The 57,671-nt window shown below is 60.3% G+C and carries 50 protein-coding genes and 2 pseudogenes (2 of these 52 running past the window's edge); 24 read left to right on the top strand and 28 right to left on the bottom strand.

Features of this window, described 5'->3' with window-relative positions; translation table 11 throughout:
- A protein-coding gene (locus ACWNC0_RS00975) for an NAD(P) transhydrogenase subunit alpha (protein WP_449468956.1) crosses the window boundary here: on the bottom strand, positions 1–157 show its 5' portion. The gene continues 989 nt to the left of window position 1, outside the view; the window shows 157 of its 1,146 coding nt (coding positions 1–157); its start codon is at positions 155–157; its stop codon lies beyond the left edge, outside the window.
- A 212-nt stretch (positions 158–369) separates the two neighbouring features.
- Positions 370–1,188 (bottom strand): SDR family NAD(P)-dependent oxidoreductase, encoded by an 819-nt coding sequence (locus ACWNC0_RS00970; RefSeq protein WP_449468955.1) that lies wholly within the window; start codon positions 1,186–1,188, stop codon positions 370–372.
- Between the two features lie 489 nt (positions 1,189–1,677).
- Here ACWNC0_RS00970 and ACWNC0_RS00965 point away from each other — a divergent pair, with 489 nt between their 5' ends.
- Positions 1,678–2,229, top strand: coding sequence for a VOC family protein (locus ACWNC0_RS00965; RefSeq protein WP_449468953.1), 552 nt, complete (start codon positions 1,678–1,680; stop codon positions 2,227–2,229).
- 199 nt (positions 2,230–2,428) lie between these two features.
- Here the strand turns inward: ACWNC0_RS00965 and ACWNC0_RS00960 are convergent, their stop codons facing one another.
- Together ACWNC0_RS00960 and ACWNC0_RS00955 are read right to left on the bottom strand one after the other, a co-directional pair.
- The gene (locus tag ACWNC0_RS00960; RefSeq protein WP_449468951.1) at positions 2,429–3,223 is read right to left on the bottom strand and encodes an SDR family oxidoreductase; all 795 of its coding nucleotides are present in this window, start codon (positions 3,221–3,223) and stop codon (positions 2,429–2,431) included.
- Positions 3,224–3,323: 100 nt separating this feature from the next.
- Positions 3,324–5,708, bottom strand: a complete 2,385-nt coding sequence (locus tag ACWNC0_RS00955; protein ID WP_449468949.1) for a TonB-dependent receptor — start codon at positions 5,706–5,708, stop codon at positions 3,324–3,326.
- 328 nt (positions 5,709–6,036) lie between these two features.
- On the opposite strand from ACWNC0_RS00955, the gene ACWNC0_RS00950 reads away from it, so the two are divergent.
- On the top strand, positions 6,037–6,351 hold the full coding sequence (locus tag ACWNC0_RS00950; RefSeq protein ID WP_196227133.1) for an NIPSNAP family protein: 315 nt from the start codon (positions 6,037–6,039) through the stop codon (positions 6,349–6,351).
- A 95-nt stretch (positions 6,352–6,446) separates the two neighbouring features.
- Here ACWNC0_RS00950 and ACWNC0_RS00945 read toward each other — a convergent pair whose 3' ends face one another.
- The 8 genes from ACWNC0_RS00945 to ACWNC0_RS00910 all read right to left on the bottom strand — a co-directional run bounded on the left by ACWNC0_RS00945 (position 6,447) and on the right by ACWNC0_RS00910 (position 14,834).
- Positions 6,447–7,382: an aldo/keto reductase gene (locus tag ACWNC0_RS00945; protein WP_449468947.1), complete on the bottom strand. Its 936-nt coding sequence runs from the start codon at positions 7,380–7,382 to the stop codon at positions 6,447–6,449.
- A 16-nt stretch (positions 7,383–7,398) separates the two neighbouring features.
- Positions 7,399–7,959 (bottom strand): VOC family protein, encoded by a 561-nt coding sequence (locus ACWNC0_RS00940; protein WP_449468945.1) that lies wholly within the window; start codon positions 7,957–7,959, stop codon positions 7,399–7,401.
- A 138-nt stretch (positions 7,960–8,097) separates the two neighbouring features.
- Positions 8,098–9,426: an aromatic ring-hydroxylating oxygenase subunit alpha gene (locus ACWNC0_RS00935; protein ID WP_449468943.1), complete on the bottom strand. Its 1,329-nt coding sequence runs from the start codon at positions 9,424–9,426 to the stop codon at positions 8,098–8,100.
- A gap of 209 nt (positions 9,427–9,635) precedes the next feature.
- Entirely contained in the window at positions 9,636–10,244 is a 609-nt protein-coding gene (locus tag ACWNC0_RS00930) for a CoxG family protein (protein ID WP_449468941.1), read from the bottom strand.
- A gap of 13 nt (positions 10,245–10,257) precedes the next feature.
- Positions 10,258–11,880, bottom strand: a complete 1,623-nt coding sequence (locus ACWNC0_RS00925) for an FAD-dependent oxidoreductase (RefSeq protein WP_449468940.1) — start codon at positions 11,878–11,880, stop codon at positions 10,258–10,260.
- Between the two features lie 54 nt (positions 11,881–11,934).
- Positions 11,935–13,539 (bottom strand): GMC family oxidoreductase, encoded by a 1,605-nt coding sequence (locus ACWNC0_RS00920; protein ID WP_449468938.1) that lies wholly within the window; start codon positions 13,537–13,539, stop codon positions 11,935–11,937.
- A gap of 207 nt (positions 13,540–13,746) precedes the next feature.
- Positions 13,747–14,073 (bottom strand): Rieske (2Fe-2S) protein, encoded by a 327-nt coding sequence (locus ACWNC0_RS00915; RefSeq protein WP_196227127.1) that lies wholly within the window; start codon positions 14,071–14,073, stop codon positions 13,747–13,749.
- Positions 14,070–14,834 carry an SDR family NAD(P)-dependent oxidoreductase gene (locus tag ACWNC0_RS00910; protein WP_449468936.1) on the bottom strand — a complete coding sequence of 255 codons (765 nt, stop codon included), beginning with the start codon at positions 14,832–14,834 and terminating at the stop codon, positions 14,070–14,072. The genes ACWNC0_RS00915 and ACWNC0_RS00910 overlap by 4 nt, the downstream gene beginning before the upstream one ends.
- A gap of 288 nt (positions 14,835–15,122) precedes the next feature.
- Here ACWNC0_RS00910 and ACWNC0_RS00905 point away from each other — a divergent pair, with 288 nt between their 5' ends.
- The 6 genes from ACWNC0_RS00905 (at position 15,123) to ACWNC0_RS00880 (ending at position 23,819) form a co-directional block, all read left to right on the top strand.
- Positions 15,123–15,971, top strand: coding sequence for a TetR/AcrR family transcriptional regulator (locus ACWNC0_RS00905; RefSeq protein WP_449468935.1), 849 nt, complete (start codon positions 15,123–15,125; stop codon positions 15,969–15,971).
- A gap of 443 nt (positions 15,972–16,414) precedes the next feature.
- The gene (locus tag ACWNC0_RS00900; protein ID WP_449468934.1) at positions 16,415–18,793 is read left to right on the top strand and encodes a TonB-dependent receptor; all 2,379 of its coding nucleotides are present in this window, start codon (positions 16,415–16,417) and stop codon (positions 18,791–18,793) included.
- A complete protein-coding gene (locus tag ACWNC0_RS00895; RefSeq protein WP_449468932.1) occupies positions 18,762–19,340 on the top strand; it encodes a VOC family protein in 579 nt (192 codons plus the stop codon). Before ACWNC0_RS00900 ends, ACWNC0_RS00895 begins: the two co-directional genes overlap by 32 nt.
- Entirely contained in the window at positions 19,337–20,854 is a 1,518-nt protein-coding gene (locus tag ACWNC0_RS00890; protein WP_449468931.1) for an FAD-dependent oxidoreductase, read from the top strand. The genes ACWNC0_RS00895 and ACWNC0_RS00890 overlap by 4 nt, the downstream gene beginning before the upstream one ends.
- Positions 20,855–20,908: 54 nt before the next feature.
- On the top strand, positions 20,909–22,339 hold the full coding sequence (locus ACWNC0_RS00885) for a hypothetical protein (RefSeq protein WP_449468930.1): 1,431 nt from the start codon (positions 20,909–20,911) through the stop codon (positions 22,337–22,339).
- 25 nt (positions 22,340–22,364) lie between these two features.
- Positions 22,365–23,819, top strand: coding sequence for an acyl-CoA reductase (locus ACWNC0_RS00880; protein ID WP_449468928.1), 1,455 nt, complete (start codon positions 22,365–22,367; stop codon positions 23,817–23,819).
- Positions 23,820–23,956: 137 nt separating this feature from the next.
- Here the strand turns inward: ACWNC0_RS00880 and ACWNC0_RS00875 are convergent, their stop codons facing one another.
- From ACWNC0_RS00875 to ACWNC0_RS00860, 4 genes and pseudogenes are all read right to left on the bottom strand, one after another.
- Complete coding sequence (locus ACWNC0_RS00875) at positions 23,957–24,619, bottom strand: TetR/AcrR family transcriptional regulator (RefSeq protein ID WP_449468926.1); 663 nt, start codon at positions 24,617–24,619, stop codon at positions 23,957–23,959.
- A 122-nt stretch (positions 24,620–24,741) separates the two neighbouring features.
- Positions 24,742–25,125 carry a VOC family protein gene (locus tag ACWNC0_RS00870; protein ID WP_449468925.1) on the bottom strand — a complete coding sequence of 128 codons (384 nt, stop codon included), beginning with the start codon at positions 25,123–25,125 and terminating at the stop codon, positions 24,742–24,744.
- Between the two features lie 132 nt (positions 25,126–25,257).
- On the bottom strand, positions 25,258–26,943 hold the full coding sequence (locus ACWNC0_RS00865) for an FAD-binding protein (protein ID WP_449468923.1): 1,686 nt from the start codon (positions 26,941–26,943) through the stop codon (positions 25,258–25,260).
- A gap of 79 nt (positions 26,944–27,022) precedes the next feature.
- Positions 27,023–27,771, bottom strand: a pseudogene (locus ACWNC0_RS00860) (SDR family NAD(P)-dependent oxidoreductase).
- 235 nt (positions 27,772–28,006) lie between these two features.
- On the opposite strand from ACWNC0_RS00860, the gene ACWNC0_RS00855 reads away from it, so the two are divergent.
- The 6 genes from ACWNC0_RS00855 (at position 28,007) to ACWNC0_RS00830 (ending at position 37,545) form a co-directional block, all read left to right on the top strand.
- Positions 28,007–29,629 (top strand): GMC family oxidoreductase, encoded by a 1,623-nt coding sequence (locus tag ACWNC0_RS00855; protein WP_449468921.1) that lies wholly within the window; start codon positions 28,007–28,009, stop codon positions 29,627–29,629.
- Positions 29,630–29,710: 81 nt separating this feature from the next.
- Positions 29,711–31,336 (top strand): FAD-dependent oxidoreductase, encoded by a 1,626-nt coding sequence (locus tag ACWNC0_RS00850; protein WP_449468919.1) that lies wholly within the window; start codon positions 29,711–29,713, stop codon positions 31,334–31,336.
- A gap of 61 nt (positions 31,337–31,397) precedes the next feature.
- Positions 31,398–32,261, top strand: coding sequence for a sugar phosphate isomerase/epimerase family protein (locus ACWNC0_RS00845; RefSeq protein WP_449468917.1), 864 nt, complete (start codon positions 31,398–31,400; stop codon positions 32,259–32,261).
- A gap of 67 nt (positions 32,262–32,328) precedes the next feature.
- Positions 32,329–33,957 carry an FAD-dependent oxidoreductase gene (locus ACWNC0_RS00840; RefSeq protein WP_449468916.1) on the top strand — a complete coding sequence of 543 codons (1,629 nt, stop codon included), beginning with the start codon at positions 32,329–32,331 and terminating at the stop codon, positions 33,955–33,957.
- A gap of 236 nt (positions 33,958–34,193) precedes the next feature.
- Entirely contained in the window at positions 34,194–36,440 is a 2,247-nt protein-coding gene (locus ACWNC0_RS00835) for a TonB-dependent receptor (RefSeq protein WP_449468914.1), read from the top strand.
- Between the two features lie 145 nt (positions 36,441–36,585).
- The gene (locus ACWNC0_RS00830; protein WP_449468913.1) at positions 36,586–37,545 is read left to right on the top strand and encodes a hypothetical protein; all 960 of its coding nucleotides are present in this window, start codon (positions 36,586–36,588) and stop codon (positions 37,543–37,545) included.
- 47 nt (positions 37,546–37,592) lie between these two features.
- Here the strand turns inward: ACWNC0_RS00830 and ACWNC0_RS00825 are convergent, their stop codons facing one another.
- The 5 genes from ACWNC0_RS00825 to ACWNC0_RS00805 all read right to left on the bottom strand — a co-directional run bounded on the left by ACWNC0_RS00825 (position 37,593) and on the right by ACWNC0_RS00805 (position 42,686).
- Positions 37,593–38,594, bottom strand: a complete 1,002-nt coding sequence (locus ACWNC0_RS00825; RefSeq protein WP_449468912.1) for a hypothetical protein — start codon at positions 38,592–38,594, stop codon at positions 37,593–37,595.
- A 34-nt stretch (positions 38,595–38,628) separates the two neighbouring features.
- Entirely contained in the window at positions 38,629–39,444 is an 816-nt protein-coding gene (locus tag ACWNC0_RS00820; RefSeq protein ID WP_449468910.1) for an enoyl-CoA hydratase/isomerase family protein, read from the bottom strand.
- 23 nt (positions 39,445–39,467) lie between these two features.
- Positions 39,468–40,433 (bottom strand): alpha-ketoacid dehydrogenase subunit beta, encoded by a 966-nt coding sequence (locus ACWNC0_RS00815; RefSeq protein ID WP_449469832.1) that lies wholly within the window; start codon positions 40,431–40,433, stop codon positions 39,468–39,470.
- 79 nt (positions 40,434–40,512) lie between these two features.
- On the bottom strand, positions 40,513–41,496 hold the full coding sequence (locus tag ACWNC0_RS00810; RefSeq protein WP_449468908.1) for a thiamine pyrophosphate-dependent dehydrogenase E1 component subunit alpha: 984 nt from the start codon (positions 41,494–41,496) through the stop codon (positions 40,513–40,515).
- Between the two features lie 23 nt (positions 41,497–41,519).
- Positions 41,520–42,686, bottom strand: coding sequence for an acyl-CoA dehydrogenase family protein (locus ACWNC0_RS00805; RefSeq protein ID WP_449468906.1), 1,167 nt, complete (start codon positions 42,684–42,686; stop codon positions 41,520–41,522).
- Between the two features lie 196 nt (positions 42,687–42,882).
- Between ACWNC0_RS00805 and ACWNC0_RS00800 the strand changes: the two genes are divergently transcribed.
- The 4 genes and pseudogenes from ACWNC0_RS00800 to ACWNC0_RS00785 all read left to right on the top strand — a co-directional run bounded on the left by ACWNC0_RS00800 (position 42,883) and on the right by ACWNC0_RS00785 (position 46,160).
- Entirely contained in the window at positions 42,883–44,280 is a 1,398-nt protein-coding gene (locus tag ACWNC0_RS00800; RefSeq protein WP_449468905.1) for a phosphotransferase family protein, read from the top strand.
- Positions 44,280–44,825 (top strand): annotated as a pseudogene (locus ACWNC0_RS00795) (epoxide hydrolase family protein); the annotation flags it as partial. The gene ACWNC0_RS00800 and the pseudogene ACWNC0_RS00795, both read left to right, overlap by 1 nt.
- A 125-nt stretch (positions 44,826–44,950) precedes the next feature.
- Complete coding sequence (locus ACWNC0_RS00790; protein ID WP_449469864.1) at positions 44,951–45,415, top strand: hypothetical protein; 465 nt, start codon at positions 44,951–44,953, stop codon at positions 45,413–45,415.
- A 49-nt stretch (positions 45,416–45,464) separates the two neighbouring features.
- Positions 45,465–46,160: a 2-oxo acid dehydrogenase subunit E2 gene (locus ACWNC0_RS00785; RefSeq protein WP_449468903.1), complete on the top strand. Its 696-nt coding sequence runs from the start codon at positions 45,465–45,467 to the stop codon at positions 46,158–46,160.
- A gap of 87 nt (positions 46,161–46,247) precedes the next feature.
- Here ACWNC0_RS00785 and ACWNC0_RS00780 read toward each other — a convergent pair whose 3' ends face one another.
- The 3 genes from ACWNC0_RS00780 to ACWNC0_RS00770 all read right to left on the bottom strand — a co-directional run bounded on the left by ACWNC0_RS00780 (position 46,248) and on the right by ACWNC0_RS00770 (position 49,372).
- Positions 46,248–47,687 (bottom strand): aromatic ring-hydroxylating oxygenase subunit alpha, encoded by a 1,440-nt coding sequence (locus tag ACWNC0_RS00780; RefSeq protein ID WP_449468902.1) that lies wholly within the window; start codon positions 47,685–47,687, stop codon positions 46,248–46,250.
- A gap of 26 nt (positions 47,688–47,713) precedes the next feature.
- Positions 47,714–48,463: an SDR family NAD(P)-dependent oxidoreductase gene (locus tag ACWNC0_RS00775; RefSeq protein ID WP_449468901.1), complete on the bottom strand. Its 750-nt coding sequence runs from the start codon at positions 48,461–48,463 to the stop codon at positions 47,714–47,716.
- Between the two features lie 102 nt (positions 48,464–48,565).
- Positions 48,566–49,372 carry an enoyl-CoA hydratase/isomerase family protein gene (locus ACWNC0_RS00770; RefSeq protein ID WP_449468900.1) on the bottom strand — a complete coding sequence of 269 codons (807 nt, stop codon included), beginning with the start codon at positions 49,370–49,372 and terminating at the stop codon, positions 48,566–48,568.
- A 203-nt stretch (positions 49,373–49,575) separates the two neighbouring features.
- Between ACWNC0_RS00770 and ACWNC0_RS00765 the strand changes: the two genes are divergently transcribed.
- From ACWNC0_RS00765 to ACWNC0_RS00750, 4 genes are all read left to right on the top strand, one after another.
- Positions 49,576–50,100, top strand: coding sequence for a MarR family winged helix-turn-helix transcriptional regulator (locus tag ACWNC0_RS00765; protein ID WP_449468899.1), 525 nt, complete (start codon positions 49,576–49,578; stop codon positions 50,098–50,100).
- A gap of 113 nt (positions 50,101–50,213) precedes the next feature.
- On the top strand, positions 50,214–51,011 hold the full coding sequence (locus tag ACWNC0_RS00760) for an enoyl-CoA hydratase/isomerase family protein (protein ID WP_449468898.1): 798 nt from the start codon (positions 50,214–50,216) through the stop codon (positions 51,009–51,011).
- A gap of 101 nt (positions 51,012–51,112) precedes the next feature.
- A complete protein-coding gene (locus tag ACWNC0_RS00755) occupies positions 51,113–52,318 on the top strand; it encodes an acyl-CoA dehydrogenase family protein (protein WP_449468897.1) in 1,206 nt (401 codons plus the stop codon).
- A 4-nt stretch (positions 52,319–52,322) separates the two neighbouring features.
- Positions 52,323–53,438 carry an acyl-CoA dehydrogenase family protein gene (locus ACWNC0_RS00750; RefSeq protein WP_449468896.1) on the top strand — a complete coding sequence of 372 codons (1,116 nt, stop codon included), beginning with the start codon at positions 52,323–52,325 and terminating at the stop codon, positions 53,436–53,438.
- Here ACWNC0_RS00750 and ACWNC0_RS00745 read toward each other — a convergent pair.
- Genes ACWNC0_RS00745 through ACWNC0_RS00730 form a run of 4 tightly spaced genes read right to left on the bottom strand, consistent with a single transcriptional unit; the run spans position 53,435 to position 56,271 of the window.
- Complete coding sequence (locus ACWNC0_RS00745) at positions 53,435–53,860, bottom strand: nuclear transport factor 2 family protein (protein ID WP_449468895.1); 426 nt, start codon at positions 53,858–53,860, stop codon at positions 53,435–53,437. The genes ACWNC0_RS00750 and ACWNC0_RS00745 overlap by 4 nt on opposite strands.
- Positions 53,861–53,886: 26 nt before the next feature.
- Positions 53,887–54,681: a ThuA domain-containing protein gene (locus ACWNC0_RS00740; RefSeq protein WP_449468894.1), complete on the bottom strand. Its 795-nt coding sequence runs from the start codon at positions 54,679–54,681 to the stop codon at positions 53,887–53,889.
- Positions 54,682–54,702: 21 nt separating this feature from the next.
- Positions 54,703–55,464 carry an SDR family NAD(P)-dependent oxidoreductase gene (locus ACWNC0_RS00735; protein ID WP_449468893.1) on the bottom strand — a complete coding sequence of 254 codons (762 nt, stop codon included), beginning with the start codon at positions 55,462–55,464 and terminating at the stop codon, positions 54,703–54,705.
- Positions 55,465–55,488: 24 nt separating this feature from the next.
- Positions 55,489–56,271 carry a glucose 1-dehydrogenase gene (locus ACWNC0_RS00730; protein WP_449468891.1) on the bottom strand — a complete coding sequence of 261 codons (783 nt, stop codon included), beginning with the start codon at positions 56,269–56,271 and terminating at the stop codon, positions 55,489–55,491.
- A 245-nt stretch (positions 56,272–56,516) separates the two neighbouring features.
- On the opposite strand from ACWNC0_RS00730, the gene ACWNC0_RS00725 reads away from it, so the two are divergent.
- Together ACWNC0_RS00725 and ACWNC0_RS00720 are read left to right on the top strand one after the other, a co-directional pair.
- Positions 56,517–57,419 (top strand): SDR family NAD(P)-dependent oxidoreductase, encoded by a 903-nt coding sequence (locus tag ACWNC0_RS00725; protein WP_449468889.1) that lies wholly within the window; start codon positions 56,517–56,519, stop codon positions 57,417–57,419.
- 73 nt (positions 57,420–57,492) lie between these two features.
- Positions 57,493–57,671: the beginning of an alkene reductase gene (locus ACWNC0_RS00720; RefSeq protein ID WP_449468888.1), read on the top strand. 946 nt of this gene lie beyond the right edge of the window; only the first 179 of its 1,125 coding nucleotides appear in the window; the start codon lies at positions 57,493–57,495; its stop codon lies off the right edge, out of view.

Genomic DNA, 57,671 nt, shown 5'->3' with positions numbered 1-57,671 from the left:
CGGCATAGGCGTCATCGGAGAAACCCGCCGCAAGACCTGCGCCGCTTTCGACCAGCGTCGACAGGCCGAGCTTTGCATATCGGGCGACAATCGAAGGCGTCATGGCTACACGATGTTCACCAGCCACCTGTCCGGCCAGGACGGAAATATTTACCATCGATCCTCTCTCTGCCTCAGTCAGCCGGACAACGATCACCGCAGCTGATATGCCTCGCTATGCGGGAGTAGCCCGATTCAGCCTTCGCGGGCCGCGCCAGTGATACATGTTATCTGACATATGTCAATTATCGATGCAGCCCACGCAGGTGTGTGTGCAGTGGGCCGTCATGGAGCAGGCGCCGTCATGAAGACCGGCGCCTGCCCAAAGGTTCAAAGCGAAATGCCGCCGTCGACGCAGGTGATCTGCCCGGTGACATAGGACGCCTGTTCAGACGAAAGGTAGAGCACCATGCTGGCAAGCTCCTCGCCCCGACCCGGCCGATTGCCCAGGCGAATGCGGCTGGTCATCCATTCCAGCGCTTCGGCCCCAGCGTCGCCGCCGGTCATGGCACGACCCGGATCATCGAGCGAAGCCTCCGTCTTGTCGATCGCGCCCATGCCGAAGTTGAACCAGCCCAGGCGGACGACATTCGCGCGCACTCCGTAGACAGCTTCTTCCGCCGCGAGATAAAGCGCCATGCTTTCCAGACCCGCCTTTGGCACCGCCGACTGACCGTCGCGATCGAAGCGACGGGCGTTGCCGAAGCTGGTGCAAACAGTGATGACGCCCTTATTGGCGCGCATCTGTTCCTTTGTCGCGCTGATCACATTGAAGAAACCGAACAGTTCAGTCTTGACGAGAAATTCCATGAAGCTGGGCTTCACGTCGGCCAGTTGCAGAGCGTTGTCCCACATCGGCCCGGACGCATAGATGACCGTGTGGATATGACCGAAACGCTTCACCACGCCGCTGATACATTGTTCGACAGCCTGCAAGTCGGTTATGTCCAGCTTGCTGGCAGATGCCGTTACCCCTTCGCTTTCCAGTTCATTCACCAACGCATTCGCCTTGGTTTCATTGCTGTTGTAGGTGAAGGCGATATTGGCGCCAGTCTTTGCAAAGGCGCGCACGATCGCCGACCCCGCGCCGCCGGTTCCGCCGATGATGAACACGGCACCTTCGCGCCGCACCGTCAAATTATAGGTCATTTTTCCTCTCCATAAGTCCGCGTTGCAAGCACCCAATCCGCCAGCGAACGCCCGTCAGCGCCAAAGGTGTTGGCATATTACCTGACGGTTGTCGTTCATTTAGTCAATGACCAATGCGCTGTCCCGCCACCCAAAGGGCCGCCTCCCCAACCCCATCCAGTCGATGCCGCCATTTATCAATTTGACGAATGGAGGCATATTCGTTAGCAGACATTTGTCGTTTGTCGAGAAATCAGCGACGGAGGAGCAGGGCATGAGCCGCTCCGGGTAGAGGATGAATGATCATCAAAAGGTCACCAAAAGCGCTGCATAGCGGAGGGCCAGATCGCTCAATGGCCGGGAAATACGCTGGTTTTCGGACCTGCGGCATGTCCCTGGCCACCGGCGGCCGACACGGTCCAAAGCCGTCGGCAAAGATCGGATCCCTCGCGCGATTACCCTCACCGTCGAATCAATCATCTGACAATTGTCTTTGAAGGAAGCAACGCCATGAGTGATTTTATCTTCACACCCGCCCTCGCGATCACGCAGATCGCTTTTGTGGTGCCGGACGCCATCGAAGCGGCCCGCGCCCATTCCCGCCGTTATGGATCGGGACCGTTCTGGGCCGTCGAACATTATCCGCTTCATGTGCATCGCTATCGCGGCAAGGACAGCGTCATCGACGTCACCTCCGTCTATGGTCAGTGGGGCAATATCACCGCCGAATTCGTGCAGCAGCATGATGATGAACCGTCCGCCTATCGCGATCTTGTGAAGAAGGGCGAGTCGCGGATTCATCATTTCGCCATGTTCGTCGATGATCTGGACAAGCGGATGGCTCAATATGAAGCTGAAGGCTGCGAGGCTGCTCTTTATGGCGAAACCTTCCCCAATGGTATGGGCCGCTACGCTATCATGGATACGTCGAAACAACTTGGCGTGATGACTGAACTTTATGAAGAAGAAGGCACCCGTCCCTTCTACGACCATATGAAGAAGTCCGCGGAAGGATTTGATGGCACCGATCCGATCCGCCGGATGCAGTTCACCGACCTTTAAGACGAGGTGGAGCCGCCCCGACAGCTAACAGGTCGGGGCGGCTGCTGCATGTAGCAAACAGGTTGTTCAGGCGGTGCCCACTCAGCACTGCCCCCGCCGAAGCAAAGTAGGGAGGGTAGCCAGCGCTACCCTCCCTTTCTGCATTCCCTGCGCGTTTGCGGACGGAAGCAATGCTCCCGCCCGCACCGCTGTGTCGTTGTCAGCTGCTCAGATGCGCCGTGGCACGCGCGGCCACCTCGCCCAGTTCGGACAGGATCGGGTTGCGGCGGAGCGTGAGCCCGCCATTTACCTGAAGATTCTGGCCGGTCATGAAACATTCGTCGGATGCCAGCCACACAACGGCAGCCGCAATATCTTCGCGTGTGCCAAGGCGGCCGAGCGGATATTCCTTTGCAAAGGCGTCGATCAGTTCCTTTACCCTGAAGCTGTCGCCAGCCATCGGCGTTTCGGTCAGGCCCGGCGAAATGGAGTTCGCCCGAATGCCGCGCGCGCCATATTCATTGGCCACGGTACGGATCACATGGTCGATTCCGGCCTTGGTGCCCATATAGGCGGCGTGATTTTCGAGCATGATGGTCGCCGTTGCGGAGGAAATCTGAATGATCGATCCGCCCTGCCCCATTACCCGCAACATCGCCTGGATGAAGAAGAAGGGGCCTTTGAACTGGATGTCCATGATCTTGTCGAGATCAGCCTCCGTCGTTTCATGGGTCGGCTTCATCAGCCCCCAGCCAGTCGCGTTCACCGCGACGTCCAGTTTGCCATAGGTTTTGACGGCAAAGTCAGCGGCGGCATCGACATCGGCCTTGCTGGTGATGTCCATCAATATGAAGCTGCCGCCGATCTCTGCCGCGAGCTTGCGCAACGGCTCTTCGTGACGACCGGTCACGACGACCTTCGCGCCTTCCTGGGCGAGGCGCTCGGCGATCTTCTGGGCCATGTTCTGTTCGCCCGCGGCGCCGGTGACCAGTGCTACTTTTCCTTCAAGCCTCATATTCAACTCCTGGGATTTTCGGTGCCCCGCCGCAGCCTGATGAAAAGCGAAAAAGGCCGGGCCGCCTCGCCAGGCTGACGAGGCGGCCCGCCATGTCGTGTCAGAAGCGCGCGGTCAGCGACGCCCCCCAGGTCCGGCCCGGCGACGGGTTGGCCCAGTCGATGAAGGTGAATACCGCCTCGCCCGACGTGTAACCGTCGTACGTGGTGTTGTCGGTCACGTTCTTGACGAAGCCCGAGACTTCGAGCGTGGTGTTGCCACTCACCGGGAATTCGTAGCGTACACCGAGGTCGATCTTTGTCACCGGCGGGATCGACGCACGCGGGTCGTTGATCACGTCCGTTTGGTACCGCGACGTATGGAACAGGGCCGCGTTCAGGCCGATGGTCCCCGGACCGGCGTCGAAGCTGTAGTCCGAAATCAGACCACCGGTCCATTTCGGGGTGCGCCGCAGCTTCAATCCGGAAAGGTCTGTCGTTCCCTGCCCCAGATTACCGATGAAGTTCAGATACTTCGCTTCGAGATAGCCGAGCGATCCGGAGATCGTCCACCCCCGCATCGGCGCAACGGCCAATTCGGCTTCGAGGCCCTGATAGCGAGCCTTGGCGGCGTTCAGGGTGTTGGTGACGTTCGTGGTTCCGACGACCTGCAGGATATTTTCCTGCTTGTCGCTCAGCGTGTTGTGGAACGCGGAAAGGTTCAGGCGAACCCGGTTATTGAGGAATTCAGTCTTGAGGCCGACCTCGAACGCATCCATCGTTTCGGGCAAATAGGCCTGTGTTGCGGTGACCAGGTTGCCAGGACGACCGTTGAAGCCGCCGGTGTTGTAACCACGGCTGTATTGGGCATAGGCCATGACGTCGGGCGTAAACTTGTATTGCAGGTTCACCTTCGGCGTAAACTTTTTGAACTTGGCGCGCCCTGCAACGCTTCCGACCAGCGGCCCGATAACATCATTGTCCCGCACGGTAGAAAATACGGGGTCCCACAAACTATAGGCAGTCGTCTTCCTGTCCCAGGTCTGACGGGCACCAACCGACAACTGCAGTTTTTCGGTGATGTCATAGTCCGCCTGGAAGAACAAGGCGAAGGTCTTGTTTGTCTGATGCGTATCGTAGCGGTTGAGTGAATTGAGGAAGCCTACGCCCGGCGGAGTCGAGAAAGTCGGCAAGCCGTTCGTGAGGATCGGACTCCCCGTGGTGAGAAACCCGTCGGGCAGCATCGACACGTCAAGCGACGGATCTTGCACCTCCGTATAGGAGTAGTTCATGTAAAATGCGCCGGCAACGACGTTGAACGGCCCCTCGAACGACGTTGCGAAGCGGGCCTCCTGCGAGAACTGCTTGGCATCGACCCGGGCCTTGTCGCGGAACAGCGCAAAGCGGGTTGCGTCGAAATCGCTGGTCTGCCGTTCGTGGAACTCGCGATAGCCGGTCAGCGAAACGAATTTGACCTGATCGGTCAAATCGTACGACACTTCACCGGTCACCGCAGTCATGCGCAGAGATGCGGGAAGCTGGGTCGTTTCGACGACATTCTTGCCCTTGTCGAGATTGGCAAGCGGGCCGCAGACGATGCTCGTCGCCGGATTGTAACAGGTCGCGTTTGCGCCACCGACATAGCCCGGCAACGGATAAGGGATGAAATCTGGGACGTTAAGGGGCGTATAGGGCGGAATCTGGCTGTCGTTTTCCAGCCGGTCGAATGCCAAATAGATGTTCAGGCGATCGGTGGGGGTTGCAACAGCGGCGAGCGAGTATTGCCGGACATCACGATCGCCCTCCCGTCCGCCGGTCACGATGTTGCGGAACTGGCCATTATCCTTGCGCACCGAAACGGTCGCCTTGACCGCAAGCACGTCCTTGATCACCGGGGCCATGATGTAGCCTTCGTAGTCGTTCTGGCCGAAGCTGCCCACCGTTAAGCGCACCTTGCCCGTCGTGTCCGCCGACGGGTCGGGCCGGAGGCGGATCACGTTGATCACCCCGCCGGTCGTGTTCTTGCCGTTCAGAACGCCCTGCGGGCCGCGCAGAACCTCCACGCGCTGGACATCGAACGCATCGATGAGCGCGCCGCGCTGGAACGCGATCGGAATGCCATCGAGCGTGATGCCGATACCGGCCTCGACGCTGGGCAGCACGTCCTGAATGGAAATGCCGCGCAAGCTGATCTGGGGCACGTCGACGGCTGCGCCGGAACGCGTGACAGTCATGCCCGGCACGAGGCCGCGGAGGCCGGTCAGACCGTCGATGCGGGCCTTTTGAAGCGTGTCATTGCTGAACGCGGAAACGGAGACGGGCACACTTTGAAGTGGCTCGGCGCGCTTTTGCGCGGTTACGATGATGTCCGAAAGTCCTTCGGATTGCTGCGGCTGATTGGCTGCGGTCGCGTCCGGCGCTTGCTGCGGCTCCGCGGCCAATGCCGCCTGAAAGCCGCCCAACGCAGTTGCGATCGCTATCGCCGACGAAAATGCCAGGCCTCGCATATGCCCTCCCCATTCAACGTTGATTATGATCCGATGTAGCCGCGACTCTTTTTGAATCGACTTGTCGCTACACAAGTGTGCTAGCTAACTGCTTTTCGCCGGAGGGTCAACAGTGAAGCATGCGCAGCAAGCGCTTGTGAGCATTTTTATCTGACATATGACGGTTATTTTTTTCATTTCGTGGCGGGTTAAGCGGCTATCCCTGTCACGCGAGCGACCAGTCTTTGATGCATCATGTCGTCGCTTGAATATCAGACGTTCGTCATTTATCGTACGAATGTGCGGTGAGAGCCTAGCTCCGACCGCGATCGCAAGGAGTGGATATCAGATGAGCGTTTATCTTCAGGCAACGTTGGAACTCGATTATGAGACGCTTCCCGTCTTTTTGAACATAGTTCCTGAGATGAAGCGCATCGCCGAAGGCGCGGGTTGGGAGATGATCGCCGGGCTCGTCACCAAGATCGGGCGGGCCAATACCGTCATCCATCTTTGGAAATTGCCCGACATGAATGCTTTCGATGCCGGCATCCAGGCCATGGCGAGCGCGCCTGAAGGTGGCAAAATCTATCAGGAAATCTGCCGGAGCGGTGCGAAGGAAACGCTAATCTTCGCTGATGCAGCGCCCTATTCACCGGCGCATTGACGCAGAGCTGAAAATGAAACGGCGGGAGGCTTAGAGCTTCCCGCCGTTTCTTGTAGTGATGCTTCCCGGTCGCAGTGACCGGGGACGGTCGCTAATTACAGCTGATCGAGCTCCGCCATTATGTCTTGCGGCAAGACTGTCATGCAGGCCTGCGCATTGGCATAAACCTGTTCGGGCTTGGTTGCCCCGGCGATCACGGATGAGACGAAGGGCTTTGCGGCGAGCCAGCCGAGGGCCAGCTTCACCATCGGAATGCTCGATTTGCGGGAAATCTCCCCGAGACGGCTGACCTTCTCAAACCTTTCAGGTGTCAGGAACTTGTCGAAGAAAGGTATCTGCCTGAGGGTTTCCAGACGGCCCGAACTGTCGTCGCCACCCAGATATTTGCCCGTCAGCAACCCGTTGGCGAGGGGGAAGTAAGGCAGAAATCCGACGCCATTGGCGACCATCAAGGGCGCAAGTTCGCTTTCGACATCGCGTGCCAGCAGGCTGTATTCGGATTGGCATGATATGAAAGCCGCACGATTGCTGGCTCCGGCTGCGTCCAGTGCTTCGGCCAGCTGGGCGGCACTGTGGTTCGCACAGCCGACATAGCGCACCTTGCCCTCCTGAATCAGCTGGTCGAATGCGGCCAGCGTTTCGCTAATGGGCACCTTCGGATCGGGATAATGCAGTTGGTAGAGATCGACATAATCAGTGCCCAAATTGGCAAGGCTCTCTTCCAACGCCTGCCGTACATAGGCAGGGGCCGCACCCTGATTGTCGTCGCTGTCGCCAACCTTGTCGCCGACTTTCGTGGCGATGATCACGGAATCCCGGCGACCGCGAAAAGCTTCGCCGAGGATGCGTTCCGATTCCCCCGGAGGGAAGCCATAGTTATTCGCGGTGTCGAAGAAGTTGATGCCGGCATCCAGTGCAGCCGAGATCACCTCAAGGGATTTTTCCTTGTCGAGGAACCAGCCGAAATTATTGCAGCCAAGACCGGCAATAGAGACTTTAAGGTCGGATTTCCCGAGATTACGCTTTTCCATGTCGAGAATATCCCCTTCAGGGTTGGCCATATATGTATCGGATGGGATCGGACCCGTCCCAGCCTTCGGCGGCATCGCGCACCATCTTGTAAAAGTCGCTGACAACGGCCTCTTCATAGAATTCGGTCAGCATGCCGAACTCCTTGCGCGTGTCCATCATCGCATAGGGGCTGGGTTTGGAGTCGCCGAGCGGTGACACGACGGAATAGAGGATGTTATCAAAGCCCTTGCTTTCATAATCCTTGATCGCCGCGTGAATGTCGTCAACGAACACCGTCATGTGGTGCAGGCCGGGACCACCTGTCGGATAAAGTTCACTATAGGCCGATGGCGTGTCACAATGCTGTTCCACCAGTTCGACCATCACGTCGCCCCATTGGCCGACGACACCTGTCGTATCGAGGTCGATTTCCTTGCCGCGATAGGTTTGCAGGTCATGGGGAAGGTGCGCGAGCACAAAGAAGGGGCCAGAGCCGAAGCGGGCCATGTGTCGGCGCGCCCATTCGATCGCGTCCGGTACAACGAATGCGATCTGCCGCACCTTCTTGAGTTGGCCTGAAACAGGGTCCAGGAACATCGAGCCTCTCCTTTTAATCGGCAATCGTCAGTTCGCCGCCCGAGGGTGCGGGCGCAGGTTTTTTGCATTTCGGCAACCGCTGACCGAAGCTGCCACGCCTATCGGCGCTGCGGACGCGTACGCCCGCAGCGCCGTTCGTCATTCAGCGGCGATGGACATCCCATTTTCGGCGATCAGTTGATCGATGCGGTCGTGATAGTGGGAAATCCGCTTTTCCTGACCAGCCAGTTCCGCGCCATTCCACCCGCGCGAATGCATGCCGCGCTGCTGCGCCTCCATGATACCGGCATCGCCATCGAGCGTGATGCCAAGGCTTCCTTCGCCGAAGTTGCGCCATTCGCGTTCTACAGGCGCACGCACGGTGTCGGCAACGCCGCCCGCCGAGGTCAGCATCTTGGTAAAGAAATCCTCTGAACCCGTCGCATAGAACCAGGTGTCGAAGGTGCATTTTTCCGGGTCGGTCGGATGCGGCCAAGCGCGCAGGAACAGCATGCCGTCCGAAAAACAGGTCAGCGTCAGGTTGGGGAAGATCGAATAGAGGAAGGTATCCGTCAGCTGCGCGTCTTCCATCCGATCATAATGGCTATGGCCGCGCTCGACGCCCAGCTTCCGCTTTTGCGCGATGATCGCTTCCCGGATAGCCAGCGGCTTGTCCTTGAAATCTTCCGGCTGCAATTCCCAGGTCTTGAGATCCTGAATCAGATACTCGTCGATCGCCAGCTTGCCGTCAGGCAGATAGCGCGAAGGCTGGCTGCCCGGCGTCACAAGGCGCGCATGGCCGTTCTTCAGCGTTTCGATGACCGCCGTCACATAATAGGGCTCGTTCACATACAGCCCCTCCGGATGCGCGGTGGGGATGTGATATGTTTCGCGGAAATTGTCCGAAATAATCTTCCAGTTGCAGGGCATCCGCACCGATATAGCCTGGGTGCAGTGCATCTGCTCGAAGGGATAGCGCGCCAACGGCTCGTACAGTTCGCCCAGATATTCCTTGAGAGGCATGGGGTTGGCGTCCATGTTCACCCAGACGAAGCTGGCGAAGGTCTCGCTGTTGATCTCGGCGAGCCGCTTGCGTCCGCATGGGGAGCCCGCAGAGAAGTCCTCCGGGTCCTGCGCGCCGATGCATTCGCCTTCCAGCGACCATTTCCAGCTATGATAGGCGCAGGTGAAGGATGGCATGGACCCTTCCGCCACGGACACCAGCTTGTTCCCGCGATGCTGACACACATTATAGAAGGCCTTGATGCTGCCATCTTCCTGACGCACCACAAGGATGGATTCCGTGCCAACCTCTTCCACCAGGAAGTCGCCCGGCTCAGGGATCTGGTCTTCGCGGCACACCACGAGCCAGCTCTTGGTCCAGACCGCATCCCACTCCCGCCCCGCGAAGTCGCGGTCGAAATAGCGCCAACCCTGAAGTTTCGAAGACCGTCCGGCTCCCGCCTCGGCGACCAGATTTTCCGTCATTTCCATCTCCTGTCGATTCAATCCAGGCGCATCCCGGCGCGCTGATCCTGTTTCCAATCGTCCAGCTACATCCAACGGCCCGCTTTACGCGCACCAGGCAAAAGGCGGCCAGGTTCCGGACGATCATGCATAACGGACATTTGTCCGTCAATAGCGGAGTATCCTTCCCTCGCGGAGTCCACGCCTTTACGGCAGACCCCGCGCAAGATTTATCCTTGTGACGGCTTGTCCACCGCCTGGGCGATCTTCATCGCCAGATCTTCAGCAACCGGCTTCAGCATTGGTCCCAGCAGCAGGTTGAGGACCGGCCCGGTCGCTCCGCCCGCCTGAACGTTCAGCCGGAAAGTAATCTGCGTGTTTGGATCGCCCGCATCTGCCACGGGCGTTGCCGCTTGCACATCGACACTGTTGGTGACGCGCCGCAGCAACCAGCGGGACAGGCGTTCCCACAATCTGCTCAGCCAGCCGCCGGAAGGAGAATGCGCGGGGACGGCGGCGGGTGGCGCGGCATTCGGCATGCCGCCGCCCAGATCGATCGCCAGAAACTCGCCCGAGCCGGTGACAGGCTCCTGCAGACCCTGCATCACGAAGGTGACGCGGGTAGGCTCGTTCCATTCCGTGACCTGGACCTTGAACTCCGCGCTGCGGGTCAGGCCGCCCAGCTCGCCCTTCACAACCCAGATGGATTCATCGCGGTTGATCTTCTCGTGGCGCTGATACCCTGTGAGGAACGGCGCCCAATTGTCCATGTCCTCGACGAAATTCCAGACCTGAGGCAGGGAGGCGGTGACCGTTGTGGTATGTTCGACTTCGGGCAATGTCGCCTCCTTTTCAGAACCTGTTGACGCTGGACGCCGCCTCGCGTCCGGCGATGTGGCCGAAGACCAGGCCCGGCCCGATCGTGGCCCCGGCGCCCGGATAGGCCATGCCGGTGAACCCGCCGGAGACGTTCCCCGCGGCGTAAAGGCCGGGGATGCGGCCGCCCCTGACGTTCACCACTTCCGACTTGGCGTTGATCTTCGGCCCGCCCTTTGTGCCAAGCACACCGGAATAGACACGGCAGGCGTAGAAGGGGCCTTGCTGGATCGGCCCCAGCGATTGGAGTGCTCCTTCGCGTGACGGGTCGCCATAATGGCGGTCATATTTGCTCCGACCACGGTGGAAGTCGGGGTCCTCGCCCCGTTCGACATTCGCGTTGAAACGCGTGACCGTGTCTTCAAGGCCATCGGGATTTACGCCGATTTTCTCGGCCAGTTCGCGCAGCGTCGGCGCGGATTCGAGCCATGCCGGAATCGGATCGCCAGGATAGCGCGTGCCGAACGGATATTTGTCGAGGAAAGTCGAATCGAGGATGATCCAGGCGGGCAGGTTCGGATAGTCGAACGCCACTGGGTCGAAGTTGCGGAAGGAGCGGCCAACGTCATTATAATTATGGGCTTCGTTGACGAAGCGCTTGCCCGCGCGGTTGACCATGATCGAACCGGGCGAGGCTCTTTCGCCGACCACCATGCGGTTGAGCTGCTGCCCTTCATATTCGTCACCCGGAATGCGGATCATCGGCATCCACCAGGCTTCATGGGCATTGGCCATGCTCGCCTGCGCCTCGGCCGCCATGATCAGGCCGTCGCCCTCATTGAAAGGCGGGCTGAGCGGACCTTCGATGGGAGCGCCCATCAGGTCGGTCGCCATGTCCTTGTTCCATTCAAAGCCACCGCTTGCCAGAATGACGGCGCGGCGGGCGCCGATCCGGACCATGCGGCCATCCTGTTCGACCTCAATACCGACAATGGCGCCATCGTCGATCACCAGACGGCGGCCACGGGCGTTGCGGCGAAACTCCACGCCCTTGTCCACCGCGCCCTTGATGAGGCCAGCCATCAGCGCCATGCCGGTGCCCACCATGCCCTTGGCAAGGCGGTCGCCGATGATTTCGGGGTCCAGCATATTGGTCCCGTCATCGATGTCGGTCATCGCGACAGGCAGCGGGAAGCAGGGGGCCGAACGCAGGTGCGCGCGCAGTTCACCCAACTCGCCCGCCGGGAACAGGCCGGGGCTTACGGAGCGGCCGAAGGTGCCGCCGGGATGTTCTGGGTGATAGTCAGGCGTCTTGAGCGCCCGGAACGCCAGCTGGGTCTCTTGCTCAAGGTAACGCAACACGCCCGGCGCTTCATCGACATAGGTTTCGGCCAGTTCGATGTCCATTTTGCCGAGCGAAAGGCTGCGAAGATAGGTGAGCGCCTGTTCGCGCGAGTCGGTCGTTCCCACCTCGTGCATGTGGTGATTGTTGGGGATCCACGGCACGCCGCCCGACACGGCGCTCGTCCCGCCCAGCTTGTCGCTGCGCTCCAGCACCAGCGTCTTGCAACCGCGATGCTGTGCCGCGATCGCCGCCGACACGCCCGCCGCGCCGGAGCCCATGACCACCACGTCGAAAACCTCATCCCATACCGGCATTATAGCTCTCCAGTCGCTCGCGGTTCGCGCCGCTTCCTATGTCGTTTGCACTTGTCACGCATGGCTGCGTCCCTTGATCAGGTCCGCCGCCTTTTCGCCAATCATGATGGCGGGCATGTTCGTATTTCCGCCGACGAGCGTCGGCATCACCGACGTGTCGGCTACTCGTAGCCCGCCAATGCCCCTGACCCGCAGGCGGGCATCGACGACGCTGTCATCGTCCGATCCCATCTTGCACGTACCGGCCGTGTGATAGTCCGCACTTGCGTTGGCACGGATGAAGGCGTCGATCTGGCTGTCAGTCTGTACGGACGCGCCCGGCGACAATTCATCGCCGCGATAGGGATCGAAGGCGGCCTGGCCGAAAATCTGGCGGCACACTCGGATGCCATTGCGGAAATCGACCATGTCCCGGGCATCGCTGAGGTAGCGGTGATCCACGACCGGCGCGGCCTGCGGGTCGGGCGAGGCCAGCGTCACATGGCCACGGCTGTGGGGCCGGACGACGCAGACATGCGCCATGAAGCCGTGGCGCGGCATCAGGCCTGTCAGCGTGTCATTCATCAGCGCCAGCACCAGCGAGAGCTTTATGTCCGGCTCAGCGAGGTCCGGTTGCGATCGCACATAGGCGACCGCTTCCATGCCGGTGCTGGCGAGCGGCCCCGTGCGGAAAGCCAGATATTGCGCAAAGGCCAGCGCCCCCTTCAGCGGGCTGACATATTGATAGTGGGATACCGGCTGCGTCACCGCCTGCTTTACATAGGTGGACAGATGGTCCTGAAGATTCTGACCGACGCCGGGCAGATTATGGACCGGGTCGACGCCGACCTGCGACAGGGCCGAAGCGTCACCGATGCCGGACAGCATCAGAAGCTGGGGCGAATTGATGCCGCCGCCGCAGAGGATCACCTCGCCTCCTGCACGAAGGTCCAGTTCCTGCCCTTTTTCACGGATGCGAACGCCGACGGCGCGGCCATTTTCGACCAGTATCTTGAGCACTTGCGCGCCCAGACGCACCTCCAGGTTCGAGCGCGAGCGGAACGGCTTTATGTAGGCGGTCGCCGCGCTCCACCGGCGGCCCCGGCTGACGAACATGTCGACGGGACCGGCGCCATCGCGAACCGCGCCGTTGGTGTCGTCATTATAAGGGTAGCCAGCTTCTTCGCAGGCTTGCAGGAACGCCTTGGCGAGTGGATTGTGGACGCCGGGGCGGCTGATCCTGACCGGCCCGGAGTGACCGTGCCACCGCGCATCGCCGCCCGGCTCGTAACTTTCGGCCCGCTTGAAATAGGGTAGCACGTCCTCATAGGACCAGCCGGAATTGCCCAGCGCCGCCCACCGATCGTAATCGCTCGGCGTGCCTCGATCATAGATCATGCCGTTGATCGAGCTGCCGCCGCCCAGAACCTTGCCACGGGGCAGGAAAAGGACGCGGTCGTTCAGCTCTTCCTGCGGCGCGCTCCTGTAGTTCCAGCTATGCTTGCCCGACGTCAAAAGCGGCATCAGCCCGCCGGGCGCATGGATGAGGGGATCACGGTCAGCGCCCCCCGCCTCAAGCAGGATTACCTTGTGGCGGCTGTCTTCCGACAAACGGTTGGCGACGGCACAGCCCGCCGCTCCCGCGCCGACAACGATATAGTCCGCGTTCAATGGCCGCACTCCGGCAACGAGATCCGTCCATCGTTAAGGGGAGCCGCGCCGCAACAGCCGACCATCGCACAGTGGCGGAAATGCAAATGACCTTGCAACGATCCTACTCCTCCAGGACGCATTTCGCCCCAATTTTTCCCCGGACGCCGTGATGCGCCCCGATCCACTTTATGCGACCCTTGTCACATTACGCAATGGCGGCCGACCGCAGCTGTCTCAACTTACCTCCGCAGGCACCGCGACCTCTACCTGGCCATCCACGACACGTGTTTCAAACGTGCGGAGCGGCTTGTCCGTCAGCTGACCCTTGGGATTTCCGGTTCGCAGGTCGAAGGGCATGCCATGTTCGGGGCACAGCACCATGCAGCGCCTGATGCGTCCGGCTGCCAGGGAAAAAGCGCGATGCGTGCATTCATTTTGCACACAGAAAAACTCTCCGTCCGCATGACACAGCAGAAGGTCCAAGCCGTTCACTGTTATCGGCTTGCTGCTGTTGTTCGGCAGATCGGCGGCCGCAGCGACGGGAAGGAAGTCGGCGCTCATGCTATGGTCAAGCCTCCATCAACGACAAATTCGGCACCCGTCACATAGGACGCCTCTTGCGATGCCAGGAACAGGGACATGTTCGCGACATCTTCCGGTCGGCCCAAGCGACCGAGCGGGATCGGCGCAGTGGCGGCGTCGATAGCGGCCGGATCGCCCTGAAGCAATTGGTCGACCATCGGCGTTTCGATCGTGCCGGGATGCACAGAATTGCACCGGATGCCATAGGGCGCTTCATCGAGCGCGACACTTTTGGTCAGCGCACGAACGGCCCCCTTGGTAGCGGCATAAGCAGCGCTTCTGTGAACGCCCGTCAATGCGGCAATGGACGAGATATTGACGATGGAACCGCCGCCATTGGCGCGCATGTGCGGGATCACCGCCTGGCAACCCAGGAACGTGCCCCGCAAATTGATTTCGAAAAGGCGGTCAAGCATGGCAACGGGTGTGTCAGAAACATATGCCGCATGATAGATGCCCGCATTGTTCACGAGAATGTCGATGTGCCCGAACCGTTTGAGGGCTTCGGCTGCGAGTTCCTGCCATCCCTCCTCCTGACGGACATCCTGCGATCGGGACAACGCAATGCCGCCTTCCTGCGTGATGGATGCCGCGACCGCCGCAGCACCCGCTTCGTCAAGGTCCGTCAGGATCACCGACGCACCTTCCCGAGCGAACAGGCGGGCGGTTGCCGCGCCCATGCCGTGCATCGAGCCAGCGCCTGTGATAATTGCCGTCTTGCCAGACAGTCGACTGCCCAACGCACCTCTCCCTACAGCCCGCTCCATAACCGGCGTGATCGATCACCACAGCCTTTCAGAGACAGACAAATGTCACATAAGAACCATCTATCGCGCCAGCGGAAAGCTGTAAAGCGATATCGTGCGCTAGGATACTATTTTTGCAACATCGGAGTTGACAGCCGTTGTCGAACCGACTTCACTTGAAACCTCACCCCGCTATGATATGGTTCAATGATGAAAAAACAGGGACTGGCGCCGCTCAAAGGTAAAGCGGAGAAAATATCGGCGAAGATCAAACCTCACAGTTTGAAAACCGATTCCGAGCCCAATACCCTTCAGTTTCTTCAAAGCGAGTTGCTTTCCGAACGGGAGAAGCTGGGGCAGCGCGCGCCGGGCAGAGCCCGCGTCGACCGGATCATCGAAGCGACGATTGAACTGCTCAAGGCGCATAAGCCAGCTGACATCTCCATCGCCATGATCGCCGACCATGGCGGCATCACCCGGACATCCATCTATTCCCACTTCGCCAGCGTCGAGGAGATATTGGGCCAGATCGCCATCCGCTTCGTCCAGCAGACTGGCGTCGAAGTTGAACGCTATGTTCGGCGGCGCAAGCCGGAAAGCCTGGAGCAATTGGTCACGTTGATGATCAAGGGAATCCAGGATTATTTCAACCAACCCAGTCCAGCAAAGCCGGGCGCCCTCGCCCGTCACATTCCGTTCGAATCCCGCCATTTGGTGCGGGATTTCGACAAGGTTGCCGCCCTGCCCTACCATACTTTGTGGCATACGGGCTGGGCGATCGAACCACTGTCGGAAGAAGACCCGTTTCGTACCCTTGTCATCATCCAGTCAGCCATTTTCGAAGCCAGCATCCAGCAGCAGGGCAAGATCACGGATCTGGCGGTAAAGCAGGCGACAGAAGTCGCGCTGGATTTTCTCGCTCGGGCCGAAGCGCGTTACGGTGCGGCGCCGGAAGAAACCACGACCGCAGAGCTCACGCCGGAAGACAGAATAATGGCGGCCGCCCGAACCCTGGCCGCGCACGACGACCCGGCACTCATTGAGATGGCCACGGCGCAGATCGAATTGCTCGCGTCCACGGTCACCAAATTGGCGGCCAAGCCCGCGGCGAGGCGTCGCAAGAAAGCGTGAATTGAGCAATGCCGACGCTGTGTCGGCACTTTCGCTGAGGGTCCCCGGCGCTGAAGTTCCCCGGCCCAGCGTACACGACTGCTGGGCGGGTGGCGGTGAAGGACGAGTTGTTCGCCTTCGCATCACCGCCGCATCTCCGTAACCCGGCATCCGTCCGATTACGGCATTGTTCCGCGCCCATGATGCCGACGCGGTGAGCGGCGGCGCCGCTCCCTTGCCCCCTTTTGCCCTTGCTTTTCAACGCCCGACAAGCGTCAGATATTGGTCGGCGATCACCGGCTTGGTCCTACGGCCTATTATCCAACTTTCCATTATGTCCGGAATGGGTTTTCATATGATCCGTGGCTGTCCCAGGACGAGCCATCGGTAATCAGATTTATAGTCGCGCGAAAAATGACGCGACAAACGGAAAACCGACAACAGACATAAATGGAGGGGATAACATGCGGACCTTTACAGGAACTTCGCTACTGGCGCTCAGTTTGGGCGTGATGGCACCCGGCAATGCCTTGGCGCAAGCTTCAGGCGGATCGACACAGTCATCGTCGGCGGAACTGGCGGACATCATCGTCACCGCCCAGAAACGGGCCGTGCCGTTGCAGGATGTCCCCGTCGCCGTGACGGCTTTCACCGGCGAGGCTATGCGCGCGTCCAACCTGGATGCGTTGACCGGGCTGCGCGGCATGGTGCCGGGCATGACGATCTCGCGCTCCGGCGCTGCGCTCAACACGCCGCAGATCAGCTTGCGCGGCATCTCGCTTCAAGATCCCAACCGCGCCGTTGAATCCGGCATCGGTTTCACCATCGACGGCATTCCGCTGGCATTTCAACGCGGTACGCTGCTCGACGCGTTCGACATCGAACGACTGGAGATTTTGCGTGGTCCGCAGGGCCTGCTGTTTGGTCGCAACACGACGGGCGGAACGGTGAACGTCATCCGCTCCCGTCCCGATCCCGACGCTCCCACAAGCGGCAGGCTGCGCGCGACGGTGGGCAGTTTCGGACGAACGGACTTTGAAGGTGTCGTGATGGCGCCGATCATCCCCGGCCTTTTGGCGGTCAAGGGCGCGATCGCGATCAAGAAGCATAATGGCGAGTTCCGCAACAGCATCACCGGCGATCGCGAAGGCAAACGCGATATGCGGGATTATATGCTGTCGCTGGTCGCTACCCCTTCAGATCGGACCAGCATCTACCTTTCGCTGGAGCGGATGGAGGATGATAGCGAAGTGCCGCCCTATGTGCCGGTCCTGACCCCCGACCTTATTCCGCTGACCGGCCCCAAGCTGCTGACGGCCAATGGTCTGGGCACGCTGGGATATCCGACTTATGTCACCGGGCAGAATATACAATGCCTCAATCCTGCAACCTCGATCGTTTGCAGGCCGCTCAGCAAAAAGCGTAATGATGTCGAGACGACGCAGTTTCCGGCCTATTACAATCTTAATGCAGTGACGCTGGAGGTCGCGCACGAACTTGATGGCGTCAAGTTGGTCAGCCTGTCGGGTTATCGCGAGGACGAAGAAGATCAGCTTGGTGACTTTGACGCGACCCGTTTTGCGATACAGCGTAACGACAAGCGGGAAAGCTCCTGGCAGTTTTCGCAGGAGCTGCGTGCGGAAACGCAGTTCGACGGCCCGATCAACTTCGTGGCTGGCGCCTTCTTCATCGAATATGCGTTCACCGCGCGGCAGTTCCCGTCGGTCGATTTTGCCGGACTGTCGGCGACTACCGCGCCGGGCACGGCCTACTTCAACTCGCTCAACGCCTATCGCATCCGGCAAAAGAGCCGTTCCTTCGCCTTATTCTTCCAGGGTGACTGGGACATCACGGACAAGCTGCGCCTGACGGCGGGTGCGCGGCAGACATGGGATCGCAAGCAGACGAACTTCACGCTGTGGGGAAGGCTACAGCAGCCGATCCGCGATCAGTTCGTGCTTGGCCCGCAGCAAGGGCCGGTGAGCGCCTCGGTCAAGTTCGACGAGCTGACGCCGCGCATCGGGTTGCAATATAAGATCCAGCCCGACCTGCTGGTCTACGCCAACTGGAGCCGGGGCTATAATGCGGGCGGGTTCAACGGCCGCGCGGGAAGCATCGTCAACGCCGTCATTCCCTATCGTCCTGAAATCATGGATGCCTATGAAGTCGGCTTCAAGAGCGAATGGTTCAACCATCGGGTTCGCCTGAACGTCGCGGCATTCCACAACACGCTGAAGGACAAGCAGGAAGATGTCCTGACGGTCGCACCGGGCGGCGGCATTGTTACGGCGACGGTGAATGCAGCCAAGGCCCGATACAAGGGCGTGGAGGGCGAGCTGGCAGTGGTCCCTGTCGCCGGATGGACGATCACCGGATCGGCGGGCTATCTGGACGCGAAATATCTGAGTTTCGTCGGGAACCTTGCGGGTCAGGGCCTTGCGGACCTCTCGGACCTGAAGCTGCGCCGTACGCCTAAATGGACCGCGGGCCTGATCTCCGACTATGCTTTCGATCTGGGGGCAGGCCGAGCGGGACTTAATGCCGCGCTCTATTACACGTCGCGTTACGAAACGAGCGTTCTCAATGATCCACGCGGGTCTATTCCCCCGGTGACCAAGGTCGACCTGGCCATGCGCTACCAGTTCCCGGTGCATGACAAGCTGAACATGACGCTGACTGGCTTCGTCAAGAATGTGACGAACAACACCACTTATGACGGATTCACGTCCAGCAACACGATCGGGTCGTTCATCGACTTCGCGATCCCGTCGGTCGGCAGGACCTGGGCGTGTCCTTGGCGGCAGACTTCTGATGGGGTTGGAAGAACTCATCCCGCGCAATGAGAGGATGGCGCTGTTGCAGAATTGCTGGGTCGTGGCGGACCTGGACGATGCGATGGAGCGGTGGCTGTCCATGGGGGTCGGGCCGTTTTTCCGGCGCGACTCCGACTATCCTGACGCATTGTATCGCGGGCGGCCCGAGCCGCTCGCTTTCAAGGCGGCGCTGGCGCAGGCGGGGCCGGTTCAGATCGAACTGATCCAGCAGACGAGCAAGGGGCCGTCCGCCTATCGCGACATGGTTCCCGAAGGCCAGATCGGCTTTCATCACATGTGCCGGATAGTTCACAATGTCGGCGAAGAAATCGGGCGCCTGAGAGCGCGAGGCATAGAGATGGCGAGCGAGTTCCGGTCGGTCGGCGGGGCGCAGGTCGCCTATGCCGACACCCGCAATGAACTGGGCTGCATGCTGGAACTGGTGCCCGCAGAGCCGGTGTTGATCAACCTGTTCCGCGACGTGGCGCAAGCCGCGCAAGATTGGGACGGGACTGATCCCGTCCGCATGCTGGAACTTAAAGACGGCCCGGCCGCACAAGTGGGAGGATCACAGTGAAGACAGAGGCAGCCAAGACGCTGGACGAAGTTACGTTCGCGACGACGGCGGATGTTGTAATCGCGGGGCTGGGAGGGGCTGGCGCTTCCGCCGCGATTGCCGCGGCCGAAGCGGGCGCAGAGGTTTTGGTCATTGAAAGGACGTCTGGCGGGGGAGGCTCCACCGCCATGTCCGGTGGGTTCATCTATCTGGGCGGCGGCACGCCTCCGCAAAAGGCCAATGGCTTTGCCGACACGCCGGAGAATATGGCCCGGTTTTTAAAGGCCACGCAGCCGAAGGCGGCCGTGGACAAGATCGAGGCCTATTGCGAGGGTAGCGTCGGCCATTATGACTGGCTGATGTCGCTGGGCGTCACGTTCAACGAACGCTATTTCGACGGCAAGCATTTCCACCCCCATAGCGATGAAACGCTGGTGTGGACCGGAAGCGAAGCCTGCTGGCCATTGTCTGAAGCGGCGGAGCCTTTCCCGCGTGGTCACAAGCCGGGCGGCGGATTTGTCGGGCATCTGCTGTTCGACCGGTTGCTCCAGCGCCTGCATGAACTCAAGGTGCGCGTCGTCTACGATGCAGCGGTCAACGCGCTGGTCCGGGACGACGCAGGCGCGGTCGTTGGCGTCCAGTATCGGCAGGAAGGCCGCAACATGGCGGTGGCGGCGCGCAAGGGCGTGGTGCTGGCGACCGGCGGTTGCGAGTGGGACCGGGAACTCGGCCTTGCCCATGGATCGAAAGCTGGGCGGGAGGGCATCGCTCCGCTGGGCGTGCCGACTGCCGACGGATCAGGCATAGCGCTGGGCCAGAGCATGGACGCGGCGACCGTCGGGCTGGATCAGAGCATGATTACATCGCCCTTCTATCCGCCCGCCAGCCTGGTCAAAGGCATATTGGTGAACAGCGCGGGCCGCCGCTTCGTGGCGGAGGACGTCTATCACGCCTGGTCGACCGACGCGATTTTGAACCAGCCCGAGGGCAAGGCTTACCTGATCTGCGACAATGTCAATTTCGGACGGCCGGAGCTTGGAGACATCCGATCCGAGCGCAAGCATGAGGTCGTCGATGCCTGGGACAATATTCCGGAAATGGAAGCCGACCTTGGCATGCCTGAAGGGTCGCTGGTGGAGACGATCGGCAATTATAATCGCTATGCCGCGACAGGATATGATGAGGAATTCCGCAAGAATCCCAAATGGCTCGCCCCGATTTCGGAGATACCCTATGCCGCGATCGATTGTTCGGTAGGTTCGGCCTATTTCTGCTGCATCAGCCTGGGCGGTGTTGACACTGACGTCGATGGGCGGGCGCTGAAAGCCGATGGCACGCCTGTTCCCGGCCTTTACGCGGTTGGTCAGGTGGCCCCCAATCTGTCGGTCGAAGGCTGGGGCTATGCGAGCGGTCTGCTGATCGGCGGCGCGACCTTCTTCGGACGCAGGGCGGGCAAGGCCGCCGCCGCCGAACCCCTCCGCCACGCTCTCGATCCCGGGTCGAAGCGCCCCGAATTACCGGCAGATGTCGCCTGATCACGCGCGAACGATCGGCCGCCCCTCATATACCTATCATTTTAGGAGCATTTCATGACATCCACCCCGACGGCCAATCTCTACGAAAGACTGGAAGAAGATCCCTGGCGCTTTCTGGAACTGAGCCAGGAGGAACTGTTCGACCTGGATTATGCCGAGGTCGAAAAGATCCAGCTCGCCCTGTTCCAGCGGCGGTTCCGCGATTTGAAGCCCAAATTGCGCGCGCTCCAGCGTCTGGCCGAGGAAGTCGGGCTAGAGGAAATCAGCGGGTTCGATGACCTCACACGTCTGGCGATGCCGCACACCATGTTCAAATCCTATTCCGCGCTGGACGTGCAGAAAGCGCGCTTCGACAAGCTGACCCGCTGGCTTCAGGCGCTTACGACGCACGACCTATCCGGCGTTCATGCCGAACATTGCGAGTTGATCGAGCAATGGTTGCTGGAAGTAGAGCGTTCGACGCCGCTGCGGCCGGTCACCTCATCGGGAACGAGCGGCAAGATTTCGCTCTTCCCCCTCAGTACCGTCGAAGAAACCCTGTTCGTTGACAAGAACACCTATATCGTCGAGCCATATCGCGACGAACCGGGTATTTACGCAAAGAGCGGCGAATATGTTTTCGTCTGTCCCTGGCCTTCGCGTTACGGCCGTCACAACATCCCGCTCATCATGCGTGTCCTGAAGGAAAATTGCTACGACGGCCGGGAGGACATGTTCATCACGCTGGACGACGGCACGCTGACCGCTGACGAGATGTGGTTGAACGGACGGCTGCAACGGGCGCAGGCGCTGGGCGAGGAATTGGAGCTGAGTCCGGCCGAGCAGGCAATCGCCAGTGCGCTCGCAACTCGTGCGTCCAATGCGGACGAACGGTGGACCCGCTTCATCGAGAATGCCGTGGTTGGCCTTAAAGGTCAGAAGGTCATGTTCTACGGGGCTCTCATGAACCTCTACCTCATGGCCGAGGCGTGCCGGAAGATGGACATCTTCGTCGAATGGCATCCCGATTCCATGATCATGACCGGCGGCGGGAGCAAAGGGTTCAACTTCCCCGAAGGGTGGCGCGATGTCGTCGCCGAACGCTTCCCGCATCATGTGCCGGGCCGCGTCAAGGAAGTCTACGGCATGACCGAATCCAGCTCGACAGCGGTTTGCTGCCCCCATGACAAGCTGCATCCCCTGCCCTGGGGCATCACGCACCTGATGGACCCGGCGACCGGCCAGTCGCTGCCGCGCACCGGCACGCAGACAGGACGCATGGTCGTGTTCGATCCCATGCCCACCACCTTCTGGGCCGGGGTCATCACGGGCGATCAGGTGACGGTCCATTTCGACGGCGGATGCGCATGCGGGCGCAAGGGTCCGTTCATGGACAATGACATCAACCGCATTTCGGAACTGAATGGCGGGGACGACAAGATCGTGTGCGCCCGGACGCCGCAGGCCTTCCAGAGCCTGGAAGATTTCCTGGCCAAGGCGTCCTGATCCAATCTGTCTCGGAGTATCGAAGATGAAAGAATATACTATCCCGCTCATCATCCGGGGCCGCATCATAGAAGATGACCTGGTCCGCTTTGAAGGGCGCCGGGGAGAAATCGCGTTCCTGACCCCCGATGTGAACAAATATCTGGACCAGATCGTTCTGCGCAACGGCGCTGACCTTCAGGATTATTATTCCGTCGGCCTGGACAATATTCTCGACTTCCTGGAGGAATTGGGCCGCAGGCTGCACCCGGACACAAATCCCGACATTCGGTTGGCGCTGGAAATGAACATGCAGTCGTCGGGCCAGTCGCCCGACATATTGCGCACCGCCTATGTCTCCTTTGCTGCTAATCTGCGCCGGACCATCGTCGAGGAAGCCGTCGATCAGAATATCGGCCGCGACTATCTGGAAGGCTGGAAGGCGAGGCCACTGCACGATCGCGACGCGATGGTGCGCGCCTTTGGATCGCGCATCGTTCACCTGAACGCAGGCAATGCACCCAATGTGGCCTTGCACGCGGTGATCAACGGGGCCGTGCTGCGGTGTGACAATATCGTCAAAAGCCCGTCGAACGACCCCTTCACCGCCGTCGCCATCGCCAAGACGATGATCGCGATGGACCCCGACCATCCGATCACCCGCCACATGACCGTCGCCTATTGGAAGGGCGGCGACCTGGGCTTTGAGAAGAAGCTGTATGACACGCGCAACATCGACAAGATCGTTGCCTGGGGCGGCCCTGCGTCGATGAACCACATCCGCCAGCATCTGACCTCCGGCCTCGACCTGATCGCGCTCGATCCCAAGGTCAGCGCTTCGATCATTGGTGCGGAAGCGCTGGAATCAGAGGAGCAGATGGGCTGGGTCGCCCAGCAGCTGGCTAAGGATTTCGGCTATTTCAATCAGGAAGGCTGCGGCAACAGCCGCCTGGCCTATGTCGTGTGCGGCAGTGATGATGCGTCGCTCGACCGGCTGAACCGCTTCGGTCGGCTGGTGCATGAGGCGTTGCAGGCCCTGCCCGCCGCCTATAGCTCCCCCCACCCCGCGTTCGACCCGGTGCTGCGCGACGAGATAGAGGGCATCCGCTATTCCGACGATTATCGCGTGTTCGGCGTCAAGGCGAATGAGGGCGGCGTCATCGTGTCGCAGCAGGCGGAGGCGGTTGAGTTCAGCGACCGGATCGGCGGGCGCGTCATCAATATCATTCCCGTGCCGGACCTGGATGCAGCTGTTGCAGCCGTTACCATCCACACCCAGACGATCGGCATCTATCCCAATGCGGCGCAGGCGGAAATTGCCGATCGATGCATGTTGCGAGGGGCGCAACGCCTCTCACCACTGGGCTGCATCGCTTATGAAGGGCTGGGTTATCCGCATGACGCCATGGAAATCATGCGCAGGCTGGCCCGCTGGGGTGTTCGCGAGCAATTTGACGAAGCCGTTGCGGAGGCAGGCGCCGGGATGATGTGCGCCGCCTGACGAGGCGGGGCACATTGCATGAAGGGGAGCGGGATCATGGATTCTCCGATTGGCCGCTCAATATTACGATCTTCCCCGATCGGGCGGCTCCGGTCAAAGCTCCCCTTCCTTTTTAACGCACGATTAAAGCACCGCCGTCAAATTTGGCGGTATCGCTCGTCGATAAGCTGGACGGCCTCTTCTTCCCAATTGTCCAATATGTGACTGATCTGGTGGCCGATCTCCGACATGATCTGCCCCACCAGCATCGGTGAAAGGACAATGGAGATGATGGAAAAGGCCGCAACTTGCGGGTCGGTGTCCGCCCGATAATATCCCTGGCTCACCAATGTCCGGATCAATTCCTGCATCCGGATGAAGCTGCCTTGTGATTTCTTCTGCCGGTAGGAATGCCACACGGTCGAATAGGGGCGGAAACTTTCGATCAGGACCACGCTGGCCGTGCCCCGGTGAGTTTCCAGCACCTTCATCCAGGCACTGACGATCTTGCGCGTGGCGTCCTGGCAATCGGTCAGGAACAAGCTGTTGAGATCATTGAGTATCTGCGCGATGTCGCTGCTCAGATTATCCAGTGCCGCGTCGATCAGCCCGTTCTTGCCGTGATAATAATAGTGGATCATGCCGGCGTTGGTGCCGGCGGCTGATGCGATTTCCCGCGTCGTCAGATCCAGATGACTCTTGTTCCGCAAGCCATGCTCCATTGCATGGAGCAGTTCGTTCGACACTTCGCGGTTGTCGGAGACCGTAGGCCGACCACGCGCGGAACATGCGCCAGGGCGGGCGTCGCCTGCGTTCGTCATGGGTACCTCTCCATCACTTTATCGATGCAGTCACTCCCGCCGACATTGTCCCATGAAAGGAAGAGAGGCGCAACCGCTACCGAAGGTGGCAGCGCTGCGCCTCGCTCATGGGTCGGTTGATCTTACTGCGGAAGCTGGTGCAGCGCGCAGAGCTTGTTACCGTCCGGATCGCGCAGATAGGCAAGATATAGAGCCCCCATCGGCCCCTCGCGCACGCCCGGGGCGTCCTCAATGGGAACGCCGCCATTGGCTACCCCAGCCGCATGCCATGCGTCCGCCTGCTCAGGCCCCTGAACGGCGAAACCGATCGTGCCGCCATTGGCATGCGTTGCGGGCTGGCCGTCAATGGGCTTGGTGATCAACAGCGACAGGCCGTTGTGCATGTAGATCAGCCGTCCGTTATCATCGACGAAGGCCTGTGCGCCGCCAAGCGCTCCCAGCGTCGCGTCATAGAAGCGCTTTGATTTTTCTATGTCATTGCTGCCAAGCACGATGTGCGAAAACATGAAACTCTCTCCATAAAATGCCGTCCTTGCGGGCGGGAATGTGCAGATGGGAGCTGGGTTTATTTCGAAATAACCGACATTTGTCAATAACAGCATGGGCTGTAGATTGACAGATGTTAGTCAATCAACCATTCAGGCGGGAGCGAGCGCGTCCTGCTTCGCCTCTCGCAGGCAGGACTGAGCAGCCCTGCGGCCTGTGAACACGCAATCCGCGAGGGAAAGGCCGCTAATGTAGGTGCGCGATGGTATGCTTCCGGTGGCCCGCCCCGCAGCATAAAGGCCCGCTATGATGCTGCCATCGGCGCGCCGCACAGCGCCTGTCGCCTCTTCGAGCGCCAACCCTCCCAAAGTATGGAAGGTGATGAAGCTGTAACGGTTGGCGAGGGACACATTCATTGCGACATAGGGACCGTTGCCGAGCGACTTCAGATGATCCTTCAGCTTTGAAAAGTCGTCGTCATGCCGGTTGCGGACCATGTCTTCATAGCGGCGTACGGTTTGGCGCAGGCGATTGGGATTGATGCCGCATTTCTCCGCCAGAACGTCCAGATCCCTTGCGCGCTTGGTGCCGCCGAGCATGAGGTTCAGCATGGCGGGCGCGCCAAAGCGCATGAATGCGTCCAGACCGTCCGTTGCCACCTGGCGCATCGCCTTGCGAATGTCCTTGGTGGACATGATCAGCCACGCCTTGCCCTCCGGCTGGTCGGCAATGGCGCGGCCCAGCGTGCCGACATAGACGGCTTCGTTGGCGAACCGCTCCCCTGCCTGATTGACGAGAATGCCATCCAGCAACGCCGCCGGAGGAGATTGGACCCGGCCGACGAACATCGCGTCCATGCCCACGGTATCCGCGCCCAGCGCCGTGCCCAGCTGCACGGCCGTGCCATCGTCACCCAGAGTGCCGAGGCGCATCATGGTCTTGTAATGCTTGCTCAGCATGGGCGCATGTTGGCCGAGCATGTCGAGGTTGAAGACGAAACCGCCCGTCGAAAGGATAACGCCAGTCTTCGCTCTGATATAGCGCAACTGGCCATGTTCGCGCTCCATGACGCGTGCCGCCTTGCTCGCAGCCTCGGCCTTACTCTCCTTGAACGGAGCGGTAGGTGGGAACTTGTCGTAATATTTCTGATGCTCGGCATGTTTGGCGGCCGGAAGCTCCAGCGCAGCGACGCCGACGACGCGCCCGTCACTATCGACAACGAGGCTCTGAACGATCGTATGCAGCTTCTTGCGAATGGCTGACCGATCCGCGGTCTCGCGCAAGGCGCGATACAGCTTGTTACCCGTAAAGCCGCGCCCCAGCGTTCGGTGCCCTCGCGGTGCTGGCCGGGCGTCGCGGCAATAGGCCTCCACCTTCTCATTGCCGGAATATTGCAGGAAATAGCCCTCCGGCGGATAGGTCGTCTTTCCGGTGTAAAGTTTCGTCCCGAACACGACGCCATGCGACTGCAACCATTGCAGATTGCCAGCACTTTGATCGCAAAAGCGTTTCAGCGTCTCGGGCTGAACGACATCGCCGACCTCCAGCCGAAGATATTTCAGCATGTTGTCGGGATCGTCCTCAACGCCGTTTTGCCGTTGAATGTCGGTCCCTGCGGCATAAACGACGCCGCCGCTGAAGGCCGTTGCGCCACCGCCATTGAAGCGGTCTATGGCAATCACGCTGGCGCCGTTTTCCACCAGTTCGAGCGCTGCACAAATTCCCGCGCCGCCGTAACCCACGACGACAACGTCAGCCGTGTCGTCCCATTGGAACATGTCGGCATTGTCGATGGAAATCACCGGCTGACCATCTTGGGAAATCATTTCATCTCTCACGCCATCATTTCCTTCGAAGATATTTCCGCGCCGTAGTTCATCATCGATCCGCACAATCCGCTTTTCCGCAAGCGTCCGATTACAACCTCATGCCGCCGCTTGCCTGAATGATCTGTCCGGTGAGCCAGCCCGAGGCCGGAGATGCGAGGAACAGAACGATCTGCGCTATGTCGTCGGCGGTGCCGATACGGCCCAGCGCGGCCATGCTTTTGAACATGCGCATTGCCTCCTCACTGTCCCGATAGCCGTTGATGAGGTCGGTATCGACCGGTCCAGGGCGACAGCATTGACGCGAATATTGCGCGGCGCAAGCTCTACCGCCATCGAAACCGTGAACGAATTCACCGCCGCCTTGCTCATGGCATAGGCAAAGCCGGGCGGCTGCGCCATCAGCCCGCTCATCGACGAAATATTGACGATCGCGCCGCCATCATTGAAACGCTTCAACGCCTGTTGGGTGACCAGTATCGGCGACTTGAAGTTGACCCGATACATGCTGTCGATTTCTTCTTCATCGATCGTCGTGATCGGAGAGGTTCGTCCCGCGCCCGCATTATTGACCAGAATATCAAGTCGCCCTCCGGCCTGTTCGTCAAACTGCTGGAACAGCTGCCTCACTCCTTCGGAATGGCTAAGGTCCGCCTGTACAATCACCGCGTCGCCGCCTGCTTCGCGCACTTCGGCTGCCGTCCGCTCGGCGCCTTCACGGCGAGAAGAATAGTGCGCGACGATCCGCGCACCGCTTTGCGCCAGGGCAACGGCGATCTGCCGCCCGATGCCTCCCGAGGCGCCGGTCACCAGCGCAACCTTTCCGTCCAATACAGCCATTTTCGCACCTCTCCCAGTCAATTGCCCGAAACTTGAGGCCGGGCCAGCCGTCTTCGCAAGACGGCGTCTTACGGTATCATTACCTGACTAATGTCTGACAAACTGTCAATACTGCCCGCATATGTCCTTGATATGCGGTCGGGCTGACAGAGAAGGGAAAGGCCATTGTGTCCGCCAATCCGCCGTGTCATAGAAGCGTATATAAGACGAATGTCATTTAATTTCTGGAGAGGTCATGACTGAGGAGTTCGACTTCATCATTGTTGGCGCGGGCAGCGCCGGTTGCGTGCTTGCCAACAAGCTTTCCGAAAATCCATCGAATCGGGTGCTGCTTCTGGAGGCCGGTGGCGAGAACAAGCACATGTTCGTTCGCATGCCAAAGGGCGTGGCGAAGCTGGTCGGCGACCCGACATTCGCACAATATTTCCCTGTCCAGCAGCCGCGTGAAGAAGGACTGGACGCGAGCGAGATTTGGCTGCGGGGCAGAGGCCTGGGCGGTTCCTCCGCCATCAACGGCATGATCTATATCCGGGGCCAGCCTGAAGATTACGAGCAATGGGAGGAACGCGGCGCCAAGGGATGGGGCTGGAACACCATGCTGCGGTCCTTCAACGCGATCGAGGATCATGAGCTTGGCGCATCCAACGAGCATGGCGTCGGCGGCCCGGTGCATGTCTCGACCTCCAAGTTCCATTATCCGCTTGCAGACCGGATGATCGAGGCGGGCAAGCAAATGGGCTTGCCGCGCAACGACGATTTCAACGCCGGGAGCCGGGAAGGCGTCGGCTATTATCATTATAATATCAAGAACGGGCGCAGGCAGAGCGCGGCGGTCGCTTTTCTGGACCCGATACGCCATCGGCCCAATCTGGTGATCAGGACGGGCGTACAGGTGGACCGCATCATCATCGAACAGCGCCGGGCCAAGGGCGTCATGTGCAGGATCGGCGGGCGCAAGGCGGAGTTCCGCTGCCGGGGCGAAGTCATCGTGTCGGCAGGCGCGATCGCATCCCCCAAGCTGCTCCAGCTTTCGGGGATCGGACCAGCCGAGGATTTGAAAGCCGCAGGCGTCGATGTCATCGTGGACAGCCCGGACGTAGGCCGACGGATGCAGGAGCATCCCATCTACGGCATCAACTACGACTTGCAGGGCGAGAAGGGCCTGAATCATCGCTATCGCGGCCTGGGTCTGGCCCGTAGCCTGGCCGAATATTTCCTGTTCAAGGGCGGTCCGATGGCGACGGTCCCGCAGGAAGTCGGCATCTTTGCCCGCAGCCGTCCAAGCGTAACCCGTCCGGACATTCAGTGCTTCGTTGGTGGCGTCACCCTGGCGCAGGGCGAGGCGGATGTCGCGGTTCCGACCAACGGGGTCAACAAGACGCCTGGCATGATGATCGCCACGGCGATGCTGCGGGCCACCAGCGAGGGTTGTCTTACCATTACGTCGCCCAATGCCGACGATCCTTTGCGCATCCACCCCAACTGGCTGACGACGCAAGAGGATTGCGAGACAGCGGTCGCGATGGTGCGTTTCGTGCGCAAGTTGATGACGCAACCTGCCATCGCGCCCTTCGTGACTCGCGAGATCGCGCCGGGGCTGAACGGCAATGACAGCGATGACCAGATATTGACCGCCGTACGCCGTCATCTGAGCTGCGGCACCCATGCCGTGGCAACGTGCCGGATGGGCAGCGATGACGAATCCGTGGTCGATCCACGCACGCGCGTTCGCGGAGTGGATGGCCTGCGAGTGATCGACTGTTCGATCATGCCCAACCTGACCTCTGGCAATACCAACGCACCGGTAATGGCAATGGCCTGGCATGCGTCATCGCTGATCCTCGAAGACGCGCGCTGAAGGCGACGTAGGGCAGCCGCGCGCAAGACCCGCAAAGGGCGTGCGCGGCCAGCCATGGGATAGAATGCAGGAGAGATAATCGTGACGACCCAATGGGATGAGGAAACAGACGTTCTGGTGGTAGGCTCTGGCGCCGCCGGTTGCTCTGCGGCGCTGGCCGCCCGGACGGCTGGCGCAGAGGTGCTGCTGCTCGAACGCACGGATAAGCTGGGCGGCACGAGCGCGGTTTCAGGCGGCGTGCCGTGGATCCCCAACAACCATCATATGCAGGAGATCGGGCGCAGCGATTCCCGCGAACAGGCCCTCACCTATCTTCGCCGCATTTCGCTCGGCAAGATGGACGACGTCATGATCGAAACCTTTGTGGACACGGCGCCGCAGGTGCTGCTGTTCCTCGAAAAGGAGACCGATCTTCGCTTCCGCGCGCTCCAGATGCCGGACTATCATCCTGAATTTCCCGGCGGCAATATCGGCCGTTCGGTGACTGCGGGGATTTTCCCCGCTGGGCAGCTTGGCGAATTGCGTCCCGCGCTCCGGGCGAGCGCGCATTTCCCTATCCCCATTTCCATCGCCGATGTGGAGGACGGCATCAACGTGCTGGATTCCGAGATTATCGGCGGGCGCCTTAATGAAGATATGGTCGGCATGGGCGGCGCGTTGATGGCGGGCCTGCTCAAGGGCGCCATGGACCATGGCGTCCGGATCAGGCGCAATGTCCGCGTCCTGCGGCTTGTGCAGGAAGGCGATGTCGTGGTCGGCATAGAGGCGGACAATGACGGCAAGCCCCTGCGTATCGGCGCGAGGAAAGGGGTGATCCTAGCCTGCGGCGGGTATGAGTGGAACGAGGACATGACCCGGCAGTTCCTGCGCGGCCCGATGCATGGCCCCCACAGCCCGCCCTGGAACGAAGGCGATGGGCTGAAGATGGCGATCCAGGCAGGCGCGTCGCTCGGCAACATGTCGGAGGCATGGTGGCAGCCATCAGTGACGATACCGGGCGAAGAATATGACGGGCGGCCGCTCGTCCGGCTGACCGGCATCGAACGCTGCGGCCCCGGCTCTATCATCGTCAACCGGACAGGTCGCCGCTTCGTCAACGAAGCCTGCAACTACAATGACATCGGGCGAGTATTCCAAGCCTTCGACCCTGTGAACTTCGACTATCCCAACCTGCCCGCCTGGCACATCGTCAGCCAGGATTATATGGATCGCTTCCCCTTCCTGACGCGCTATCCGGGCGATCCGGTGCCATCCTGGATGGTGAGCGCCGACACGCTGGCCGAACTGGCGGGCAAGATCGGGGTCGATCCCGTCGGGCTGGAGGCGGAAGTCGCGCGCTTCAACGATAATGCCCGCAAAGGCGTCGATCCCGACTTCCATCGCGGCGAAAGCGTCTATGAACTATATTGGGGCGATGCACAGGCAGAGGGCGCCGCGAAGACGCTGGGGCCGCTCGAACGCGGTCCCTATTATGCGGTGGAAACCAAGATCGGAACGATCGGGACGAAAGGCGGCCCACGCACCAACGAGCGGGCCGAGGTGATGAGCCTTTCGGGCGGCATCGTCCCCGGCCTTTACGCAGCGGGCAACGCCATGGCGAGCATCATGGGCATGGCATATCCGGGCGGCGGTGCGACGCTCGGCCCCGCGCTGACCTTTGGCCACATTGCTGGCCGGGAAGCCGCGCGCGGATCAAACCGCTTCTGAACACCCTATTGAGCGGAAGCGGCCCTCCCCCTTCCCGCGATGTTGACGAAGGAATTTCATCATGAATGATCCGAAAATTGTCGCGACCTATTACACGATCGCGGGCGATGCTTATCCCGGCGCGCCGGTCGCCAGCCCTTTCCCGCTGGAACGGCGCGCCGCTGCGGCCGTTGCTGCGGGCTATTACGGCATGGGCCTGTCAGGCGATGATCTGGCCGCGAACGTTGCCTTGCATGGCACGGCGGGAATTCGCCGCATCCTGAACGACGCCGGTGTCCAGTTTCTGGAAATCGAGTGCCTGACCGACTGGTTCGCAAAGGGCGAAGCGCGGGCCGCTTCTGACAAGATGCGTCGCCTATGGCTGGACACAGCCGTCGAGATCGGGACCAAGCATATCAAGATCGTTGGGGACATCAGCGATAGCGGCGTATCGATGGAGACCATGGCCACCGACTTCCGGCTGCTCTGCGATCAGGCTGCGGAGGTGGGCGCCCATGTATCCATCGAAGTCTTTCCCCTGGCGAATATCCGCGACCTCAAGTCGGGGCGGCAACTCATCGAAATGGCCGGGACGGATAATGGCGGGTTGTTGATCGACATCTGGCACATGACGCGTCCGGGCATCCCCTATGAAGAGGTAGCCGCCCTTCCCCCCAGCTATATCAAGCATGTTGAACTGGACGACGCGGCTGCTGAAGTCGTTGGCGGTCTTTTCGACGATTCGACGGACAATCGCCTGCTGCCGGGCGAAGGCAGCTTCGATGTACCGGCATTTCTGCGAGCCATCGCGGCGACCGGCTATGACGGCTGCTACGGGATCGAGATATTGTCGCACGAATTCCGCGCCCTTGAGCCGGAGGAAGCAGCGAAGCGATCCTTCGACGCCGTCGCGCGGCAGTTCGCGCTGGCACGGGAAAATGCCTGATCGGCCGTGGCGGCGCCTTCAATCGGGCGCCGCTGCAAGGACCATATGACAGTTTCAGGAGGACAGGGTGTCCGAGCAGGATGGGATTGAAGAGACCGACGTCATCGTGATCGGCTCGGGCGCTGCGGGGCTAGCAGCTGCCCTAAGCGCGCGTCACGCGGGAGCAGATGTCGTCATTCTGGAACGTTCGGAAAAACTGGGCGGGACCACGGCGATGTCGGGGGGCGTCCCCTGGATTCCATGCAACCACCATATGCATGAAGTCGGGACCAGCGACAGCCGCGAGGCGGCGCTCACCTACATGCGCCGTCAGTCCTTGGGCCGCATGGATGACGAGATGATCGAAACCTATGTCGATCAGGGCGCAGACGTCATCAAATTCATCGAAGCACTGACGGACATTCGATTTAGGGCGCTCAAATGGCCCGATTATCATCCCGAGCTGCCCGGTGGGACATTCGGGCGGTCCCTGTCGGCGGGATTGTTTCCCGGGAACAAGCTGGGGGAATTACGGCCCAGATTGCGGAGCAGCCTGACCTTTCCCATTCCGGTGTCGAGCAACGACCTTGAGGACGGCGTCGATATCTTCGACCCTGCCATAATCGGGGACCGGCTGGAAAAGGGGCTGGTGGGCGTCGGCAACGCGCTTGTGGCGGGGCTAACCGCCAGCGTGGTTGAGAAGGGCGTGCGCATCCTGTTCGGCATGCGGGCGCAAAGCCTTGTTATGCATGAAGGCGCAGTCACGGGCGTGGCGGGCAGCAAGGGCGGCGAACCCTTCGAGATGCGCGCCCGGCGGGGCGTCATCATTGCCAGCGGTGGCTTTGAATGGAATGCCGGTCTGGTGAAGGACCTGCTGCGCGGCCCGCACGAAGGGGCGGCGAGTCCGCCGGACAATGAGGGCGATGGCCTGTTGATGGCGGCGGAGGCCGGGGCTGCCCTGGCGAACACCGATGAGGCGTGGTGGATGCCTATCATGAAGATTCCGGGCGAAGAATATGATGGCAATCCCGCTATCCGTTTTGCCGTGACAGAGCTGACGAAGCCAGGGTCGATCATGGTGAACCGCAAGGGACAGCGGTTCGTGAATGAAGCATGCAATTATAATGATCTTGGCCGCTCCTTTTTCCAGTTCGACGCTCAGACGTTCGACTATCCCAATCGGGAGGCGTGGATCATTTTCCATCAGGCCTATCTGGACAAATATCCTGTACTCACGCGTTACCCGGGCGATCCCTTGCCGAACTGGATGATACAGGCGGCGTCGCTGCGCGCCCTTGCCGAACAGATCGGCGTGGACGCCGATGGGCTGGAGCATACGGTCGAGCAGTTCAACAGATCAGCTCGGGAGGGCAATGACCCCGCCTTTCACCGGGGCGAGAGCCAATATGATCGCTACCATGGGGATTGGTCGCTGGAAGGCGCATTGCAAACCGTCGGGCCGCTGGATCAGGCGCCCTTTTACGCCTGCCGGGTCTATCCCGGGGTTCTAGGAACGAAGGGCGGCCCGAAAATCAGCGCAAGAGCGGAAGTGCAGAATTTGCGTGGAGGTAATATCCCCGGCCTTTATGCGGCTGGCAATGCCGCCGCGAGCATTACCGGCATGGCTTATCCCGGAGCGGGCGGAACGATCGGCCCGGCACTGGTCTTCGGCCATATCGCTGGCCGAGAGGCTGCGGTCAGGACGAACCGCAGATAGGCATCCCAAAAATAGATACATATATTTATCGTTCGCATGTTTACTTACTTGACAGCCGTCGTTGATGGTGCTGGAATGCGCTACCTGATAGAGGTGCAGCAATTAGCACCCAATGCGAAGCGGCCGAAAATGGTACTACTTCATAACAAGGTCAGACAAAGAAAACACAATATTCGCCTTGTCACACTTTCGGTCGAATAACTTATAATTATAATATTTAGTCGAGGGGAAGATCAATGAAGAAGAAGGCATTTTCGATCGTTGGTTTATTATTGGCGAGCGTGGCCCCTGCGCCCCTGCTTGCCCAGACGGATGCAGCCCCGCAAAGTGACGCCGCGTCGACTTCCTCGCCAGTCGGTCTCCAGGAGATCATCGTTACGGCTCAGCGCCGTAGCCAGAATTTGCAGGATGTCCCCGTCGCGGTAACGGCGTTTACGGGAGAAGCTCTGGAGACAAAAGGCATTTTCCGCGTGTCGGACCTTCAACAGGCCGACTCTTCACTGTTCGTCTCACAGATGTCCGGCGTTGTTGTGCCATTCCTGCGCGGCGTCGGAAATCCCGGTGCATCGACACCGGGTAATGAGGCAAGTGTTCCCGTCTACATTGACGATGTCTATTATTCACGTCTTGCGAGCGCCTATCTTGAACTGGCAAACATCGAACGCGTTGAAGTGCTAAAAGGCCCGCAAGGCACATTGTTCGGCCGCAATTCAACTGGCGGCCTGATGCAGGTATTCACGCGCGATCCCGGCGACACCACCGATCTTTCGGCAACGCTGGGCTATGCCAATTACGATACGATCAGCGGCAAGCTGTATGCGGCGACGCCGCTGGGTGAAGGCGTCGCCGCCGGAATCTCCTTCAGCGGTTTGAACCAGGGCGATGGATGGGGCAAAAACCTGTTCACCGGCAAGGATACGTACCGCCGCAAATTCTATAATATCCGATCGAAGGTCGTGTTTGAACCGAGCGACACGACAAAGATCCGCCTGAGCGGCTTTTATACCTATCAGCGGCAGAATCAGGGCAATTCGGTCCGTATCTATCCGGGAACGACCCGTGGCTATCCGCTGGGCTCACCACTTGAGGGCACCCAATATTTCGATCCGCCGGGCTTTTACGATATCAACGAGAATACCGAGATTTTCCATCGTCTGCGCGGTTGGGGTGGTGCGCTCAAAATCGACCAGGAACTGGGCTTTGCGGATTTCACCAGCATCACTTCCTACCGGAAAGCCAAGGAATTACTGAATTATGAGGGCGATCATACCGAATTGAACTGGCTGGCATTTCCGATCAAGATCGGAGACCGGCAGATTACCCAGGAACTTCAGTTGAAGTCTTTGCCTTCATCGAAGATCAGCTGGATATTGGGCCTTTTCTACATGAATTCGCGCACCGACGTGAATATCGCTCTCAATGGTGACGCCCTCACTCTGAACGGTCTTGCCAGCCAGAATATTGGTAGCCAGCAAAGGATCGAGTCTCTGGCTCCCTTCGCACAAGCGACCTTCCCCGTCGTGGATGACAAGACGAATGTCACGCTTGGCCTGCGCTACACGAAAGATCGCGTGGAAGGGAACGGCCGTGTTTCGCTGACACCGCTAGTTGGGGCCGACATTCCAGCTGGAAGCTATCATCAGGTCGCCAACTTCGACAAATGGACCTACAAAGTTTCAGTCGATCACAAATTTACCGACGATATCATGGCTTATGCGACATGGAGTCGCGGCTACAAGTCGGGTACGTTCAATACTATTCCGCTGGCCGCCCCGCCGACCAATCCGGAAACGGTGACGTCCTACGAGGCGGGTTTGAAGATGACCCTGTTCGATCGCAGGGTGCGCGCTAACTTTGCCGCGTTCCGCAACGACATCAAGGACCCGCAGGTCCAGCTCGTCCAGCTCGTGGACACGCCAGCTGGGCCGACACCCTTCGTCGCCTTTGCCAATGCGGACAAGGCGCGGACAAAAGGTTTCGAATTCGACACGACATTCCTGGTGACCGAGCGGTTGAGGCTCGACCTGGCGGGGCAGTATCTCTGGGCGAAATTCCTCAGCTTTGACAGTGCGCCGATCAACGTTCCCATCTTCGCCCCGCCTTGGGGCGTCGCCCTGGCGGTGGGCGATGTGGGTGGGAACAGGCTTTCCCAGACCCCGAAATGGAAAATCAACGCTGGCTTCAACTATGATCTGCCAACCTCTGTCGGTCAGTTCAGCTTTGCCGGTCAGATGTCCTATCGTTCCAACCTGAAGTGGGACCCCGACAACATTTTAACCGAACCGAAGCTGACCCTGTTCAACGGCAGCATCTCGTTCAAGCCGGAATTCAATGACAAGCTGACCTTCCGCTTGTGGGGCGCGAACCTCACCAACGAGAAATATTTCAACAACGAAATTCCGCAGACCGATACGCCCGCCGGTGATCTGGGCGGCGTTGGTGATCCGCGGACGTACGGGGTCGAAGTCCGCTTCGATCTCTGATCACGGGCGCCTGCATGGTTGCTGAAAAATAAAAGGATGACCCGCGCCAGGTTAAACTGGCGCGGGTCATGAACATAGCCGGTATCGCCATATCTATGGTCGACAGGGTGCCTTTGCGCCCTTTTCCCGCTTTTTGGAGGCGATTATGCTCCTGCACGAAGATTACCCCCACACAGTTCCAGCCCGAGCCTGGTTGCGTTGGAAAGAAAATTACTTCTGGGTCTTCATGGACCCCGATCGCGACCTATGCTGCCTTGCGCATAGTACGGCAGAGCCGACCTTTGACCGGGCTTTTGCATCTTTTACGGTGCTGCATAAGGGTGTGAAGGTCAGCCACAGCGGCGAGGTTCCCCTGCCCCAGCCGTTCGAACATCAGAAGCTGCTGCGCTATGGCAATCAGACGGTGCATTTCCTGAAGCCGCAGGAAGAGTTTCTTGTTGAATATGAGGACGAAAATGTTGCGGCATCGCTGCGGTTTACCCGGCGCATGCATCTGTTCGACTTCCTCGCCTGCGCGGACGTCAATCCTGACCAGTTCTCTATTTCAGAGAATACCGCGCTCGATAGATCCGGCTTTCGCCATCAGGGTCAGTGCATGAATGCCACCGGCAAGGTGACGTTCAAGACAGGTGAGCTTGCGGGCGTGTCTGTTGACGTGGATGGGTCGGGCTATCGCGACCACAGCTGGGGCATGCGCAATGACCAGATCGTGATGGATCACAATTGGTCCTTCTTCAATTTCCCGTCCATGGGCTTTCACCTTTTCACGGTGCGCAACATCGTTCGTCCTGAGAATATGACAGCCGAAGGCTATATTGCGCGGCCGGAGGGGAATGAGGTGATCAAGACGCTCAGAATCGAGAATGTCGGCGAAGGGCCGGAAGGGATGCCCGACAAGGTCATATTCCATACCATCACCCTCGGCGGCGAGAAATTCACCCTGACCGCTGATGTCGGCAACGCCTTCGCCCGCCTGCCGCTGCATTCGCAGAAGCCCGGTGATAAGGTCTATTATAATGTCGAAAATATGTGCCGGGTGCGATGTGAAGAGACCGGCGAGGAAGGCCTGGCAAATATCGAGATCGGCACATTGAAGGAGGTATGAAGCGCTGACGCGCCATCCGGCTGGAATATGCCGGATGGCGCGTGCCTCTAAGCCTCCCGTATGTGAGCGCCGGGGATCGTCCGTTCGTAGCAGCCGTAACCTTTCACCTTCCCGTTGAGGAGGAGGCTGACGGACTGCTCGTCAACCACGCGCGTCGGACCCGGATCGGTAGGATAGACACCGACATATGTGTCGTTGGGCGAGGCGAGCGACAGGTAGGAGCTGCCGTGGAATGCGGCCGTGTCGATGACCAGCGTGCCGTTCTCATAACTCAGCACCGTCCGGATCAGCTTTTGGTCGTCATCCACATGGTTGCATCGTTCGATCCGTTCGATCTTCGCTTCGAAGCTCTTGCCATCCTCGTAGATGACTGCCTCTGAAAACACGACCTGCTCGCCCTGATCGATCTCTGCATCGAAGAGCAGGAAGGACAAGCCGTTTTCAAAATAGCCCTGAAACCACTGATGGCTGTGCAGATTGCGGTTGTCGCGCCCGCCAAGGCTGTGATCCCGGTTGGCCATCGCGTTGAAAGAGAATTGCTCACTGCCGACGCGGATTGATCCGGAAAGAAGACCGGGCTGTTCGATGTGGCCAGCGGGGAGAAATTCCTGCAACGCGCCCACCTTATGGAGATCCCAGATGTCGGCCGTCGATGTGAAGGTCAGGTCGAACGAAGCAGGCGTGCGTCGTCCGTCTCCCACCAGCCCGTCGAGCATCTGGGCGGCGGGAACGCGCATCACGCCACCGTTGAAGCGGTAAGTCAGCTTGCGCCCAGGCTCCACGATCCGCACCGCCAGATGAGGGCCGCCCGGCCCGTCCTCAGCGGCATGGGCATTGCCGATCGCTCGATGGGCGATCACCGTGTTGTCGGGCAAGCGGATGATAACGACCTCACGAAAGAGGGTTAGGTCATGATGCCAACGGCCGATGTGGAACCAGAGGCCCACGCCCGATTGCGGATCGAACCCGGCGAGGCAGAAATTCTCGCTCCAATTGTCGATATCGGGAAAGGCGCCCTCCCAGGGCGTTTCCTTCAGCGGGATGTGCATGATCTTCTCCAACGCAGGGGGAGCGCCCACGCCTTTAGCGGACGGAGGGAAACACCGGCGCGCGCTTTTCGAGAAAGGCTGTCACGCCCTCTTCGAAATCAGCGTCGCCGACGCAGGCGACGATGCCGTCTGTTTCTGCATCAAGGACCTGCGCAAGGCTGCGCGCGGCCGCTTCATTGACCAGCTTTTTCGCGGCCACGACGGCGCGCTGCGGCGCCTGCGCGAGGCGGCGGGCGATCTTCATCGCTTCCCCTTCCAGCGCTTCTGCTTCAACGATCTTGTGGAGCATGCCCAACCGGTGCGCTTCAGCGGCATCGACCTTTGCCCCCGTCAGCAGCAGCATGCGGGCCATGCGCGTTCCCACCACCTGCGGAAGCACCGCTGTCACGCCGCCATCGGGACTGAGTCCGACACGCTGGTGGGCGAAGACGAAAGTCGCGCTTTCGTCGCCAATCGCATAGTCGGCGATCAGGGGGTAGAACAGTCCCGCGCCCGCGACCGCTCCCCGTACCGATGCAAGGATTGGCCGATCGAACGCGACGACGGCCTCCACCAAGTGTCGGGCCAATGGCAGCCGGCGAGCGAAATCCGCTTGCCGCACCGCCACCTCCTGCTTGATCGAGTCCGCAAAGCTCGCGACGTCGCCGCCTGCCGAAAAAACCTTGCCCTCGCCCCGGACCAGGATGCACCGCACGGTTCGATCCGCCTGTGCCGCGCGGAAGAGTTCGGTCATCAGCGGCACCATCGCCTTGGGGATGGCGTTGCCTTGTTGCGGCCGGTTGAATGACAGACGCAGGACGCCATCTTCCAAATCGACCAGATAGCTTTCGTCCGGCGCCGACTGAAGCATGCCCGATATTCCTTCCCTGCTGATCAGGCCAGCGCTTTGCGAACGGCTGCCTGGATCGTATCGGCGCTGGGCGCGAACGCCTGCTCCAGCGGTTTGGAAAATGGCACGGCGCAATAGGCTGCGCCTACGCGCTGGACCGGGCCTTTAAGCGTGCCCCACAGTTCCTCGGAGATGACCGATGCGATTTCGGCGCCGATGCCGAACTGCTTCACCGCCTCATGCACGACAACCGCCCGGCCGGTCTTGCGCACGGAGGCAAGCACGGTTTCACGATCCCAGGGCGAGATGGTGCGAAGATCGATGACCTCGACCGAAATCCCTTCCGTTGCCAGCATGTCGGCTACCGCGAGGCTTAGCGTTACCATCAGCGAATGCGCGATGATCGTCACATTGGCGCCTTCGCGAGCGATGCGCGCCTTGCCGATCGGCACCAGCTGCTTGGTCACCGGCGCGGGGGTCCAGTAGCTTGGCATATTCTCGATGAACAGCACCGGGTCGGGGTCGTCGATCGCCGCCCGTATCAGGCCATAGGCATCATCGGGGGTTGAAGGCGCGACCACCTTTATGCCTGCCGTATGGGCGAACCATGCCTCAAGATAGTCACTATGCTGGCCGCCGGTCGAGAAGCCCGACCCCGTCATGGTGCGGATGACCATCGGCACGCCGGTCTGGCCGCCCGACATGAAGCGAAGCTTTGCCGCATGGTTGAAGATCATGTCCATCGGGACCGCGATGAAGTTCATCAGCATGATCTCGGCCACCGGCTTGTACCCGCCCACGGCCGCGCCGATCGCCGCGCCGATGATCGCCTGTTCGGATATGGGGGTGGATTTGACGCGCTCTTCGCCGAAGCGGGTGGACAGACCCTTGGTCACGCCCATGACGCCGCCATCCTGCGGATCGGCAACATCTTCGCCAAGGACGATCACCTTGGAATCGGCCTCCATGGCATCGTGAAGCGCCAGGTTGATGGCTTCCACCATCGTCATCTTCTTGGGTTCGGTGTCCTGCGACGCGGGTGAAGCCTGCGCGGCGGATGCAGTGATTGTGTCGGTCATTGCCATTACCTCAAGCGATTTCTTCAGCGAACACGTCACGCTTCAGTTCGGCGACGTCTGGGAAGTCTGCGGCCATGGCGGCTTCGATCGCCGCCACGATCCGGCTGTCGGCATCCCGTTCGATCTCAGCCAGATCCGCTTCCGTCGCGATGCCTTCGGATAGCAGCCGGGCGCGCAGGACTGGCATCGGGTCCTTGGTCTGCGCCTCGGCATAGATGTTTTTATCCATGTAATGGCCCGCCTCACCGAGGATATGGCCATTGAAACGGAAGGTCATGGCCTCGATCAGCGTCGGCCCCTCCCCCGCCCGGGCACGTTCGATCGCGACCTTGGCAGCTCCGTACATCTCATCCGGGTCGTTCCCGTCCACGGTCACGCCGGGCATGCCGTAAGCCGCAGCCCGATCCGAGATGCGATCGATCGCGCGCGAATATTCGGGGGCCGTATGTTCGGCATAATGGTTGTTCTGGCACAGGAAAATGACAGGCAGCTTCCACACGGCGGCCATATTCATCGATTCATGGAAAGCGCCGATGTTGGTCGCCCCATCGCCAAAGTTCGCAACGGATACCCGGTTCCGGCCGTCGAGCTTCGCTGCCCAGCCAAGGCCGGTGGCGATCGGCATGGACGATCCCACGATGCCGGTCGTCACCATCATGCCCTTTCCAGGGCAGGTCAGGTGCATAGGCCCACCCTTGCCCTTGCACGTGCCGGTTACCTTGCCTGCAAGTTCCGCCCATAGCTCATCCAGAGGAAAACCCTTGGCGAGCATGTCGTGGATGCCGCGATAGATGGTGCAGATATAATCGTCATCATCCAGGCTGACGGAAATCGCCGAGGGGATGATTTCCTGCCCGCGTGGGCTGTAATAGGGCATCACCAGCTTGCCCGCCATCATCTGCTTGATGACATGTTCGTCATTCTGCTTGATGAGCGTTGCCTTGCGATAGATTTCCAGGAGCGTTGCCGCGTCTGGTTTTGGCCAATTGGACATGTCATCCACTCCAGCTGATTTTCTTAATAGGACTTCGGCAGATCCAGGACTTTTTCGGCGATGAAGCTCAGGATCAGTTGCTCGGTGATCGGCGCGATCCGCATCAGGATTGACTCGCGGAACAGCCTTTCCACCTGATATTCGGTCGAATAGCCCATGCCGCCATGCGTCATGACGGCGCGAGTGCAAGCGTCAAAGGCAGCGCGGCCGCCCAGGAACTTGCCCGCATTGGCCTCCGCGCCGCAGGATTTACCCGTGTCATACAGGTGCGCCGCCCGCATGATCATCCAGTAGGCGGATTCCAGATAGGTCCAGTTTTCCGCCAGTGGATGTTGGATGCCCTGATTCTGGCCGATATAGCGGCCGAACACCTTGCGCTCGCCGGCATATTTGGCCGCTCGCGCCAATGCTCCCCGGCCCAGCCCGACCGCCTCAATGCCAACGAGTATGCGTTCGGGATTGAGGCTGTGCAGGATATAGTGGAACCCCTTGCCCTCTTCGCCGATCCTGTCCTCGTCCGGCACAAAATAATCATCGATGAAGGTCGCGTTGGAATCCACCGCGTTCCGGCCCATCTTGGGGATACGGCGCACCTCAATCTGACTTTTGTCGAGGTCGGTGTAGAACAGCGTCATGCCGTCCGTGGGCTTCTTGCATTGTTCCTTGGGCGTCGTGCGGGTCAGCAGCAGGATTTTGTTCGCGACCTGCCCGGACGATGTCCAGATTTTGCGGCCAGTGACGCGATATCCGCCCGGCACCTTCGTCGCGAAGGTCTTGATGCTTGTGGTGTCGAGCCCGGCGTCCGGCTCCGTCACGCCGAAGCAGGCGCGATCCGTGCCCGCAATCAGCGGTTCGAGCATCCGCTTCTTCTGCTCGGCCGTGCCGTGAACCACCACGGCATGGGGGCCGAAGATGTTGAGGTGGATCGTGCTCGCCGCCGAATAGCCGCCTGCGCTTGCCGACACTTCGTGCATCATGATGGCGGCTTCGGTTACGCCCAGATTGGCGCCGCCAAATTCCTCCGGCATGGTGATGCCCAACCATCCGGCATCAGCCATCGCCTTGTGGAATTCGGATGGGAAGGTCTTTTCATCTTCGCAGCGGGACCAATAATCGTCGCCGAACTGGTCGCACACCTTCCGCACACTGTCACGGATGGCTTCCTGTTCTTCTGATAAGCTTATATCCACTGCACTGCTCTCTTTGCGCGGGGCTTGCCGATTCAAGCGCGCCCAAACATTGGTACGCGATATTACTATATGCTCCACTCCCTATGTCAAGCGCGCTGAGGGGTGGCGCGGAAAAGGATGGATTTTGACCTCCTGCAATGCGTCTGTTGATTAATATGTCATCGTACCATATGCATGCGCTCTAAAGAGGAGGCCAATGACAAACGCACGTCATATTTGGGCCGTGGCCGAAGCCTTGCAGCGAGAGGTCCGCCCCTTCGTCACCGACAGCGATGCACGCGCCACGCTGGACAATGGCATACGAGTCCTGACCGCTACGGCCAATGGATTGGAAATGGGGCCTTCTGCCTTCATGGACTCGCCCAGTCCGGTGCAGCTCGTTGACACAGACCGATTAGGAGGCCCCGCTGAAAACGCCGCCGCCTATCGAACGACGGGCGCGGTCATCACAGACGTGGCCGGATGTCTGGACCGGGGCGATCAACTTACCGCTTTCAGGGACGCGATAGCCGGTGAGCGCGGACTTCTGGAGTCAGCCGTCGCGCGCATGGACGATGTCGAGCGTGCGCCACCCCGGCAGATGGGAGCGGATAAGGACTCCATCGATCCCAAAAGATTGGAAGCCTATCTCCGACAGCGAACAGGACGCGAAGGATTGCGCGTCGATTCGTTCAAGCTGGTCGTCGGCGGCAGATCGCGCCAGACGGCGCTCCTTGGCCTAACAGATATGGGTGATCTGCCTGCCCGGCTGGTCATCCAGCGCGGCATCCCCAATCTTGCGACCGATGACAGCTTCCTGGACGAGCTGACACAGTTCAATTTGCTTGACCTGCTGCATAAGGCGGGCATGCGCGTGCCAGCCCCGGTTATGGTCGAAACGGACCCCGCGTGGCTCGATGCCCCCTTCATGCTGGTCGAGCATGCCCCGGGCACGACAGCGCAACCGGAATATTGGCTGCCAGTCGCTGACCGCAATGTAGTGCTGGATCTGGCCAGGCAGATGGCGATCCTGCACAAGCAGCCGGTCGAAGAGGTGGGACAGGGCCTGCGCCCTTCGCGCAGTTCATTCGACACTGAAAGCTGGCAGGCGGAACTGGCAGAGATGGCGAGCGAATGGCACGCCCTTGCCCGCTGGCCTTCCATTACCATGTCGGCCGCCATTTCCTGGCTGCGCGCCAATGTCGACTGTCTGGATGACCGGCGATCGATCGTCCACAATGACATGATTTTTCATAATGTTCTGGCTGAGAACGGCAACATCACCGCGGTTCTTGACTGGGAGCAGGCGGCGATCGGTCATCCGGGTGAGGACCTTGGCTATTGTTACCCGGTCGTAATCGCGGCGACTGACTGGGAAAGTTTCATGGATGCCTATCGCGCTGCGGGCGGCCTGGACATTCCGCAGAGGCAGATTGATTATTTCGCTCTACGTGCCGGATTACGGCTCATGAATCTGGTGCTCAAGGGCGGACGCGATACCTTTGAGAAGGGTCTGAGCGACGACATATTGGTTGCAAGCGCAGGGGCGCATTTCACCCAGCGGCTGATGCACCGCATCGCCCTGGTGTTGCATTCCGTGTTGGAGCGTTCGTGATGTCCCTCGTAGAACCGTTCGCGCTTCACGTTCCGCAGGAGCAGCTTGACGATCTGGGCCAGCGGCTGGAGCGGACGCGCTGGCCGGATGAGGAGCCTGTATCAGGCTGGGAACAGGGCGTCCCGTCAGCCCGGCTGCGGGTTCTGGTCGATCATTGGCGGACAAATTATGATTGGCGGAAATGCGAGGCGCTGCTTAACGGCCTTGGCCAGTTCCGCACGCGCATCGACGGGCTGGACATCCATTTCCTCCACATCCGTTCGGCCGAGCCGGACGCGATGCCGCTCCTGCTGACACATGGCTGGCCTGGTTCAGTGCTGGAGTTCCGCAACGTCATCGGCCCGCTGACCGATCCGCTTTCCCATGGCGGGAAGGCTTCAGACGCATTCCACCTCATCATACCCTCTCTCCCCGGTTATGGGTTTTCCGAAAAGCCTCCCGTCAGTGGTTGGGGAGTGGAACGGATCGCCAAAGCGTGGGCCGAGTTGATGCGGCGGTTAGGGTATGAGCGTTATGTGGCGCAGGGCGGCGACTGGGGTTCGTTGGTGACGATGTGCCTCGCGGTCGATGAACCTGCGGAGCTGGCGGCTGTCCACTTCAACATGCTCTCAATCGTTCCACCCGATCTGGGGACTCTCTCGATCCTGAAGCGCAGACGGCGCTGGAGTCGATGCGGCAGTTTAATGACGTGGAATCCGCCTATGCCCGGCTTCAGGCGACCAAGCCGCAAACGATCGGCTTTGCGCTGGCGGACTCCCCGATCGGCCAGGCAGCGTGGATTTATGAAAAGCTGCAACGCTGGTCCGATTGCGACGGCGTACCCGAAAGCGTCTTTTCTCTGGACGAGATGCTGGACAACATCACCCTTTATTGGCTGACCAACAGCGGCGCGTCGTCCGCGCGGCTTTATTGGGAAAGCATGAGCGGCTTCCGGCCCAGAAATGTCCGGGTGCCGCTGGGTTACAGCCACTTTCCGCGGGAGATCATCTGGCCTGCCCGCGCATGGGCGGACCGTTACTTTGAAAACATCATTCACTGGAACAATGTCGATAAGGGCGGCCACTTCGCCGCCTGGGAACAACCCGACATCTTCGTGCGCGAACTCCGCGACTGCTTCCGGGCGCTCCGCGGCTGACTGCATGTCCGGCGAAGCGCGATCCAATCACTGATATTGAGGGCATATAATGGCGTCTGAGAACATACTCCCCCTGACGGGCATCAGGGGAATCATCGCGCAGAAGATGAGTGAAAGTCTGCAAAAGACAGCCCAGCTCAGCTTCTTCTGCGACATTGACGCATCCGCGCTGGTCGCTGCGCGCAACAGTTGGAAAGCCGCCGACACGAAATTGGGCTATGAAGATCTGATCATCGCCGCACTGACATCCATCCTGCGCGATTTTCCCCTGTTCAATGCGGTGGAGACGGATCGCGGCGTGGAACCGCAGGAGCAGATTCACGTCGGTTGCGCGATCGCGCTGCCCGGCGCGCTGGTCGCACCGGCCATTTTCGATGCAGGCAACCTTTCCCTGCCCGACATTGCGGAGCGACGCGCGGACTTGGTGGCGCGGGCCAGGGTGAACAAGCTCACCATCGCCGAACTCACAGGCGCCACGGTGACGGTCACCAATCTGGGCCTGACGCGCGTCGAGCATTTCACGCCGATCCTCAGCTATCCTCAGCAAGCGATCATCGGCCTGGGGCGCATGACAGCGAAGCCTTGGGTAGCGGAAGATGGCGAGACCATAGTGGTGAGGCCGGTTATGGGCTTGTCGCTGACCGTCGATCACCGGATCATTGATGGCGCTCCTGCGGGCGATTTCCTCACCCGTTTGGCGCAGGAACTGGAAAGCGGCGCTGCCTTCTCTCCTCCTACGATCTGACCCGCAGCTGACAAGAAAGGGGCCGCGTATCATCCGATGCACGGCCCCTTTGGCCTTACCATGCCATTTCTGGCGAAATAGCGTGGCTCAGCCCCCCTTTTTGCCTTCAAGATAGAGATCCAGCTCAGCATAGAAATGCTGAATGCGGCGCTCCTGCTCGGAAAAGACGATGGTGCCGTTCAGTCCCTTTGATCGCATGCCGCGCTGCATCGTCACCATGTTGGCGATGTCCTGCTCGACCACTTCACCTGCCATGGGGTTTTCGTGGGTGGAACGACGGATCGGGGGGCGAACCTTGCCCGAAACATCGACGTCGTCCTCCACGCCCATATAGGCTGGCGGCCGCCGACCTTCCGCCAGCTTGGCAGACAAGACGAAGACGTCCTGATATCCGCGTTCCGGGTCGGTCGGATGAGGCCGGAACCGCTGGAGCAATATGCCTTCGGGATGCATGTTCATCGTCACGTTCGGGAACAGCGACGGGTTCCAGTCATCGGTCAGCTGATTGTCGGTATAGCCGGAATAATCCACGCCAAAGGGATTGTTCTCGCTCCGCTTGGCCTGCTGCAACGTCCGACGGACATGCCGCGCATCGCCTTTAAGCGCAGACATCTTCACGCCCGCTTCCTGAAGAAAATAGGCGAGACCGACATTGACGAAGCGATTGTCCGGCCAGCGAGGGCTGACAGAGCCTACCGAGAACAGATTGCGATTATGCCCGTTACGGTAGAAGTCGTACTGGACATAATGGTCATCGACATAGGGTTTGATCTGGGGATGCGTCGCGTGCGCGTGGTACGTCTCATTGAACGCCGAGTACATCGTCTTCCAGTTTGCGGGGATATCGACCGTCAAATGCTTGACGACGAACATCTCCTCAATCTTGTAGGAAGCCAGCATCGGCAGAAGATCGGCGTAATATTCCTCAAACGGCATCGGATTGGGATTCATGCTGACGAACACCAATCCGCCCCATTCCCTGACATGGACCGGGGTCAGGTCCAGGTTCTGGCACAGCGCCTCCTCGCGGAATGTCTCCCGGTCGGTCACGCGTACATTCTTACCGTTCAGGTTGAACCGCCAACTGTGCACGATGCAGGTAAAGGACGTGGCGCCGTGGCCGAAATCATCCTGTACCAGCTCATTCCCACGATGTTTGCATACATTGTAGAAGGCCGCCACGCCTTCCTTGTTGCGGACAATGATCATGGACTGCTTGCCGACGTCAAACCGGAACCAGTCGCCGACATTAGGGATATCGCTGGAAACCCCCGCCAGCAGCCAGACCTTGCTCCACAACCGCTCCTCCTCGGCCGCCATGACCGCCGGGTCGATGGACCTGCTGGTTTTGACGGTGCGATAATCAGCGATATTAGGATGGAGGTCTTCCAGACGCCAAGGCGACTTTTTTTCAAAGTCGGCGGTGACTTCCCCCGGCTCCAGGATAAAGCTTTCCGGATCAGACAGTTGTTCTTTAATCGGACGGTCGTTGAACCGGATTTCCGCGTAGCGAGCATTGGCCGCCATTTATCTTACTCCTGAGTACCCCCGGATCAGAACTGGACACGCTTCGTAAAGCCGCCGTCGATGACCAGATTGGCCCCCGTAACGTAGCCGGCTGCCGGGCTCGCGAGGAACGCGATCGACTTCGCAATCTCCTCCGGTGATCCCAGACGTCCCATCGGAATCTGGGCAACGATGCCGTTATAGAGGTCCGGCATGAGCGCCTTGGCCCCTTCCCAGTTGCCGCCTGGATAGCTGATCGGGCCGGGCGTCACCATGTTGACGCGCACGCCCTTCGCCGCCCAAACCTGCGACAGCTGCTTCCCGTAGGTGATCAGCGCCGCCTTGATAGCATTGAACGCCTGAGGCATCAGGAATGTCTCGATTGCAGCGGTGCTCGACATGAAGATGACAGAGCCAGCTTGCGACTTTTCAAGATATGGCTCGAGTGCTTCGCATGCATCGACCGCGCCCAGCATGTCGATACGATAGCTTTCGTCCCAGTCCATGGCGCCTTGCGCGCCCGATGAGCTGATCGAATGGATGAATATGTCGCACCCGCCAAGTTCTTCGGCAAGGCCCGTCAGCATCGCCTTATACCCTTCGCGATCCTCCAGCGTGAATTCTCGTGTGACGGCCTTGCCGCCCAACTCGCTGTTGAATTCCTCCAGCGCGTCTCCGTTGCGCGAGAAGAGGCCCAACTGCGCGCCTTCCGCAGCGAACAGTTCGGCGGCGGCGCGGCTGATCCCGCGGGTCGCGCCGCCCATGATGACCTTCAATCCTGACAAGCCCAGATCCATGAACCCTCTCCCATTTTTGGATAATGACGGGCAAAGCCGGACGACCGGCCTCTGCACCCAATCATCATTACTATGCTAGCATACTATTTTCAATAGCCGACATTAGTCATTTTTCCAGTAAAGTTGATCCATGCCTTCGCCAGCGTCGAAGCGCGCCTGAATCGCCTTCATGCTGGCCACGCTGTCGGGGTGCGCGAACAGCCCCTGGCTGATCAGCTGGTCGTTCTCGATGCCCTGGCTCTGGTTGAGGTCTTCCGCCTCACCCAGCATCTTCTTCATCCCGGCGACCGACTGCGGCGGGAGCGACGAGATATGCCGGGCGAGCGCAAGCGCCTCCTCGACTGCTTTGCCTTTCGGAACCACGCGATTGAGGCCGCCAAGCTCATATAGCCGTTGCGCGGTCAGGGGGCGCCCTGTCAGGACGACTTCGGCAGTGGCCGTCCGTCCTATCAGACGCATCAGGCGGGACGTTCCGCCGATCCCGGTGCCTGCGCCAATGGCTACTTCCGGCTGGCTGAAGCGCGCTTGCTCCTCAGCAACCCGCAGGTCGCATCCCCAGCCCAGCTCACAACCGCCGCCCGATGTGTCACCGTTGATCGCGGCAATCGTGACCGCAGGTCCACGGTTGAGAAGCTGAAGCGAGCGGAACCACCCGGCCGGGTCGCCGGTAGCGGCCTTCCCTTCGACCAGATTCACGATGTCGCTCAGATAGGCATGTTCGAGCCAATGCCCCTCCATGGATGACGCGAGCACGATGACGCGGGCCTTTTGCTCAATCGCCGCCTCCAACGCGTCCGCAAGCAGGCTCACCGTGGCGCAGGTGGTAAGGCTTCCCGATACGCCGCCATCGCCCACCGTGATCAATGCGATGCCCTCAGCGGGCCATTGCGTGTCCACATTTCCCTTCACGTGCTTCTCTCCTGATTCTGGCAGATCGCGTTTGAGTATCGCTCAACGCTCCTTGACAATCGTCACTACAATATGGCGCATAAACATACAAATGTCATTTATTGATGCAGGCAGGGCCATGATGCAAGATGATGAGACAAGGCCACCGCCAAACGTCGGCATGATTCGCAGCGGCATCCGGCACGAAACAAAGGGGGATGAGGGTGGCGAGAAGCAGTGACAAGATGAAGCGGGCGGAAAATCCGGATAACGACGCGCAACAATGCTCATTCCCGATGTTCAAGAAGACATTGGCATATCAGGCGCAATTGCTGGCCCGTATCACGCAAGCGGATTATCTTGAGAGAATCAGGATGACAGGAATAGCGCCCGCGCAAGCCTATGTTCTTGGAGAATTATGGCTGGAAGAACCTCTCTCTCAGGTAGAATTGTCGCGAAGACTCGAGATTGGCAAAGCCACAATCGGACAGACGCTTCAGAGGCTTGAGAAAGCAGGCATAATAGAGCGGCGGCGGGTCGCGGCCGATCGGCGACTGGTAATGGTCCATCTGACCGCCAAAGGGCAGACATTGCACCAGCCGTTGAAGATTGGCGCGGTGGAGCAGGACGAGCTGCTCGTGCGAAAGCTGGGGTCCGAACGAATCGCTATGCTGACGGACCTGCTGGAGGAATCAAACCGACTCCTGTCGGGCAGCTTGCCGCTCGGACAAACGGAGATATTGGAATGACGCAAATTCTGCGCCGTGCGCATATTTTTGCGGTCGATAGTATGCTAGCGTTCTAAATTATGTTATCTGGTTGTTACAAGGCCGAGCGAACCCAAGCATCCCTGGGAGAGAACATGAAGTTCGAGCATTATGAAACCCTGGCTTTCGAGCGTGAGGGACGGGTTTTGACCATCAGGATGAACCGCCCGGACGTGATGAACGCCGTCAGTTCCGCTCTCCATGAGGAAATGGCCCGCGTCTTCTTCGACGCTGCGGACGATCCCGAAAGCGACATCATCGTCCTGACCGGATCAGGCAACGCCTTTTCCGCAGGCGGCGACCTGGAGTGGCTGGAAGACCAGGCCGCAGGCCGCCGTGAACCATTCGTCAATGATGCAAAGAGCATGCGGCGCATCGTCATGGGCCTGCTCGACTGCCCTAAGCCGGTGATCGCAAAGGTAAATGGCGACGCGATCGGATTCGGCGCGTCCATTGCCCTATTGTGCGACATCGTCATCGCCGCCGATCATGCCCGGTTCGCCGATCCCCATGTCAAGCTGGGCCTCGTGGCCGGTGACGGGGGCGCCCTGATCTGGCCGCAACTGATCGGTTTCGGCAAGGCGAAGCATTATCTGCTGACCGGCGAGGCAATCGGCGCGGTGGAGGCGGAAAGATGCAATCTGATCAGCTTCGTGGTTCCGGCGGCCGAACTGGACGGCTATGTCGCCAAATATGCGGAACGCCTCGCTCGCGGCGCGCAATCGGCGATACGCTACACCAAATCGGTCACCAACATCGCCCTGCGGCAATTGTTCAGTTCGGTGTTCGAAGCTGGCGTCGCTTATGAAGGACTGGCGACCTACACCGCCGATTTCGGCGAAGCGTTGCGCGCGGTTCGGGAAAAGCGGCATCCGTCCTTCACTGGCCGTTGATCGCGGCTCGAAGGATTGGGCGCTTTCCATCTTGCGTTCCCCTGCATTACGTATGTATGCATATGGTATTGACACACACTATTTAGGGCTAGGTTGAGCCGATGGATCCCGCCTACAGTGAAGATGATAAGGCGTTCAGAGCTGAAATCCGAGCGTTTGTGGAAGCCAACCTTCCAGCGGAGCTCGCCCGGCGCGGCCGCCACGACTTTCATCCCCACCGCGAGGATCAGGCGGCCTGGACGCGCATTCTCGCCGAGCGGGGATGGTCGATGCCGCACTGGCCCGCCGCCCATGGCGGTCCCGGCTGGAGCGCGGTTCAGCGGTTCATCTTCGAGGATGAGACGCGCCGCGCCTATGCGCCAACCGCAGACCGGATCGGTGCCGAACTGGTCGCGCCTGTCATCTACACCTTTGGTTCCGAAGAGCAGCGGCAGGCCTATCTTCCCGGCATAAGGCTGGGCGAGACATTCTGGGCGCAGGGATTTTCGGAGCCGGGCGCGGGTTCCGATCTGTCCTCGCTGCGCACGCGCGCGGTGAGGGATGGCGACCATTATGTCGTCAACGGGCAAAAGACCTGGACCACCGAGGGTCATCATGCCGACATGATGTTCATGCTGGTGCGGTCCAACCCTGACGTCAAGCCGCAGGCTGGCATATCGTCGCTGGTCGTGGACCTGAAGACGCCCGGCATCACCCGCCGCCCGATCTGGACACTGGACGAGGGATTGACGGTCAACGAATTCTTCTTCGACGATGTGCGCGTGCCGGTGGAAAACCTCATCGGAGAGGAAGGGCAAGGCTGGACCCACGCCAAGTTCCTGCTGGGGAATGAACGCACCAATAGCGCCGAAGTCCCGCACACCCGGCGTGACATCGCGCAGCTTCGCGAAATCGCCCGTATCGAGAGGAAGAACGGGCGTCCGTTGATCGAAGACCCGCTCTTTCGCGCGAAGCTGGCCCGGATAGAGATCGACACGAAGTCGCTGGAAATCGCGGTGCTGCGCGCACTGACATCCGACAATCACGGCAGCGCGTCCGTCGCGTCTTTGGTCAAGGTTCGCGGGTCGGAACTGCGCCAGCGCGTGGCCGACCTCGCCGCCGAAGCCTTGGGCGATTATGGCATAGCCGTCAGCACCGATGGCGATGCGGAATATCCCCTGTACGATCAGGACCATGGCGTCAGCCCCACGCCGGAACATGGCATCGGCGTCGCGGCCAAGGCGATGTTCCGCCGCGCAACCACCATCTATGGCGGGGCGAACGAAATTCAGCGCACCCTGATCGCCAAGACCGTCCTGGAGCTGTGACATCATGGATTTCAACTATACAGCCGAGCAGGACGCTCTGCGGGACAGCGTCCGGCGCTTCGTCGAACGGGAATATGACTGGGAAAAGCGGTTCGCCATCATCCGATCGGCGGACGGAGCCGCGCCGGATCATTGGGGAGCCTTTGCCGAACTCGGCTGGCTGGGCGCGGGACTGACGGAAGAGGCGGGCGGTTTTGGCGGCGGCGTCACAGAAAATGCGCTGATAGCCGAGGAACTGGGGCGCGGTCTGGTGACCGAACCCTTTGTCGGCCATGTCCTCGCCACCCAATTGCTGGCGACCATTGGATCGGACAGGGCGAGCGCCATGCTCGCGGACCTGATCATGGGCGAGAAGCGCGCCGCTGTCGCCTTGCAGGAGCCTCAGGGGCGTGGCGACTGGCGGATTGTCGAAACGCGCGCGGAAGGTTCGGGGTCCTCGCGGCTCCTCACCGGGGTCAAATCTCTGGTCGAGGGCGCGAGCCACGCAGACTGGCTCCTCGTGACCGCTCGGCATGACGATCGGGTCGGCATTTATCTGGTTAAACAGGGTCAGGCTGGTGTCGATCTGCGCCCTTATCGTACCCTGGACAATCGGCGGGTCTGCGACATCCATCTGGAGGGTGCGTCAGCCGAATTACTCATGGAGGGCGCTGAGGCCGAACGTGCGGTCGCGCTGGCCGTTGATCATGCCATCCTTGCCGTTTGCGGCGAAGCGCTGGGCATCATGGACGCTGCGCTCTGGGCGACGCGCGATTATCTCAAGGTCCGCAAGCAGTTCGGCACGAGCATCGGCAATTTCCAGGCTCTTCAGCATCGCATGGCAGACATGCTGATAGAGGTGGAGATGACGCGCTCCGCGCTGTTCAATGCGCTGGGAGCGATGGAAGAAGAAGAGGCGATCAGGACCGCCGCCGTGTCAGCGGCCAAGGTTCAGGCGTCTACGGGAGGGCTGTTCGTCGGACAGCAGGCGATCCAGCTTCACGGCGGGATCGGCGTGACCGAGGAACTGAACATCAGCCACCATTATCGCCGCCTCTTCGTCATCGCGCGGCAGTTTGGCGACGCAGACCTGCATCTTGCTCGCTTTGCCCACGCTACGGATGAGGTGGAAGGTCGTTAGGATTGGGCAACATCGCGAAACCGGGCGACGTCCTGATTTCCCGCTTCACGCAGCGTGACGAGGCCCATCTCCTCGATCAGCCATTCCCCGTCTGCCAGCCGAAAGCCATAAGATAGCAGGCCCCAAAGCTCATGAAGCGGCGGCGTCAACTCTTCGCAACTGGCCCAGCCATAGCGTTTTGCCCGCAGGGTCGCATGTTCGGCCGTCACGGAAACGATCGGGTTGAGCAACATGTGGCAGGACATCTTGGCGGGAGGATTGAGCGACGCGATTCCTGCCACCAACTCGTCCACAGGCACGACCGCAGCCTCATCGCCTACCAGAACCCCTATCCTCACAATGACCATGGGCGTGAAACTGCGTCTTACGCGCCGCCAATCTTTCGCATCAACGGCTTCGTCGAGCGCATATGCGGCTTTCAAGACCGCTTCGATAGGGTTGGGATGGGTCATGGCGCGCTAACCGACATGCGCGCGCCCCAGCGGATCGCCCGCCGGATGACTTCCATATAGACTCGATTATCCCACGGTCCGACCTGCGGCTCAATCTCCGCGATAAAGGGTTGCATGTCATATCGTCCACAGCTGTGGCCCGGCGCCAGGAACAGCGCCTCGCCCGCGCCGTGACGATGCAGCACCGCTTGCGGACGCGGCGCATCCTCTAGCCATGGCCCCTTCACATAGCCGGGGGCATCGCCAGTATAGTGGGACTCGAGCAAGATTTCGCTCTCCCCTCGCAGTTCCAGAATATAGGGTTCGTCCACCACCTCGAAAGGCGGCAGGCCCGCTACGATCGGGTGGTCGGATACGGAGCGCACGGTAAAGGGCTGGGGCGCGAGGTGGGAGAGAAAGCGGCAGCCCAGCAAATCCATATAGGCCGGATGTCGGTCTGGCGTGTCCGTAAGACCGGGCAGTTTTATGCCGCCAATCTCCACCGCTGGGCCGGAAAACTCGATGTACGCCGCGCTGCCGTGGACGGCGAGCCATCTTCCGCCGCGCGCCAGGAATTGCTCCAGTTCTGACAGCGCTTCGCCAGTGGGGAAGATGTTCGTCGTGTAGGTCACCAGAAAATCAGCGGTCCTCAGCGCGTCCAGATCATGAAAATCGTTGGTGCATGTCGTCCTGATGCGCTCATGCTCCCCGAGCTGCTCCAGCAGGCGGCGGCGCACCATGTCGAAATCATGAAAGTTTCCACCAATTACGAGCAACGCCCGCACGATGCCGCTTGCCGGTTCATCCTTCATTGCTTTTCCCTTGCCATCGCTTCAGTTCCAGTTCGCCTGACCGCCATCCACCGGGATCGTCGCGCCGGTGATGTAGGCGGCATCTTCGCTCGCGAGGAAAAGGACCGCGCGTCCGATATCGGACTGGGGATCACCGATCCGCCGCATGGGGATGGTGGACAGATAGGCGTCCGGTCCCTCCGGCTTGGCGTCCAGCCAGGCGAGCATGGCGGGCGACCCGGCAAGTGGCGCGATATTGTTCACGCGGATGCCGTCTGGTCCCCATTCGGATGCCGCCGCCCGCGTTATTGCGCCGATCGCCTGTTTCGCGGCCGAATAGGCGGCGGTCCCGCTCGTGTCCCAGTTTACGGCGGTCGAAGAGACGATGTTGATGATCGCTCCGCCGCCGCGCCGCTTCATATGGGGATGAACCGCCTTCATCATGCGGAACGCCGCGAACGGTCCGCTCTCGAAGGTCAGCAAAAGCCCCTCATCATCGATGTCGAGCAGCGGCGCCAGCACCGCCTGCTGTGCATTGTTGACCAGAATATCGATGCCGCCATGCCGATCGGCGGCATAGGCGACGAAAGCCTCTATGTCCGCCGCGTTCCTCACATCGGCGGTTGGAGCCACATCCGACTGGCCGCCCGCAGCCGCTATCTCGGCTTGCACGGCGTCCAGCTTGGCCTTTGTGCGGCCTGCTAATATCACGAGCGCTCCGCCCGCCGCCAAAGCCAGGGCGATACCCCGCCCTACACCCTGCCCCGCTCCCGTGACGAGCGCGATCTTGCCGGTGATATTCATACGACTAACCTTTCTCTTCCCCCATCAATATTGCGCAGACTGACCACCATCGATCGGGATGACAGCGCCGTTCACGAATGATGAGTCGGCGGACAGCAGGAAGGCCACGACCGACGCGACCTCGTCTGGAGCGCCCATGCGGCGCATCGGATTATGCGCGACGAACTGCGCGGCAGCTTCCTGCCAGTCATCGGGATTTATCTGGCGCAGCGATGCTTCGACCAATGGCGTCAGAATAGCGCCCGGAGCAACCGCGTTGATGCCGAGGCCCATCGCGCCATATTCCAGCGCTGCGTTGCGGGTCAGGCCCACGATCGCATGCTTGCTGGCGGTGTAACCGGCCTGCCGCCCCGAGCCGCGAATACCCAGCGCGGAGGCGGTATTGACGATCCGGCCATGCCCCTGCCCCGCCATCACTTTCAGCACATGTTTCAGGCCCAGCAGGACACCTTTGGCATTGACCGCCATGATGCGATCGAAAAATTCGGCATCGACATCCTCGGTCGCCACCTGCCGGTCTTCGATGCCCGCATTGTTAAAGAAACCGTCGATCGTGCCGAAGCGGGCCACGGTCTTTTCCACATAGGTGCGCACCTGATCTTCCTGCGACACATCAGCTTGCGCCAGGAGAATTTCTGCCTCCGGACAAAGCTCCAGGATGGCGCCGTTCGTTTCTTCCAGACCCTTGGCGTTCACGTCGACCAACGCCAACTGCGCGCCATCCTGCGCACAGCGGATTGCTGCCGCCCGGCCAAGGCCCGAACCCGCGCCCGTGATGATGATGACCTTCCGTTCCAACCTTCCCATTGCCGCCTCTCCCACCGGGCCTTCCCCTGTCTGCTGAACATTGCCGCAGCCACCAATACACGACGTATGTCACTTTTATTCCTGTGACACCGCCCTCGGTGCTGACAGATGTTGCATAAACGATCTAAAGCATATAGTACGCATACGGATTAGATGCGTAAAGAGGCAAGGACGGGCTAGGCGTACGCGACGCTCGTTCGGCCACCGCGCACAAACATATTTCCTAGGTAAGCAAGGAAGAGGGCATGAGTTTTCTAGAAGGCAGAGTGGCGATCGTTACGGGCGGCGGGCGTGGTGTCGGCCGCACCTATGCGCTCAAGCTTGCACAGCATGGGGCGAAGGTCGTGGTCAACGATCTGGGCGGCGACGCAGCGGGCAGCGGCGGCGAGGATTTGACCCCCGCGCAAGAGGTCGTCAATGAGATCAAGGCTCTGGGCGGCGAGGCCATCATCAACGGCGGCGACGTTTCCAACTGGGATAATGCCCGGGAGATGGTCAGCCAGGCCGTCGAAACCTTCGGCCGCCTCGACATCCTCATCAACAATGCGGGCATCCTGCGCGACCGCATGCTGGTTAACATGACCGAGGAGGAATGGGACATCGTGGTCAAGGTGCATCTGAAGGGCACCTTCGCACCCACGCACCACGCCGCCAATTACTGGCGCACCGAAAGCAAGGCGGGGCGCCAGCCGGACGCCCGTGTCATCAACACCACGTCGCACTCGGCCCTGTTCGCCAATATCGGTCAGGCGAACTATGCCGCAGCCAAGGGCGGCATTGCGAGCTTCAGCCAGGTTGCCGCACGCGAATTGCAGCGGATCGGTGTCACCGTAAACGCTATCGCGCCGCGAGCGGAAACCCGCATGACGGCGGGGTTGCGCGAATGGACGCCCGAGCAGTTGGAACGCCGCGACCCCGAATGGATCGCGGGATTCGTCGCCTGGCTCGCCAGCGCCGAGGCAAGCAAGGTCAGTGGCCGCGTCTTCGAAGTCTGGGGTTACGGCATCACCGTCGCCGAAAGCTGGCAGCATGGTCCGAGCTGCGAAGCGTCGAAGGACCCGACCGTGCTCGGCGAACGCGTCTCCAAGATTTTGAAATTCGCGCGTTCGAACGCCGGGATCAACCCGGGCGAATGGCTCGACCCCTGATAGCAGGGTGACGGCGGCGGGCCGTCGAATGTCCGCCGCCTCTTTGGATGGGTAAGCTCGCAGGAATATCGCAATGTCTCTGGACGCTTTGTTTGAACCGCTGACGATTGGGTCGCTCGAAATTCCGAACCGGGTGGTCATGGCGCCCCTGACCCGTGCCCGTGCGGACGACCGGCACGTGCCCACCCCGCTTCAAGGCGAATATTACGCCCAGCGCGCGGACGCGGGCCTCATCATTTCCGAAGCGACTGC

The sequence above is a fragment of the Sphingobium chungangianum genome (assembly GCF_977014255.1).
The sequence above is the reverse complement of the archived record's forward strand: the minus strand, read 5'-3'. Positions and strand labels throughout refer to the sequence as shown.

What these genes read in the sequence shown, in the direction of transcription:
- ACWNC0_RS00970 (WP_449468955.1), bottom strand. Translation starts at nt 1,188, where the DNA reads ATGACCTATAATTTGACGGTGCGGCGCGAAGGTGCCGTGTTCATCATC.
- ACWNC0_RS00965 (WP_449468953.1), top strand. Translation starts at nt 1,678, where the DNA reads ATGAGTGATTTTATCTTCACACCCGCCCTCGCGATCACGCAGATCGCT.
- ACWNC0_RS00960 (WP_449468951.1), bottom strand. Translation starts at nt 3,223, where the DNA reads ATGAGGCTTGAAGGAAAAGTAGCACTGGTCACCGGCGCCGCGGGCGAA.
- ACWNC0_RS00955 (WP_449468949.1), bottom strand. Translation starts at nt 5,708, where the DNA reads ATGCGAGGCCTGGCATTTTCGTCGGCGATAGCGATCGCAACTGCGTTG.
- ACWNC0_RS00950 (WP_196227133.1), top strand. Translation starts at nt 6,037, where the DNA reads ATGAGCGTTTATCTTCAGGCAACGTTGGAACTCGATTATGAGACGCTT.
- ACWNC0_RS00945 (WP_449468947.1), bottom strand. Translation starts at nt 7,382, where the DNA reads ATGGAAAAGCGTAATCTCGGGAAATCCGACCTTAAAGTCTCTATTGCC.
- ACWNC0_RS00940 (WP_449468945.1), bottom strand. Translation starts at nt 7,959, where the DNA reads ATGTTCCTGGACCCTGTTTCAGGCCAACTCAAGAAGGTGCGGCAGATC.
- ACWNC0_RS00935 (WP_449468943.1), bottom strand. Translation starts at nt 9,426, where the DNA reads ATGACGGAAAATCTGGTCGCCGAGGCGGGAGCCGGACGGTCTTCGAAA.
- ACWNC0_RS00925 (WP_449468940.1), bottom strand. Translation starts at nt 11,880, where the DNA reads ATGCCGGTATGGGATGAGGTTTTCGACGTGGTGGTCATGGGCTCCGGC.
- ACWNC0_RS00915 (WP_196227127.1), bottom strand. Translation starts at nt 14,073, where the DNA reads ATGAGCGCCGACTTCCTTCCCGTCGCTGCGGCCGCCGATCTGCCGAAC.
- ACWNC0_RS00900 (WP_449468934.1), top strand. Translation starts at nt 16,415, where the DNA reads ATGCGGACCTTTACAGGAACTTCGCTACTGGCGCTCAGTTTGGGCGTG.
- ACWNC0_RS00895 (WP_449468932.1), top strand. Translation starts at nt 18,762, where the DNA reads ATGGGGTTGGAAGAACTCATCCCGCGCAATGAGAGGATGGCGCTGTTG.
- ACWNC0_RS00885 (WP_449468930.1), top strand. Translation starts at nt 20,909, where the DNA reads ATGACATCCACCCCGACGGCCAATCTCTACGAAAGACTGGAAGAAGAT.
- ACWNC0_RS00880 (WP_449468928.1), top strand. Translation starts at nt 22,365, where the DNA reads ATGAAAGAATATACTATCCCGCTCATCATCCGGGGCCGCATCATAGAA.
- ACWNC0_RS00875 (WP_449468926.1), bottom strand. Translation starts at nt 24,619, where the DNA reads ATGACGAACGCAGGCGACGCCCGCCCTGGCGCATGTTCCGCGCGTGGT.
- ACWNC0_RS00870 (WP_449468925.1), bottom strand. Translation starts at nt 25,125, where the DNA reads ATGTTTTCGCACATCGTGCTTGGCAGCAATGACATAGAAAAATCAAAG.
- ACWNC0_RS00855 (WP_449468921.1), top strand. Translation starts at nt 28,007, where the DNA reads ATGACTGAGGAGTTCGACTTCATCATTGTTGGCGCGGGCAGCGCCGGT.
- ACWNC0_RS00845 (WP_449468917.1), top strand. Translation starts at nt 31,398, where the DNA reads ATGAATGATCCGAAAATTGTCGCGACCTATTACACGATCGCGGGCGAT.
- ACWNC0_RS00835 (WP_449468914.1), top strand. Translation starts at nt 34,194, where the DNA reads ATGAAGAAGAAGGCATTTTCGATCGTTGGTTTATTATTGGCGAGCGTG.
- ACWNC0_RS00830 (WP_449468913.1), top strand. Translation starts at nt 36,586, where the DNA reads ATGCTCCTGCACGAAGATTACCCCCACACAGTTCCAGCCCGAGCCTGG.
- ACWNC0_RS00825 (WP_449468912.1), bottom strand. Translation starts at nt 38,594, where the DNA reads ATGCACATCCCGCTGAAGGAAACGCCCTGGGAGGGCGCCTTTCCCGAT.
- ACWNC0_RS00820 (WP_449468910.1), bottom strand. Translation starts at nt 39,444, where the DNA reads ATGCTTCAGTCGGCGCCGGACGAAAGCTATCTGGTCGATTTGGAAGAT.
- ACWNC0_RS00815 (WP_449469832.1), bottom strand. Translation starts at nt 40,433, where the DNA reads ATGACGATGGTGGAAGCCATCAACCTGGCGCTTCACGATGCCATGGAG.
- ACWNC0_RS00810 (WP_449468908.1), bottom strand. Translation starts at nt 41,496, where the DNA reads ATGTCCAATTGGCCAAAACCAGACGCGGCAACGCTCCTGGAAATCTAT.
- ACWNC0_RS00800 (WP_449468905.1), top strand. Translation starts at nt 42,883, where the DNA reads ATGACAAACGCACGTCATATTTGGGCCGTGGCCGAAGCCTTGCAGCGA.
- ACWNC0_RS00790 (WP_449469864.1), top strand. Translation starts at nt 44,951, where the DNA reads ATGCGGCAGTTTAATGACGTGGAATCCGCCTATGCCCGGCTTCAGGCG.
- ACWNC0_RS00785 (WP_449468903.1), top strand. Translation starts at nt 45,465, where the DNA reads ATGGCGTCTGAGAACATACTCCCCCTGACGGGCATCAGGGGAATCATC.
- ACWNC0_RS00780 (WP_449468902.1), bottom strand. Translation starts at nt 47,687, where the DNA reads ATGGCGGCCAATGCTCGCTACGCGGAAATCCGGTTCAACGACCGTCCG.
- ACWNC0_RS00775 (WP_449468901.1), bottom strand. Translation starts at nt 48,463, where the DNA reads ATGGATCTGGGCTTGTCAGGATTGAAGGTCATCATGGGCGGCGCGACC.
- ACWNC0_RS00760 (WP_449468898.1), top strand. Translation starts at nt 50,214, where the DNA reads ATGAAGTTCGAGCATTATGAAACCCTGGCTTTCGAGCGTGAGGGACGG.
- ACWNC0_RS00755 (WP_449468897.1), top strand. Translation starts at nt 51,113, where the DNA reads ATGGATCCCGCCTACAGTGAAGATGATAAGGCGTTCAGAGCTGAAATC.
- ACWNC0_RS00750 (WP_449468896.1), top strand. Translation starts at nt 52,323, where the DNA reads ATGGATTTCAACTATACAGCCGAGCAGGACGCTCTGCGGGACAGCGTC.
- ACWNC0_RS00740 (WP_449468894.1), bottom strand. Translation starts at nt 54,681, where the DNA reads ATGAAGGATGAACCGGCAAGCGGCATCGTGCGGGCGTTGCTCGTAATT.
- ACWNC0_RS00735 (WP_449468893.1), bottom strand. Translation starts at nt 55,464, where the DNA reads ATGAATATCACCGGCAAGATCGCGCTCGTCACGGGAGCGGGGCAGGGT.
- ACWNC0_RS00730 (WP_449468891.1), bottom strand. Translation starts at nt 56,271, where the DNA reads ATGGGAAGGTTGGAACGGAAGGTCATCATCATCACGGGCGCGGGTTCG.
- ACWNC0_RS00725 (WP_449468889.1), top strand. Translation starts at nt 56,517, where the DNA reads ATGAGTTTTCTAGAAGGCAGAGTGGCGATCGTTACGGGCGGCGGGCGT.